This is a genomic window from Paraburkholderia fungorum (genome assembly GCF_003610895.1).
Taxonomy (GTDB): Bacteria; Pseudomonadota; Gammaproteobacteria; order Burkholderiales; family Burkholderiaceae; genus Paraburkholderia; species Paraburkholderia fungorum_B.
The window spans coordinates 172646-230316 of record NZ_MCAS01000045.1; the positions used below are offsets into that span (position 1 = coordinate 172646).

Genomic DNA, 57671 nt, shown 5'->3' on the forward strand with positions numbered 1-57671 from the left:
CGTCAAAGCTGGGCGGCGTGAAACCGCTTATGTCGCGGCGCTCACGGCCTTCGAGCGGAACGTCGTCCGCGCCCGGCGCGATAGACCAGGTTCGCGGGCCGTGCGTTTCGCCGTCCGGCAGCACGAGTACCCGGATGATGTCTTCGGCGAGAACGAACAGTTCAATCCGGCAGTTCTCCTGCGCAGTAAGAACGATGTGATTGCCGGCGTGGGATGACAGTGAAAAACGCGGCGGGTGTTTCAGATTCGTCAGTGAACGCATGATGTGTCTTCGAGTGAGGTCACGCAGCCGTGCTGGCATTGTTGTCGACTTGATGCGGACGCGCGTCGCGGGTGACGCCGCGCATCAGAATGATCAGCAGCGTGGCGCCGATCAGGTCGAACGCGCCGAGGGCGCCGAATAGCGGCGTATAGCCGATCGAATCGGCCAGCGCGCCGACCAGCAGCGAAAAGCCCAGGCCGCCGATCCACGCGGACATCCCTGCAAATCCGGCAACGGTGCCGACTTCGCCGGGGTCGAACACGTCGGCGGCCAACGTGTTGACGAGCGCCGAGATCATCTGATGCGCGAAGCCGCCGACGCAGAAGAGTGCGATTGCCTGATACGGTGAGGCGACGAGGCCGATGCATGCCGGTCCGAGCATCATGAACGCACCGAGCACCACGCCCGCGATTCGCGATCCGATCAGCGGCATGCGGAAATGCTTCATCAGGAAGGGCGACAGGTAGCCGCCGAAAAGACCGCCGAGGTCGGCGGCCAGAAACGGCAGCCATGCGAACAGCGCGATCTGCTTCAGATCCATATGGCGTTGCGTCGCGAGGTAAAGGGGAATCCAGAAACTGAAGGTTTGCCAGGCGGGTTCCGCGAAGAAGCGTGCTTGTGCGATCGCCCAGAACCGGCGCGTGCGCAGTACTTCGCGGATGCTGCGCCGTTGCGGCGCGCCCGGCGTTTGGCCGCTGACAATCGCTTCGCGCTCGGCCGCGCTGATGCGGGCGTGGTCGGCCGGTGAGCGGTACAGCACATACCAGACGGCTGCCCAGACGAAGCCGAGCGCACCGGTCACCGCGAAGGCGCTTTGCCAACCATATCTCAGCGACAGAAAGACGACGAGCGGCGGGGCGAGCAGCGAGCCGAGCGACGTGCCCGCATTGAAATAACCCACCGCCACGGATTTCTCGCGATTGGGAAACCATTCGGCGACCACCTTCATGCCCGCCGGAATGGCGACGGCCTCCGTCAAGCCCATGAGTCCGCGCAAGGCGGCCAGCGAGAGCCAGCCGCTCGCGAAACCGTGCAGTACGCCTGTCAGCGACCAGAGGCAGGCGAACAGCGCAAAGCCCAGACGCAAACCGATCAGATCGATGATCAGGCCGCACACCGGCTGCATGATCGTATAGCCGACCTGGAACGCACCGACCACGTACGAGTACTGCTTGGTGCTCATGTGCAGAAGCTTCGTCAACTCCGGCGCCATCACGCCGAGAGCGTTGCGCGACAGGTAGTTGACGATCGTCCCGGCACACACGAGCGCGATGATCCACCAGCGCAAACCAATGATTGTTTTCAAAATCTGTCTCCGTACCCAATGTGTCCGCTGACTGTCCGCAGGTCGGCAGGCATGCGCGAATTCGAACATTTATCTGCATTTAGTGTCAGTCATCGTATCACTGGTTGAGCACCGTTGCACCAGGGAAAACCATGGTTTAAGTGGTTGAGTTTCTTGAAATATCCGCTGAATTCGGCTTTTTTTAAAGAATCTTGAGCATATTGAGGTCGGACGACCGGTGACTAATGAAAATGGAAAGAATGTTCTTTCGAACATCAAATGTTCGTTTGGGTGGTCTTCGCGAATGGGCTCGGCCGAGCGTTGTGGGAATCGCGGCCGGGGAGTGGTTCGGCGACAGATAGCACGTTGCAACGCCATGCGGCCCTGGATCCGCGGTGCGTCGTCTATGAGGGGGGCGGCGGCGGGAACACGCTGCGATTGCGTGGGGTGGCCCTGGGAGTATGGCGTTTGTCTGGGCGCGTTACGCGCCGAAAAATACTTCGATATCCTACTGATATAGATGTGCGCGCACGGTCTCGACCGCAAGAGTAATTGGGGAATCGGCGACTGGATGATCTGATGCGCGCGAGCGCAGCGGGCAGCATTGCCGTGCAGCGGCGAGGGCGGTGAACGCGGGCAACTTGCCGGCGGACGGGCGGCTCAAGGTGTGTCGGCGCGATTACGTCACCGCCACTTTTTCACCAAACCTTTGTCCAATGTAACGAGACGTAACCGGGCGGCCAACAGTGCGATGTTATGCATCAGTTATTACAAAGTTGAAATACGCGGACGGTTGCCTTGCGCTATATTTCGGCCAACAACACATTCTTCAAAAGGGTGATCAATGAAGTCCGCACGTATTGTTCCATTTCTGATCGGGGTTCTCGGGTTGGCTGCGTCGGGTGCTGCAATGGCCGGCGGGCTCAGCGTAGGCGTCAATATCGGTATCCCCGCGCCGGTCTACGTGGCTCCGGCGCCGGTCTATGCACCGCCGCCGCCGCCTCCGCCGCCCGTTGTCTACCAACCGGCTCCCGTGTACTACGGTGGTCCGGCCATCGTGATCGGCTGGCACGGCGACCGCTACTGGGACGGCCGCCGCTACTGGGGGCGTGACGACTGGTACCGTCGTCATCCCCCGGGCCGCTACGATTATGGCCGTGACCATTACGACAATCATCGCGGCTGGCACTGAGCCACGAGGAAGCTGCAGTTGACGCGTTTGCCGCGTCGAAAAAAAACCGCCCAGAGTCTGGGCGGTTTTTTATTGCGCTCGCGAAAGCTGTCAACCATGAATTTCCCCGATGAGGTCTGCCTACCCCACACGTCAAACTCACGCCGATGAGATGTGCGGATTGCGCGAGTTTATTGGGTAGAATTCTCTCCACATTACAATCGCCCACTGACCAATAAGGCCCCCATGACAACTGGCTCGCGATGGGTTCAAACGCCTCGTGCACTTTGGTGCCGCGTGATTCACAGGCTATCGCGTGTCGGTCTATCGGTTGTGCCACGCCGCGGTTGCTCGGGACGTGCCAGCGCGCTGTGCGGCGTGTTCGTCCTCGCCGGTCTGCTCGCGGCGCCCGAGGCCCGGGCGGTCTATGCGATCGCGCAGTACGGCGAGCCGAAATATCCCGCGGATTTCAAGCACTTCGACTACGTCAACCCGGACGCGCCCAAAGGCGGCACGCTGGTCATGGCCAATCCGAGCCGGCTCACCAGCTTCGACAAATTCAATCCGTTCACGCTGCGCGGTAACCCCGCACCGGGCCTCGAGATGCTGTTCGAAAGCCTGACCGTCGGCAGCGGTGACGAAGTGGCTAGCGCCTATGGGCTGCTTGCCGACGACATCAATATTGCGCCCGACGGCTTGTCGACCACCTTCCACATCAATCCGCGCGCCCGTTTTTCGAACGGCGATCCCGTCACCGCGGATGACGTCAAGTTTTCGCTCGACACGCTGAAGAGCCCGCAGGCCGCGCCGCAGTTCGCGTCGGTATTCGGCGAGATCACACGCGCGGTAGTCGTTGATCCGCATACGATCCGCTTCGAGTTCCATCAACGCAATCGCGAGTTGCCGTTGCTGGTGGGCAGCATGCCGGTGTTCTCGCGCAAGTGGGGAATGAAACCGGACGGCAGCCGGATTGCGTTCGATCAACTGGCGTTCGAGAAGCCGATTGCCAGCGGCCCCTATCTGATCGACCAGTACGACAACGGCCGCACCATCACGTATCGGCGCGATCCGAATTATTGGGGAGCGGCGTTGCCGGTGCGTGTCGGTACCAACAACTTCGACCGGATTGTCTACAAGCTGTATTCGGATAATGTCGCACGGCTGGAAGCGTTCAAGGCAGGCGAATACGACGCGATGGTGGAGTACATTGCGCGTAACTGGGTGCGGCGCGACATCGGCAAGAAGTTCGATACCGGCGAGTTGATCAAGCGCGAGTTTCCGCAACATAACGGCACCGGCATGCAGGGCTTCATCCTCAATCTGCGCCGCCCGTTGTTCCAGGACGTGAGAGTGCGCAAGGCGCTCGATCTCGCGTTCGATTTTCAGTGGCTGAACCGCCAGTTGTTCTTCAATCAGTACACGCGCATCGACAGCTTCTTCGCCAACACGGATTTGCAGGCGAAGGGGCTGCCAACGCCGGGTGAACTCGCGCTTCTCACGCCATGGCGCGCAAAACTCGATCCGGCCGTGTTCGGCCCGCCGCCGAAGCAGCCGGACACGGACCCGCCGGGTTCGCTGCGGGCCAATCTGCTTGAGGCTCGCGCCCTGTTGCAGCAGGCAGGATGGACCTACCGCGACAATGCATTGCGTAACGCCAAAGGCCAGCCATTCGAATTCGAAATTCTCGACGACTCCAGTTCCGAAGCGGCAATGTCGCCGATCGTCGCGACGTATATCCGCAATCTGCAAAAGCTGGGCATCAAGGCGACATTCCGCGTTTCCGACTTCGCGGTCTATCAGAAGCGGCTCGACGCATTCGACTTCGACACGACCACGATCCGCATGCCGGACGTACAGGTGCCCGGTTCGGAGCAGATCGAGCGGTTCGGCAGCAAGGCCGCGGACACGCCCGGCTCGGACAACATAATCGGGCTCAAGTCGCCGGCCGTCGACGCGATCCTGAGCGCGCTCGTGCATGCGCAGACGCAGGAGCAACTGATCGACGCGACACACGCGCTCGACCGCGTGCTGATGCATGGCTACTATGTGATTCCGCAGTGGTACAGCGCGACGCACCGGGTGGCGTTCAAGCGCGGACTCGCGTGGCCCAAAACCTTGCCTCTGTACTATGGCGCGGAAGGCTGGATCACGACGATGTGGTGGTATGCGCAGCCCCAATCGACGCAACCGCAGACGCAGCCCCAACCGCAATCCGAGGCGCACTAAAGCGTCATACATTCACTGCCTTCGCACCGGAACCGACGCCATGTGGAGCTACATCCTCAAACGCCTGCTGTTGATGATTCCGACCTTGCTCGGCGTGCTCACGCTGACCTTCGTCGTGATCCAGTTCGTCCCGGGCGGCCCGGTCGAGCAGATGCAGCACGAACTGCGCAAAGGCGCCGAGAACGGCGCGCCGTTCGGCCTGCGCTCGCATAGCGGTGTCGACGCGCAGCAGATCGCGCAACTGAAAGTGCTGTACGGTTTCGACAAACCGCCGCTCGAACGCTATGTGCTGATGCTCAAACGTTTCGCGACATTCGACCTTGGTCAAAGCTATTTTCGCCACCAGAGCGTGTGGTCGCTGATCATTTCGAAGTTGCCGGTATCGATCAGCATCGGCTTATGGACGTTCTTTCTGACGTACCTGATATCGGTGCCGCTGGGGATAGCCAAGGCGGTGCGCAACGGCTCGCGCTTCGATGTCGCGACGAGCCTCGTCGTGCTGGTCGGTTACGCGATTCCGGGTTTTGTCCTCGGTGTGCTGTTGCTGGTGCTGTTCGGCGGCGGCAGCTTCCTGCAGCTTTTCCCGCTGCGCAATCTCACTTCGGACAACTGGGCGCAGTTGAGTTGGGGCGGCAAGATCCTCGACTACCTGTGGCATATCACGCTGCCGATCACGGCCTCGGTGGTGGGCAGCTTCGCCACCGTCACGATGCTGACGAAAAATGCCTTCCTCGACGAGATCCGTAAGCAGTACGTGCTGACTGCGCGCGCCAAAGGTTTGTCGGAAAAGCGCGTGCTGTGGAAGCACGTGTTTCGCAACGCGATGCTGCCCTTGATCGTCGGTTTCCCGTCGGCGTTCGTCGCTGCGTTCTTCACGGGCAGTCTGCTGATCGAGACGCTGTTTTCGCTCGACGGACTCGGCCTGCTGTCGTACGAATCGGTCGTGCGGCGCGACTATCCGGTCGTGCTCGGCACCTTGTATCTGTTTACGCTGATCGGTCTTGCGACCAACCTGATTTCCGATCTTTGCTATGTGTGGGTCGATCCCCGCATCCAATTCGAACAACTGGAGCGCAGATGAATCGAGCCCGCCTTTCAGCCGACGCGACCGCGCGCACCGAACTGGTTCGCGCATTCGTCTCGCCGACGCCCGCGCGACGCGTCTGGCAACGTTTTCGCCAGCAACGGCTTGGCTACTGGAGTCTGATTATCTTTGTCGTCGCGTTTGCAGCGAGTCTCGCCGGCCCGCTGTGGTCGAACGACAAACCGCTCGTCGTGCGCTACGAAGGACAGTTGTATTTTCCGATGTTCAAGACCTACGCGGAGACCACGTTCGGCGGCGACTTCCCGACGCAGGCCGATTATCTCGATCCGTATATCAAGCATCGTTTCGATGCGCCGGGTAATTTCGCGGTGTATCCGCCGAACCGCTACTACTACGACACGCTGAACTATTTCTCGAAAGCGCCGAACCCGGCGCCGCCGTCGCGTGACAACTGGCTCGGCACCGACGACCGCGGGCGCGATCTGTTCGCGCGTCTTCTGTATGGCTTTCGCGTGTCGGTCGAATTCGGGCTGGTGCTGACCTTGATTGGCACGGTACTCGGGATTGCCGCCGGCGCGGTACAGGGATATTTCGGAGGACGTATCGACATTGTCGGGCAGCGGCTGATCGAAATCTGGAGCGCCATGCCGCAGTTGTATCTTCTGATTATTTTCGCTTCGATCTTCGAGCCGGGCTTCATTCTGCTGATTGTGCTGCTGTCGCTATTTGGCTGGGTGAGCCTCGCGGCCTATGTGCGCGCGGAGTTTCTACGCAATCGCCAGCAGGACTACGTGCGCGCGGCACGGGCGATCGGCCTGTCGAACTGGCAGATCATGTGGCGGCATATCTTGCCGAACAGCCTGACGCCGGTGATCACGTTCCTGCCGTTCACCATGAGCGGCTCGATTCTCGCGCTCACCAGCCTCGACTTTCTCGGCCTTGGCGTGCCGTCGCCGACGCCAAGCCTCGGCGAGCTGCTTGCGCAAGGCAAGGCGAATCTCGACGCGTGGTGGATCTCGTTGTCCACCTTCGGTGTGCTGGTCGTGTTGCTCCTGCTTCTGACCTTCATGGGCGACGCGCTGCGCAATGCGCTGGACACCCGCATTGCCGACGCCATGCGCGCAGGAGGCAACCAGTGAGCGCGATAGTGGAGAACGACGTCAAACAGGGCGTGACGCCGCCGCTGCTGGAGCTCGATCGTCTGCATGTGGCGTTCGGCGATACCGTCGCGGTGAACGATGTCACGCTCGCGATTCAACGCGGCGAGCGGGTCGCGCTGGTCGGCGAATCAGGCTCGGGCAAGAGTGTCACCGCGCTGTCGATCCTGCGTCTGTTGAGCGACGCGCAGGTGAGCGGATCGATCCGTTTCGACGGCGAGGATATGCTCGCCAAAAGCGAACGTGAGATGCGCGGTGTGCGCGGATCGGACATCGCGATGATCTTCCAGGAGCCGATGACGGCGCTCAATCCGCTCTATACGGTGGGCAACCAGATTGCGGAGACGATCGTCGTGCACGACGGCGTCGCGGCGAACGAAGCGCGCAAGCGCGCCGTGGCGCTGCTGGGGCGTACGGGTATCGCCGAGCCCGGCAAGCGCGTGAACAGCTATCCGCATGAGCTCTCGGGCGGTCAGCGGCAGCGCGCGATGATCGCGATGGCGCTCGCGTGCCGCCCCCGTCTGTTGCTGGCCGACGAGCCGACCACGGCGCTCGACGTGACGATTCGCGCGCAGATCGTCGAACTCCTGCTGGAGTTGCAACGCGACGAAGCCGAGAAGCGCGGCATGGCTGTGCTGCTGATCACGCACGACCTGAATCTGGTGCGCCATTTCGCGCAACGTATCGCGGTGATGGAAAAGGGTGTGTTGGTGGAGAGCGGGCCGGTCGAGCAGGTGTTCGAGTCGCCGCAGCACCCGTACACGCAGCGCCTGCTCGCGAGCCGTCCGCAGCGCACGGTGGTCCCCGTACTGCCGATTTCACCGGTACTGCTCGAAGCGCGCGATGTCTCGGTCGACTTCAAAACGAAACTGCCGGGCCTGAGCGGCTGGTTTCGCTCGGGGCAGTTCCGCGCGGTCGCCGATGCGAATGTGTCGGTGCGCCAGGGCGAAACGTTGGGAATCGTCGGCGAATCGGGTTCGGGCAAATCGACGCTGGCGATGGCGCTGCTCGGACTGCAACGCACCGCGCACGGCGAGATCGAGTTTCAGGGCAGGGCGCTTGGCAGCTATCGCGGCCGCGAACAGACCGCCTTACGCTCGAACATGCAAGTTGTCTTTCAGGACCCGTTCAGTTCGCTGTCGCCGCGCCAGACCATCGAGCGGATCGTCGGCGAAGGACTCGCGCTGCATCGGCCGCAGATGAGCGAGCAGGCGCGGCGCGACAAGGTGGTGTCGGTTCTGCGCGAAGTTGGTCTGGATCGCACGGTGTTGTACCGCTATCCGCACGAGTTCTCCGGCGGCCAGCGGCAGCGCATTGCAATCGCTCGCGCGCTGGTGCTGGAGCCGCGCATCCTGATCCTCGATGAACCGACCAGTGCGCTCGACGTGTCGATCCAGCAGCAGGTATTGAAACTGCTCACCGGATTGCAGCAGAAGTACAACCTCGGCTTCGTTTTCATCAGCCACGATCTGGCCGTGATCGGGGCGATGGCGCATCGTGTCGCGGTCATGCAAAACGGTTCAATCGTCGAAAGCGGCGACGTTGAGCAGATTTTTGCGACACCGGTGCACCCTTACACTCGAAAGCTGCTGAAAGCGGCGCTTGAGTACTGATTTTGCACTCTTTCACCAATTGGGTGCGTGTCTCGATTGTATTTTTCTATTTGTTTTGACACACGAATACTTACTGGCTAGTATCGACCAAACTTTTTTTCGTAGCCCACTGATTTTTAGGCAAAAAATACCGACCAATGCAGCACAGAAACCTAACCCAGGCTTGCACGCGCGTCGTCGCCGGGATGTTCATTGGCGTCTTGATGGCAGCAACTCCCGGCGCGTTCGCCGACGAAGTAAGCAGTTTTAATCAGAATGCCTCATATTCGACCCCCAGCGGGTCGAATTCTTTGTCCCCTCTCGGTTCGCAATCGGCCGCTCCCGACAGCGACGGCGGCGCCAAATCGTTCCTTTCCGGCATGGCCGGCAAAGCGGGCGACGTGGTGGTTGGCGCGCTGAACATGATCGGCGTTCGCTACCGTTGGGGTGGTAATACGCCCGATTCGGGGCTCGATTGCAGCGGCTTCGTTCGCTACGTGTTCCAGGACACGCTCGGTATGGCGCTGCCGCGCCGCGCTGAGGAAATGAGCCGCGTCGGCGAAAAGGTGCGCGTGAGCGACCTGAAGCCGGGCGATCTGGTGTTCTTCAATACGATGCGCCGTACCTTCTCGCACGTCGGCATCTACATCGGTGACAACAAGTTTGTGCATTCGCCTTCCACAGGCAGCACGATCCGTGTCGACGATATGGATAGCGGCTACTGGGAAAAACGCTTCACGGGCGCACGCCGGATCGAAACGTCCTATCAGGACGGTGAAGATCTGCGCAAGCGCGTGAATGCTTCGATCGGCGGTAATCAGTAACTGATCGGCCCGCGCCGGTAGTTCTGGTGCAAAAAGCCTGCTTCGTCTGAAGCAGGCTTTTTGCGTTTGGGCGCCCGGTGTCAGCTGTCAGGTGTCAGGTGTTTGCTGGAGGTGCCGCGGGATCTTCCGCGTTGCACCGTTCAGTCTGAACCGGCTCTGTGTCCGTGACGGTAGCCGGCGCGCGCGGTCGGCTTAACCGGCGTTGCCTGCCAGACAGGTCAAGCCGTGGCGCGGCTCGCGGCCAGCTTGCGCTGCAACTCCGGCATCATCTTCGCGACCGCTTCCTCTCCCGCCAGAATCGCCGCGTTGCGCTGCGAGAAATCGCTGCCGCTCATGGCGGCAAGATTCGGCCGGATCACGACGTCGGCGTACTTGTCGAGCTCATAGGTCTTGATCGTCTGGCCCATGATCGTGAAGGTTTGCATCAGCACATCAAACGAACTGGCGGTGAGGCCGCTTTCCGGGCGCTGCGAGATGTCCACGGCGATCACGAAATCCGCGCCCATCTTGCGCGCAAACGAGGCCGGCACCGGGCTCACCAGGCCGCCGTCCACGTATTCGTGCCCGCCGATCTTCACCGGCTCGAAAATCGACGGTACGCTGCACGATGCGCGCACGGCAATGCCGGTGTTGCCGCGTTGGAACAGGATCGGCTGGCCGGTTCTCAGGTCTGTGGCCACCACGCCGAGCGGCTTGACCATCTTCTCGATCGGACGGTTGTTGAGGGTCGTATTCAGATAGTTTTGCAGCGCGATGCCTTGCAGGAAACCGCGCGTGCGAAACGGCATGGCCCAGTCGCTGATCGACGCTTCGTCCATGGAGAGCGCGAGTTTGTTGAGCGCGAAGCCGTTCATGCCCGAGGCGTACAGCGCACCGACCACCGAACCCGCACTTGTGCCGGCCACCAGGTCGACCTGGATATTGCGCGCCTCCAGCGCCTTGATCACACCGATATGCGCGAAACCGCGCGCGGCGCCGCCACCCAGCGCGAGTCCGACGCGAATCGGCCGCTGCGGTTTGTCGAGCGGCGGCACGTTGGCGGTGGGTGTGGCGGCGACCGGCGTGCTGTCGGTCTTGCCGCCGCTGGTCGTGGTGCAGGCGGCCAGCACCGCGGAGGCGGCCGCCAGTGAGAAGTTACGACGGGCGAGGCGAGGGGGTGACGATTTCAACGGGTTCTCCAGCAACGGCACGGACGGCGCGATCGGAACAAGCGGCGCAACCTGTGCCGCGATCAGGCGGATAGTCAAACGGACGGGGCCGCCGGCGGCGATCCCATGCGCTGTGGTTCTATCCCCACCCGCAGCGCGCGCACATCATAAATCAAAGCTCTGGGTGCGCGCCGGCCCGGTAATGAAACGTTGCAGAGGAAATTGCCGGGCGGCTTGACGCACGCTTCGTGGGCGTTCTGTGTGCGTCCTGTGCGCTGCCGTTGGCCATTCGGACGAGGGCAGGCAACGCGGGTTCGGAAGGTATAATTCGGCTCTCGCATTTATTTCCTTCGTGTCCATGCATGGCGTTTCTGCTGCATGGGCGCGCTCCGCTGCCGCGCTTTGCAGGCAATGTCTGTCACGGCGCCGGCGCCTGTCTTCCGAGTAACCGCTAATGACCACCTCTGTCCGTACCCGTTTCGCACCGAGTCCCACCGGCTTCATCCACCTCGGCAACATTCGCTCCGCGCTTTATCCGTGGGCGTTCGCGCGCAAGATGAAAGGGACCTTCGTGCTGCGGATCGAGGACACCGACGTCGAGCGCTCCAGTACTGAAGCGGTTGATGCCATTCTCGACGGCATGGCGTGGCTCGGCCTCGATATCGACGAAGGCCCGTTCTACCAGATGCAGCGCATGGACCGTTATCGCGAAGTGCTCAAGCAGATGCAGGACGCGGGGCTTGTGTACCCGTGCTACATGTCGACGGAAGAACTGGACGCACTGCGCGAGCGTCAACGGGAGGCCGGTGAAAAGCCGCGCTACGACGGCACGTGGCGTCCGGAGCCCGGCAAGGTCTTGCCGGAGCCGCCGGCGGGCGTGCAGCCCGTGCTGCGCTTCCGCAATCCGCTCACGGGTGTGGTTGCGTGGGACGACGCCGTGAAGGGCCGTATCGAAATCTCGAACGAAGAACTCGACGACCTCGTGATCGCGCGCCCGGACGGTACGCCGACCTACAACTTCTGCGTGGTGGTCGACGATCTGGACATGCGCATCACCCACGTGATTCGCGGCGACGATCACGTGAACAACACGCCGCGCCAGATCAACATCCTGCGCGCGCTCGGTGGCGAACCGCCGGTTTACGCGCACTTGCCGACCGTGCTGAACGAGCAGGGCGAGAAAATGAGCAAGCGTCATGGCGCGATGAGCGTGATGGGTTACCGCGACGCCGGCTTTTTGCCGGAAGCGGTGGTCAACTATCTGGCGCGTCTGGGCTGGTCGCACGGCGACGCGGAAATCTTCACGCGCGAGCAGTTCGTCGAATGGTTCGATCTGGAGCATCTGGGCAAGTCGCCGGCTCAGTACGACCACGACAAGCTGAACTGGCTCAACGCGCACTACATCAAGGAAGCGGACAACGCGCGCCTCGCGGAACTCGCCAGGCCCTTCTTCGCCGAACTGGGTATCGACGAAGCCGCCATCGCACAAGGCACGGATCTGACTTCGGTGGTGGGGCTGCTGAAGGACCGTGCGTCCACGGTGAAGGAAATCGCGGAGAACGCCGCGATGTTCTATCGCGTGCCGGCGCCTGAAGCCGAGGCGCTCGCACAGCACGTCACGGACGTCGTGCGCCCGGCGCTTGCCGATCTGGCAGCGTCGCTCAAGACGGTGGAGTGGACCAAGGAGGCGATCGCTGCAGCGCTGAAGGCAACGCTCGGCGCGCACAAGCTGAAGATGCCACAACTGGCCATGCCGGTTCGTCTGCTGGTGGCGGGCACCACGCATACGCCGTCGATCGACAGCGTGCTGATGCTGTTTGGTCGCGATGTCGTCGTGAGCCGTATCGAAAAAGCGTTGGCTTGAGCGCATTCGCGCCTGCCTTGAGAGGGTTTGCATGCGACTTGCGAAAAAAGTCGCATGCAATTGCTCAAAGGGTATTTACAAAGCGCAAATTGGCCTCTAGAATCTCGTTTCTGTTCTGCAAGGGGGGTATAGCTCAGCTGGGAGAGCGCTTGCATGGCATGCAAGAGGTCAGCGGTTCGATCCCGCTTACCTCCACCATCAGAGCAGAGTGAAGTGGTTCCGAAGTCTGGAGCTTGTAGCAAAAAAGACTTCACAAACAGCTGTAACGTAGTTAGAATATCGGTCTTTGCTGCAAACGAAACGAAATTAGCCGAAAGTTAAGCTAAGTTGGCGGCAAGATAAAGACAGATCTGAAAAGATTATGTCCCCTTCGTCTAGAGGCCTAGGACATCACCCTTTCACGGTGAGTACAGGGGTTCGAATCCCCTAGGGGACGCCAAATATCAGCGTCGCTTGGTAGCAGTAAAGCAGCGCAGCTTGCAGAGAAAAAACCAACGCTCGCAAGTCATGATAGGCAAACTGGAGTGGTAGTTCAGTTGGTTAGAATACCGGCCTGTCACGCCGGGGGTCGCGGGTTCGAGTCCCGTCCACTCCGCCAGACAAAGCCCGTTCATACAAACCTGAACGGGCTTTTTCATTAAAGGTGTAAGCAGTACGTTGTCCCCTTCGTCTAGAGGCCTAGGACATCACCCTTTCACGGTGAGTACAGGGGTTCGAATCCCCTAGGGGACGCCAGGACATCGGCGTTGCTCCTTGAGTCCACATGAGTGGGCAATATGAGCGAGGCAGTGGTTGACTGAGCCAGGCTCACAAACCACGGTGCAAAAATCTGGAGCGGTAGTTCAGTTGGTTAGAATACCGGCCTGTCACGCCGGGGGTCGCGGGTTCGAGTCCCGTCCGCTCCGCCAGATTTTAGAAAGCCCACTTCGAAAGAAGTGGGCTTTTTTTATTCCCGCAGTGCTTCGCCTGGGCATCGTCCGGGTATGCTCGGGACAAACAGCCATTGCCAGCGCGCGCGGCCTGTTTTACCGTTGACCCGACCCATCTTCGTCGTCCCGCCATGTTCGACCCAACCGAAGCTCCGTCACCGTTTTATCTGCGTCAGGCCAGCATGGACGATTTCGAGTTCGCTGAGGCGCTGACCCGCAACAACATGGGCGGCTACTATCGCCGGCACCATCTGGTCTGGCGTGGCGATCTCTTTCTCGGCAGCTGGCGCGAGTCGGAAAATTTCATTCTCGAAGTGGACGGCGAGCCGATCGGCGTGCTGCGCATCACGCAAGAAGGCGATTCGCTGCATATCCGCGACGTGCAGATTGCCGAAGGGCATCGGCGGCTGGGCGCCGGCACGTATCTGCTCGACATGTCGCATCAGTGGGCGCGTGAGCGTGGGCTGCATGAGTTGCAACTGCGCGTGTTCGTCGACAATCCTGCGGCACGGCTCTATCAACGCAAGGGGTACAAGCTGACCGGGCCGCGCCTGGCGCAGCTCGGGGCAATCCGTCATCTGGCGCGGCGCGTCTGAGCCGCTGTGGCAGGCCGTGACGCCTTACGCCGTCACTTTTGCGCGGTTTCTTCGTCCGTCACTGAATCACTACGATCCGCAGTTTCCACGCGATGCTCGGCGCCACGCTCGATGAACGCGCGCGGACTTTCGCCGAATGCGCGCCGGAACATCGCCGAGAACGCGCTTTGGCTCTGATAACCCAGTTCTTGCGCGACGTGAGAAAGCGGCCGCCCCTGACTCAATAACGGAATCGCCCGCGCGAGAATGGCCTGCTGACGCCATTGCGAAAAGCTCACGCCCAGTTCCTGACGAAACAGCCGTGCAATCGTGCGCGTGCTCGCACCGACGCTCGATGCCCATTGTTCGAGCGAGTCGCCGTGCGTCGGGTCGGCAATCACGGCCTCGCACAGCGCACGCAAGCGCTTTTCGTTGGGCATCGGCACGGATAGCGGCAGGGGCTCCGAGCGGGTCAGTTCGTCGAGCGCGAGCGCGCCGAGCAGTTGTTCGCGCGTTGCCGAAATGCCGGGCGTGTCGAGCGCGGCGATAACTTCGCGCAGCAGGTCCGATACTTCGACCACGCGCGGCGTATCCAGTCCAGCCGGGACCGTGCTTTCGGTAATGTAGAGCGTGCGCAGAAAGGCGTCTTCGACCGCGACCACTTCGTGCGTCACATGCGGCGGGACCCAGATCGCGCGCGATGGCGGCACCATCCACGTCGTGCCGGTTGTCGCGACCCGCAGTACGCCGCGCGACGCATAGGCGACCTGCGCCCACGCGTGTGTGTGCCGCGCGATACGCCAGCCCGACGGCATCAGCCGTGAGCGTACGCGAATCGGGTGCGCTTGCGTCGGCTGGAATTCGGACGGGATGTCGGCGAAACTGGTCTTGTTCAACTGGTCTGAATCAGCGGACGAATTCATCTTGAAGATCGATCCAAGGGATGGAACTCAAAAAACACAGCGCCTGTGAGTATGAACCGATGAGCAGGACGCTTAAGCATGGCGCCTTCGGGTGCGCATTGAGGGAGCGCGGAGCTGGCCGCACAGGCCTGAAACCGCGGCGGGTTTCTCATTGTAGGTGTTGCGTCGGAATTGACGTTGCATAATGTCCCGATTGCACGGATGACGAGGAGAACCCCATGAGCTCTGCAACCGCTGACTTGTGCGACGCGCACGAGGATCAACTGGCGCTGGGCACGCTGCGTGTGCTCGAACCGGTCTTTCATCTGTTCAGCCGGGCCGAATCTTTCAGCGGCGAGGCGGTGACGCTCAAGGTGTTCGAAGACAACGCGCTCGTGCGCTCGACGCTGGAGGAGAAGGGCGCCGGCCGGGTGCTGGTGATCGACGGCGGCGGCAGCCTGCGTTGCGCGCTGGTCGGCGGCAACCTCGCGCAAATCGCCGAGCAGAATGGCTGGGCGGGCATCGTGCTGAATGGCTGCGTGCGCGATACGCTGGAGCTCAATGAGATCAATGTCGGCGTGGCGGCGTTGGCGACCTGCCCACGGCGTGGCCAGAAGCTCGGCACGGGTGAGCGCGACGTGCCGGTGCAACTGCCGGGCGCGCTGGTGCGTCCGGGCGAATGGATCTATGCGGATATCGACGGCGTGCTGGTGGCAAGCGCGCCACTGAACTGAATCCCCGGCAACAGCCGGGGCGAGCCGATGCCAACATCAAGGAGAACAAACGACGATGCAGACCGTTTTCGTATACGGCACCTTGCGTGCCGGTGAAGTGAATGACCTTAGGGAGGCTGCGGCGCGCAACGAAATCGCCGCGCCGAATCTGCTCGGCACGGCCACGGTGCGTGGCCATCTGTTCGACTTCGGGCTGTATCCGGGCCTCGTGGTCGACGAAGCGGGCGTGGATGTGATGGGCGATGTCTACGAAATCGACGACGAGTTGGTGGCGGTGCTCGATGAGATTGAAGCGGTGTATCCCGGCGTCGAAGATCGTTTCCTCGCCCGGGAAGTGATGGTGAAAGTGGATGGCAACGTCGTGAATTGCCGCTTTTATCCGGTCGCGCCCAACGCGGTGAAGGGGCTTCCAGAAATCAGGTCGGGCGATTGGGTCGAGCATCGCAGCAAGCGCTGAGGGACTGCAAGGGCGGCCCACGCCGAGCGTATCGCGAGTACGTGGCCAACGCATCACGCGTACATCGCGAGTGCACGACAAGAGCAGGACAAGAGCGCGACACGCGCCCTGGCTGAAAAAAACGGCCCGGCAGGCATGCGCCTGTCGGGCCGTCCGGTCGGTCAGCCTTGCGAGCCGGGCCGCTCTGTCATCTTGTGTGGCTGGGTGAAAGCGGGCCCGGTACGACGTCGTTTTGCTGATGCCTGAGGCGCGGAACCTCAGATTTCCTCGTACAGCGGCAGCGTCAGGAAGTCGGTGAACTGCTCCGACGTCGACATTTCGTCGAAGATTTGTGCAGCGCGGTCGTACGGCTGGGTATCGCCGCCGACGGCCTGCTTCACCTTGCCGAGTTCTTCCGCCGACAACGCGCGCACCAGCTCGGCCGTCACCTTGCGGCCGTCTTCGAGCTTGCCCTTCGGCGAGCGAATCCATTGCCACACTTGCGAGCGCGAGATTTCCGCGGTGGCGGCGTCTTCCATCAGGTTGTGAATCGGCACGCAGCCATTGCCCGCGAGCCACGAACCCAGGTAGTGAATGCCGACGTTGATGTTGTTGCGCAGACCGCCTTCGGTGATCGGCGCTTCCGGGCGGAAGTCCATCAGGTCGGCGGCGGCGACGAGCACGTCGTCGCGTTGTTTGCCGATCTGATTCGGCTTGTCGCCCAGCACCTTGACGAATTCTTCCATCGCGATCGGCACGAGACCCGGATGCGCGACCCAGCCCCCGTCGTAACCGTCGCCGGCATCGCGCGCCTTATCCGAACGCACGCCGCCCATGGCCTTGTCGTTCGCCGCCGGGTCGTTCTTGATCGGGATCAGCGCGCTCATACCGCCGATTGCCGGGGCGTTGCGACGATGGCAGGTCTTCAGCAGCAGCAGCGCGTAGGCACGCATGAACGGCGAGGTCATCGTGATCTGCGAGCGGTCGGCGAGGCAGAAATCACGATCGCTCTTGAACTTCTTGATCGCCGAGAAGATGTAATCCCAACGGCCGGCGTTCAGACCCGAGCTGTGCTCGCGCAACTCGTACAGGATCTCGTCCATTTCGAACGCGGCGACGATCGTTTCGATCAGCACGGTCGCGCGAATCGTGCCGCGCGGCACGCCGACGGCTTCCTGAGCGGCGAGGAAGATATCGTTCCACAGGCGCGCTTCCAGGTGGCTCTCCATCTTCGGCAGATAGAAGTAGGGCGCCGTGCCGCGCGCGACCTGTTCCTTCGCGTTGTGAACCATGAAGAGCGCGAAATCGAAGATGCCGCCGGAGACACGCTTGCCGTCCACCGTCACATGCTTTTCGTCCAGATGCCAGCCGCGCGGGCGCACGATCAGCGTGGCGATCCTGTCGTTCAGTGTGTACGTCTTGCCGTTCTGTTCCAGCGAAATCGTGCGGCGCACCGCGTCCTTCAGATTGATGTGGCCGGTAATCTGGTTATCCCAGCTCGGCGCATTCGAATCTTCGAAATCGGTCATGTACGAATCCGCGCCCGAATTCAGCGCGTTGATGATCATCTTGCGCTCAACCGGACCGGTAATTTCCACACGGCGGCATTGCAGATCTTGCGGCAGCGGCGCTATCTTCCAGTCGCCTTCACGCACGCTTTTTGTTTCGGCGAGGAAGTCAGGGCGCTCGCCGGCGTCGAGCCGTTTGGTGCGCTCGACACGCGCTTGCAGCAGCTGCTGACGGCGCGGCTCGAACGTGCGATGCAGCGCGGCGACGAGCTCGAGCGCTTCGCGGGTGAGGATTGCTTCATAGCCCGGCTTGATCTCAGCCGTGATTTCCATGCCCTGCGGCAACTGCAGCGATGACTGCGATGACAGCGGATTTGCCATGGTTTCTCCTTGGTCGGTCAAATTGCAAAGATGCAAATGTTGAGATGCGGTTGAATTGCGTCGTGGAATCCAGTTGGTAGCGGTCATGCGCCAGGGCTGTGGCGCGTGCGGCTGCCACCGGGATTGCCGGTGCTGCCCGTGCCGCCAGTGCGGCCGGGCGACGCGAGGGACTTCAGAAAAGCGAGCAGATCGTTCATGCTTCCGCCCGCGCCATGCGGCGTGACGCCCAGTTCTTCGGCTGGTGCGTTTTGCCGGTTAAGCCAGAAAGTGGTGAAGCCAAACCAGCTCGCGCCTGCCACGTCCCAGCCGTTCGACGACACGAAGACGATTTCGCGCGGTTCGACGCCGAAGGCTTGCGTGCCGAGCGAATAAGCCGCGGGCGAGGGTTTGTAGGCGCGTGCGGTATCGACGGACAGAACATGGTCGAACAGACGCGTCATGCCCGCGCTTTTCACGGCGATGTCCAGCATTTGCGGATTGCCGTTCGAAAGGATCGCGAGACCGGGGCGGGCCGCTGTCTCCGGCGCAGCTTTGCCGCTCGTCGAGGCGGACGGGGTTGTGATCCCGCACGACGCCACCGGCGCCACCGGCGTGTCGCGCAACTGGCGCAGCGCGGGCACGGCATCGGGGAAAGCGGACAGGCACGCATATTCGTCCATCAAGCGCTTTTCCGCCGCGCGGCCCAGCGTGAGTTGCAGTTTCCTAGCAGCGAAGCGCAAGGCGTCGAGCGTGATGTCCCAGAACGGCCGGTAATGCGCGCCAGGTGCGCTGGCGGGATCGGCGAGGGTGCGCAGTTGCGTGTATTCGATCTGTTTTTGGCGCCACAACTGCGAGAGCGCGTCGCCCTGGCCCGGGAACATCTGCTCCGCGGCAGCGATCACCGAATGCACGTCGAAAAGCGTGCCGTATGCGTCGAAAATCACTGCTTTGGGGAAAAGTGTCGTTGTGGCCGACATTGCCGTGCACTCCTATCAGAGGTCAGGACGGATTGTATTAGTGATGCTCCATGATAAAAAAGAGGCTAAAGATCACTTGATCTTTTACTTTCATCCACCTAATCTGACGCGCACCGACCACTTTCCCGCAATGCTCCCGAGGGAATTCCTTTGGGGCATTGCGGCTTCGCGACCCATGGACCGTTTCAAGCAGATCGAGACTTTCGTCACCGTTGCGGCCAAGGGCAGTTTGTCCGCCGCGGCACTCGCCGAAGGCGTCGCGCCCGCCATCATCGGCCGCCGCATCGATGCGCTCGAAGAGCGCCTCGGCGTCAAACTGCTGGTACGCACCACGCGCAAGATCACGCTGACCTTCGAGGGCTCGGCGTTTCTCGAGGATTGCCAGCGCGTCATTCACGATATGCAGAACGCCGAGGCCAGCGTGTCGGCGGGCGGCGTGAAGGCGAGCGGCCATCTGCGGCTGTCGGCGCCGGCCGGATTTGGGCGCCGGCATGTTGCACCGCTGGTGCCTGCGTTCACCGTTGCACACCCGGACGTGTCGATCACGCTTGACCTGTCCGACCGGCTGGTCGATCTGGTCAACGAGGGATTCGACTGTGCCGTGCGTCTGGGTGAGCTGCCGGATTCGTCGCTGGTGTCGCTCAAGCTCGGTGAGAACCGCCGCGTGTGCGTGGCGGCGCCGTCGTATCTGAGCCGGCGCGGCTCGCCGCACACGCTGGCCGATCTCGCGCACCACAACTGCCTCGCGCTCGGCGCAAGCGCCAATCAGCAGCGCGGCTGGATGTTCCAGCAGGGCGACAAGGTCGTGTCGATCAAGGTGTCCGGCACGATGGAATGCTCGGATGGCGCCGTGCTGCATGAGTGGTGCCTCGAGGGTTATGGGCTCGCCTGGCGCTCGTGGTGGGAAGTCGGTACGGATATCGCCGCAGGCCGGCTGGTTAGCGTGCTCGACGAGTTCGCCGCGCCGCCGATCGGCATCCACGCGGTGTTTCCCCAGCGCCGGCATTTGCCGCTGCGGGTTCGTCTGTTTCTGGACTTTCTCAAGCATACGTACGGCCATCCCGATTACTGGAACTGACACCGGTCGAGATGCTGCCTGGGTGCAGCCAGCACGCCACTGACAGCCTGCGCTCCAATGCAATACCGCCTCGCCCAATCGCCGCGCAGCGGGTTTCCGATATGCGGACAGACCCGCACGACGGCCTTGAGCTCATTTCTGCGACCTACAATCGATTGGAACGGCTTCTGGCCGATCGAGGGACGCTGACGCCGCGCAGCACGAAGCCGGCGAAGGAGGACATCATGTTCAGGCACATCCTGGTTCCGACCGATGGTTCCGACCTGTCACGTAAAGCGATAGACGGCGCCATCGATCTCGCGCAGGCCGTTGGCGCTCGCGTTACCGCCTACGCCTGTCTGCCGCAATATCCGTACTCCCCGTTCTCCGACGTCGTGATCGAACCGCCGGTCGAGTTTTTGCAGCGCAGCGAGCGTGAAGCACGGGTGCATCTGCGGGAAGTGGAGTTGGCCGCGCGCCGTGTCGGCGTCGCCTTCGACAGCCGTACCAGCGTGCATCCGGCGCCGTATCTCGGCATCATCGAAGCTGCGGAGCAGGGTGGCTGCGACGTGATTTTCATGGCTTCGCATGGGCGGCGCGGGCTTGGCAGCCTGCTGATCGGCAGCGAGACGCAGCGCGTCCTGACGCATACGAAGATTCCTGTGATCGTCTACCGCTAAGCGGCCTGGGCGCAATTCGCGCCGCCGGCAGATATAGCGCTGCAAAAAAAACGCGCCGGCGATAAGGCCGGCGCGTCCTATGCTCGCCGCACAATGCGTTGTGCTGACTTTGTCTACGCTGGTCCCATGCAAGATGGTTGCTGTTGCCACCTCTCCCAGATTCCAGCCATCAGGGCAAACGGCGTACTCTCTCCGCAAGCCCTGATGGTTTCGCTCCTCCCTGACGGCGGCCCTCTCACGGGGCCGCTTTTTCGTCTGCCTTGCCGTTCCTGCGATCAGACTTCGATATGACGTGACTCAAGTCGCTGATGCGGCTTAAGCGACCTTCTTGTCGAAGAACTGTTCGTCTTCCGTCGAGCCATGCAGCGCGGTCGTCGATGCATCGCGCTCGACCGTTTGCGTCACGGCGTCGAAGTAGCCGGTACCGACTTCGCGCTGATGCTTGACCGCGGTGAAGCCCTTTTCCGCCGCCGCGAATTCAGCCTGCTGCATTTCGACGAACGCGGTCATCTGATTGCGGGCATAGCCGTGCGCGAGGTTGAACATCGAGTAGTTCAGCGCGTGGAAGCCGGCCAGCGTGATGAACTGGAACTTGTAGCCCATGGCGCCGAGTTCGCGCTGGAACTTGGCGATGGTTGCGTCGTCCAGGTTCTTCTTCCAGTTGAACGACGGCGAGCAGTTGTACGACAGCAGCTGATCCGGGAATTCCTTGTGGATCGCATCAGCGAATTTCTTCGCGAACTCGAGGTCCGGCTTGCCGGTTTCGCACCAGATCATGTCGGCGTACGGCGCGTAGGCGAGGCCACGCGAGATCGCCTGCTCCAGACCCGGCTTGGTACGGTAGAAACCTTCCACCGTGCGTTCGCCCGTCAGGAACGGCTTGTCGTTGTCATCCACGTCCGACGTGATCAGGTCGGCGGCTTCCGCGTCGGTGCGCGCCAGCAGCACGGTCGGCGTGCCGGAGACGTCGGCGGCCAGGCGCGCGGCGGTCAGCTTGGCGATGTTTTCGCGGGTCGGCACGAGCACCTTGCCGCCCATGTGGCCGCACTTCTTCACCGAAGCAAGCTGATCTTCGAAGTGCACGCCCGCAGCGCCCGCTTCGATCATGGCCTTCATCAGTTCGAACGCGTTCAGCACGCCGCCGAAGCCGGCTTCCGCATCGGCCACGATCGGTGCGAAGTAGTCGATATAGCCTTCGTCGCCCGGGTTCTTGCCTTCCGACCATTGGATCTGGTCAGCGCGCGTCAGCGTATTGTTGATGCGCTTCACGACGAGCGGCACCGAGTTCGCCGGATACAGCGACTGGTCCGGGTACATTTCACCGGCCACGTTCGCATCGCCCGCCACTTGCCAGCCCGACAGGTAGATCGCCTTCAGGCCGGCCTTGACCTGTTGCATCGCCTGGTTGCCGGTCAGCGCGCCGAGCGAGTTCACGAACGGCTCGTTATTGACGCTTTCCCACAGTTTTTCCGCGCCACGCTTGGCGAGCGTGTGCTCCACTTGCAGCGAGCCGCGCAGACGGATCACGTCCTCGGCTGTATACGTACGCTTCACGCCTTTCCAGCGCGGATCGGTTTCCCATTGCTGTTGAAGTTGTTTGGCTTGTTGTTCGCGCGACATGGTGTGCTCCTTGGTTGCCTGTAATGGATGGGGTGACTCTGTCTTCGTCGAAGCGTTTGGCCGCTTGAGGCGTTTCGTTTCGTGAAGTCTTATATAAGAGTCTAGGCAAATCGATTGTCGCGCAATAGCGGGCAAGAAGCGTTTTTTGAATATTTATTTTCGTTAAAAATCAATTCATTACGATCTACGTTCCACATTGAGAAACGTATTTTTCCATCTTGCAATAGGGTGTGTTGTGCCGTGCAGCACGATTTTTTACGACGCAAAAAAATTTTCCACATCGTGAAATATCGACAGATGCCCAGGTACAGACGAAAAAAAACCGGTGCCTGAGCACCGGTTTCTTTCGACTGACGAACGGCGCAAAGGCCGTTCGGGTCTTTTCAGGCCGCCTTACGTGCTGAACGAGCCACGCCAGTAGCGCTTGCCTGATGACTGAGTTGCTTAGCTGCCGCTTAGCTGCCGCTTAGCTGCCGCGACGCGCCGTACGCGGACCATCGCTGCGGCGTGCGCCGTAACCGCCGTCGCGCGAACCGCCGCCGAAGCCGCCTTCACGCGAACCGCCGCCAGCCGACTTGCCGGCCCAGCCGCCGCCATTGCCGCTACCGCTGCGCGAACCGCCGCCGTTACCGGCCGGCTTGCCAGCGCCGCTGCCGCTACCGAAGCGACGGCCACCGCCATTGCCACCGCCCGGACGGCCACGGCCGCCAAAGCCAGGACGGCCGCCACCACCAGACGGAGCCGACTTGCGCGGCTCGAAGCCGGCGACGACGTTGACCGGCAGCGGGGTGCGCACGAAACGCTCGATGCGCTTGAGTGCGCCTTGTTCGGCGTGATGCACGAGGCTCACCGCGATACCCGAGCGGCCAGCACGGCCGGTACGGCCGATACGGTGCACGTAGTCTTCAGCGAACTTCGGCAGGTCATAGTTGAACACGTGCGTGATGCCCGGAATGTCGATACCGCGAGCGGCGACGTCCGTGGCCACCAGCACGCGCACACGACGCTCGCGCAGGGCCTTGATCGTGCGGTTACGCGCGCCTTGCGGCAGATCGCCGTGCAGAGCTGCCGATTCGAAACCGGCGTCGGCCAGACGGCCAGCCAGTTGGTCAGCGTCCATCTTGGTTGCCGTGAAGACGATAGCCTGATCGAGGCCTTCGTCGCGCAGCAGATGGTCGAGCAGACGATCCTTGTGATCGCGGTCGTCGACATAGTGGACGGTTTGCGCGATGTTGGTGCGTTGTTCGAGGCGCTGAACGATTTCGATCCGTTCCGGATCCTTCAGCAGGCGGCCCGTCAGCGAACCGATCTTGCCGTCGAGCGTGGCCGAGAACAACATGGTTTGACGCGAAGCCGGCGTTGCCGCAACGATCGTTTCGATGTCTTCGATGAAGCCCATGTCGAGCATGCGGTCAGCTTCGTCGAGCACGAGGATCTGCAGTTGCGACAGGTCGATACGGCCGCGTTCCAGGTGGTCGATCAGACGGCCCGGCGTGGCAACCAGGATTTCCGGGTTCTTTGCCAGCAGCATCAGCTGTTGGCCGTAAGCGACGCCGCCCAGAATACTGACGGTGCGCAGACGCTTGAGGTGCTTGCCGTATGTGGCAGCGGCAGTGGTGACCTGCATCGCGAGTTCGCGGGTCGGCGTCAGAACCAGCATGGTCGGACGGGCAACCGGTTGCGGACGGCGCGTGCGGGCGCCATCAGCCGGACGCGGTTCACGCGGCTGGCTGGCTTGCGCCTTTTGCAATTGCGAGAAACGTTCGATCGCGGGCAGCATGAACGCGGCGGTCTTGCCCGAACCGGTCGGGCTCGAGACCAGCAGATCGCGGCCGGCGATGCCGGCGGGGATCGCGCGTTGCTGAACCGGGGTCGGGGTTTGGTAGCCAGCGGCGGTCAGCGCGGAGACGACATCCGCGGACAGGCCGAGCGACGCGAACGACGGACCGGCCGGCGCAGCGGCTTCAGCGGCGACAGCTTCCGGAGCGGCAGCAACGGCTGCGGCTTGTGCGGGAGCGTCGGCGAGACCGAGGGCTTGATCGGCGATGGCGTTCAACGGGCTGCTGGGGGTATTGCTCGAAGTCATGAGAATCCTTGATACACAGGGAATTAAAACGTCGGCGCCAATCGGCATACCCAAGTCGTCGGATTCAGCGAGCAAAGAAGCAGCGAGCAAATCGAAAAACGGGGGCAGCTCGCGACAATAAAGGCGAGCTTTTCGTTAGAAGCTGTATCGGATGCGACATGCCAACACGGCGTGCCGCCAGCCTGGGACATGATCGCCCGTAGGGGGCTAGGCAGGAGGGGACAGGTTCTAAACTGGATTGGAGCTAAACGCTACGAGGCGCTGCGCCGCAAAGGCCGCTAGAAGAAGCCGGGCAAAGCAGTGAAGCGCAGGCAGCATTGTATAGAGTTTTGTTGCACTGCGCCACCGTTAAGACGTTTCCTGGCGGAAAACTTTCGCGGGGCGGCCCGAATGGGCTTAAGGTGCCGCGCCAAGGGGGCTGCCTGTGTCGGCTCGCAATGAGCTCTCAAGCCCTCCCGCGGGGCCGCGAATGGCCTCGGCCTGGCGAGATCTGGCCGATGTTCCCGGCCAGACGTTTCGACAGCGGATTTCCCTACGGGGTCAGATTCAGGCAGCGGCGCCGCTCTTGAGGGCTTCGATCAGTTCGACGTATTGCTGCTTTGCCGCGTCTTGCGCGGTTCCTTTGAGTGCGGCCCACGCGTCATACTTGTATTTGCCGACGATATCCGTGAAACCGGGTTTGTCGCCGTGGACGTCGCCCTCGGTGCCCTGCTTGAAGAGGGCGTAGAGGCGCAAAAGGGTGAGGTTGCCTGGACGCTCGGGCAGTTGCTTTGCATCTTCCTGAGCCTGGACGAATTGCGCGTTGATGTCTGTCATGGTGATTTTGCCCGGCTGGCGGGATTGAATTTGGCTGGGCTGACGATCATAACAACTGCGCGTTACCGCAGGGCCGAGGGCTTATTCCAAACATCCATCCCCGCCTCGCGCGCAAATCCAAAACCGCATCTGCACGCGCCGTGCCGATTACAATACGGTCCATGACTCAAACTGTGCTTCTTGCCCTCGATACCTCGACCGAATTCTGCTCGGTAGCGCTTCTGTCCGCGGTTGGCGGCGCGGCGAGCCAGGCAGCGGACCCAGGCCGCGCCGAACCGCGAATCTGGGTGCGCCACGAACAAACCGGTGCGGTTTCCAGCACGCGCCTGCTACCCGCCATTCGCGAACTTTTCGGCGAAGCCGGCCTGAAACTGGTGGATTGCAACGCCATCGCTTTCGGCTCCGGCCCCGGCTCGTTCACCGGCCTGCGCACGGCGACGGGCGTCGCTCAAGGCCTCGCGTTTGGGTTGAACCTGCCGGTCGTGCCGGTCAGCACGCTGCTGGCCTGCGCGGAAAGCGCACGGCTGCGCGATCCGTCGGCAACGCGCGTGCTTGCCGCGCTCGATGCCCGGATGGACGAAATCTACTGGGCCGACTACGAATGGGACGCCGCTTCTGGCGAATGGCGCACGCTGCAGCCGGCGTCGCTGGACGCGCCGCAACGGCTGGTCTTGCCCGACGTCCCGTTCACGTTGGCAGGCAATGCCGCTGCTGCGTTTGGTGAACGGCTGCCCGCCGTCGCGGCGGCGCGAACCGTCGACGATGAAGCGTTGCCGCATGCGGTGCCGCTCGCGCACGCGGCGCTGCGCGCATTGCGCGCCGGCCGCACCGTGCCCGCCGACCAGGCCGCACCGGAATACATTCGCGACAAGGTCGCCCAGACCACGGCAGAGCGGGTTGCCGAAAAGGCCGAAAAAGCCGCCAAGGCCGGGCAGGCGGCCGGACTGGCGCATGACGCGCATCAGGGCGAGGGCCGGCAATGAGTGGCGTGTTGCTGGCGGACCGCTATATGTCGCCGATGACCGAAGCCGATCTGGACGAGGTCGCGGCCATCGAAAAGATCGCCTACGAATTCCCCTGGAGCCGCGGTAATTTCGGCGACTCGCTGCGCAACGGCTACTTCGGCATCTGCATGCGGCACGTAACCGGCACGCTGATCGGTTATTGCGTGTTGATGCCGGTGGTCGATGAAATGCATCTGCTCAATTTGTGCGTGACGCCCGCCGCGCAAGGTGCCGGTGCCGGGCTCGCGCTGCTGCGCGAAGCGGTGCGCATCACGCGCGCGGAGAAGCTCGACGGCCTGCTGCTCGAAGTGCGGCCGTCGAATCATCGGGCGATCCGGCTTTACGAGCGCTTCGGTTTTGCGTCGATTGGCCGGCGCAAAAATTATTATCCGGCGCGGCATCGCAGCCGGGAGGACGCCATCGTGATGCGTTTCTCGTTTGCCACGGAGGGCGCAGATGGCGCTGCATGAATCGGTACTGGAAGAGTTCGGACTCGCGCCGTTGTGGGTGCGCCGCGGTATGTCGGCGGCGCAGGAGCCTGCGGTTGAAGCCGAGGTTGGGCAGAGCGCCGGGGCGCCAGCGGCGAATCAGGCGGCACGACCCGGCAATCCGCGTGAGGCGGCGCATGAAACGTCGCCGGCTGCGCTTGCGCAGGATAGCCGGCCGGCAACGCCTGCGGCCGGTTCGACGCGCGCCGCGCCGCCTGCGGGCGACGCGTGGCAAGACGAAGCCGCGCGAGCGCCAGGCGAGCGTCGCGCATCGCCACCCGAGCAGAAACAGGCGCAGGCGCGGATGCAAGCACCGGCCGATGTCCCGCCGCCGATCAAGCACCCATCGCACGCATCGCAATCATCGCAGCAGTCGCGCACGCCCGAGCCACCTGCGTTCGACACCCCGCCCGACGACGATTTCGCATGGTTCGACGATCTGCCGGGTCACGCTCCCGTTGAGGCGCGCGGGGAGGCACCCGAGCTTGCTCCGATCCAGACACTCGACTGGGACGCGTTGAGCGAGCGGGTCGCCGCCTGCGAGCGCTGCCGTCTGTGCGAGAAACGCACCAACACGGTATTCGGCGTCGGCGATCGCAATGCCGACTGGATGCTGATCGGCGAAGCGCCCGGTGAGAATGAAGATCGGCTGGGCGAGCCGTTCGTCGGCCAGGCCGGCAAGCTGCTTGACAATATGCTGCGCTCGTTGATGCTCGCGCGTGACAGCAACGTCTACATCGCGAACGTGATCAAGTGCCGCCCGCCAGGCAACCGCAATCCCGAGCAGGATGAAGTCGCGCGCTGCGAGCCGTATCTGCAACGCCAGGTCGCGCTGGTCAAGCCGAAGCTGATCGTGGCGCTCGGCCGCTTCGCCGCGCAAAGTCTGCTCAGGACCGAAGCGAGCATTTCGTCGCTGCGCGGCCGTGTGCACGAATACGAAGGGGTGCCGGTGATCGTCACTTACCACCCGGCGTATCTGCTGCGCAGCCTGCCCGACAAGGCGAAGGCCTGGGCCGATCTGTGCCTCGCGCGCGACACGTGGCTCGCGGCGGGCGGCGTGCCGTCCAGCGCGGCAAAGTGACGGCCGGGAGCGGACCGGCGGCGCGCGTCGCCGGCGCGCCGGACCCATCCGCTGCGATTCTCGGAAAACTGCTCGACACATTGCGCGAACCGGCTGTGCGCGATCTCGCGTGGCTGCTGCTGAGCGCCGATTTGTTGCGCGCGCAACCACCGGTCGGTGCGCTCGCCCGTCCGTTCGGCTCGCCGCAGGAAGCTGAAGCGACCTGCAACTGGTTACGCGCGCTGGACGCCGATCCGGCGGACTTGCAGCGCGAGCTCGCCGCGACGCGTATCACGCGGCTTGGCCGCTACGCCGAATGGCTGCTCGGATGGTTCCTGCAACATGGACCGGCGGCCCGCCTCGTCGCGGCCGGCGTGCCGTTACGGCGCGCGGGCATGACGCTCGGCGAATGCGATTTTCTGGTGCAGACGCAGCAGGGCGCGCGCCTGCATTGGGAGTTGGCGGTGAAGTGCTATCTGCATGCGGGCGAACACCCTGCGCAGTCGGTGCCGCGATTAGCCGATTACGTCGGCCCGAATCTGAAGGACCGCTTCGATCTGAAGCTTGCGCATGTGCTGAATCATCAATTGCCGTTGAGCGCACGTGAAGAGTTCGCCTCGGTCGGCTATGCAGGACCGTGGACGCCGCAAATGTTCATCAAGGGCTGGCTGTTCTATCGGGCGGGAGAAACGCCGGCCGATCCTGCCGAACTCGATCCGTCGCACGGGCGGGGCTGGTGGGTGACGCGCAGCGACTGGGCGGACTTTGCCGCTGCCCATGCACAGACGTGGCGCGTGCTGCCACGGTTGGAATGGCTTGCGCCGAGGCGTCATGAAAAGGGGGAAGCGGGCGCCCTGGAGTTTGCCTTCGTCGATCAGAGCACGCTTGCCGAACAAACCTCATCTCAGCATGGACCGACGATGGTCGCGGCGTTCGCGGCCGACAGCGCCGGCAACCTGGTCGAACTTTCGCGTGGCTTCATCGTACCGGATGCCTGGCCAGAGCTGGCGCAGGCCTATGCACGGCAGCCGCAAGAGTCGCGAGAATCGCCAGAAAAATAGGGCGAACCCCGGCAATAGCGGCGCGGAACCGGCTGCGCATCGCAGCGGCTAGTCCCGCCGCGATGCCGAAGCGCTTTCGCCGCTCACCACCACCGATAGAAATGGTGCACCGGCCCAACGCCGCTGCCCACGTCGAGTTGATCGCTTGCCTGCAACGCACCGGTCAGGTACAGCTTGGCATCGGCGACCGCGCCCGCCAGATCGGCGCGCTGCGGAATCAGCGCCGCAATCGCCGACGACAGCGTGCAGCCCGTCCCATGCGTATTCTTCACCGGCACGCGGGGGCCACCCAGGCGTAGCGCGCCGCTGTCCTGAACGAGCCAGTCGGGGCTGTCCGTGGCGCTCAGGTGGCCGCCCTTCATCAGCACCGCCCGCGCGCCAAGCGCGCGCAGCGCTTCGCCTTGTTCGACCATGCCGGCTTCATCGGTGGCTGCCTGCATGCCAAGCAAGGCTGCGGCTTCCGGCAGATTCGGCGTCAACAGGTCGGCGAGCGGCAGCAACTCGTCGCGCAAAGCTGCAACCGCATCCGGCAGCAGCAACGCGTGGTTGCTCTTCGAAATCATCACCGTGTCGAGCACGATGTGCTTCGGCTTGTAGCGCCGCAGCGCGTCGGCGACCGCGCGCACAATCTGCGCATTCGCCAGCATGCCGATTTTCACTGCATCGATACGGATGTCGTCGAACACCGCGTCGAGTTGCGCCGTGATGAACGCGGGTTCCGGCGCATGAATTGCCGTGACGCCGCGCGTGTTCTGAGCGGTGAGCGCGGTGATCACGCTCGCGCCGTAGGCGCCGAGCGCCGAGAACGCCTTCAGATCGGCCTGAATGCCGGCGCCGCCGCCAGAGTCGGAACCGGCGATCGTCAGCACATTGGCAATGGGTTGAGTCATGGTAAAGCGAGGAAAAGAAGAGGGCGTGGGCAGCCGGTGCACTGCCCGGCGCGGGTCAATGCTTGGCTTCGCCGATCAGCGCGACCGAGTCGAACGCGCGCTGATTCGCCTGGTGGCGCCGCATGACGAGCCACATCATCACGCAGACGAAGGTGCCGAATAGTACGATCACCGCCGTGACCGGCACGTCGAGCCAGACCAGCACGGCATACAGGCACAGCATCACGAGCACGGAGAGATTTTCGTTGAAGTTCTGCACGGCGATCGAGTGACCCGCCGAGAGCAGCACGTGGCCGCGATGCTGGAGCAGCGCATTCATCGGCACGACGAAAAAGCCCGACAGGCCGCCGACGATCATCAGGAAGATATACGCGACGATCAGATAGCCCGGCACATGCACACGGCCGAAATACAGGCCCCAATGCGTGGGGAACAGATTGCGCGTGTAGAAGGCCATCAGCATCACGGCAATACCCATCATGATGCCGACCGGCAGGACAGTCAGCGATTTCTTCAACGGCACGCGCGAGGCCGCGAAAATCGCGCCGGCTGCCACGCCTACTGCCACCACGGCCTGCAGAATCGCCGCTTCTGAAAGCGACATGTTCAACTGCACCTCGGCCCACTTCAGCACGATGAATTGCAGCGTCGCGCCGGCGCCCCAAAACAGTGTGGTGACGGCAAGCGAGATCTGGCCCAGCTTGTCGCGCCACAGCACGAGGAAACAGTCGGCGAAATCGGTGACCAGCTTGATCGGGCCGCGTTCCTGTTTCGGATAACGCGCGCCGGTGTCGGGAATGCGCAGATTGAAGAGCGCCGCGATCACGTAGATTGCCATGATCACCAGCATTGCCGCTTCGGCGGGAGTGTTGACCGTCGGGATGTGGTGCCGCAGGATGGGCGCGGCAATATGCGGACTGATGAGCGCGCCGCCGAGCACGGTGCCGAGAATGATCGAGCCGACCGTGGTGCCTTCGATCCAGCCGTTCGCCGCGACCAGCCGGTCAGGCGGCAGCAGCTCGGTAAGAATGCCGTATTTGGCGGGGGAGTAGGCCGCCGCACCGAAACCCACAATGCCATAGGCGATCAACGGGTGTGCGCCGACCAGCATCGTGATGCAGCCGGCCACCTTGATCGTATTGGTGACGAACATCACCTGTCCCTTCGGACGGGAGTCGGCGAAAGCGCCCACGAAAGCGGCCAGCACGACGTACGACAGCACAAAGAACAACTTGAGCAGCGGCGTCATCCAGTTCGGGGCGTGAAGATCTTTCAGCAGTGCGATAGCAGCGATCAGAAGCGCATTGTCGGCCAGCGACGAAAAAAACTGCGCGGCCATGATGGTGTAAAAACCTTTTTTCATCTGATGCGATGCTGTCCTCGCTGCGGTCTGTCCGCCCCGGCCGCGTGCGAGGCGTCCGGGCTTATACCGTTCGAAATGGGTTGTGCGCACGGCTTTATATCACGAAAATAGCTGGATTCGGACTAGCAAAATCCTTGATCGCACCGCCCAGCGGGCTGCCGAGCACTGAAAACGCCCTGTAAGCTCCTGATTCGCAAGCGTCTTTACGAAAATTACCTATGCCGCGCCCGCTCTCAGCCACGATTCACACCGCCGCACTCGCCAATAATCTCGCTGTCGCCCGGCGCTATGCGCCGAAATCCAAAATCTGGGCTGTCGTCAAGGCGAACGCCTACGGGCATGGCCTTGCGCGTGCTTTTCCCGGCTTGCGCGCGACCGACGGCTTTGGTCTGCTGGACCTCGAGGAAGCCGTGAAGTTGCGTGAGTTGGGCTGGGCCGGACCGATTCTGCTGCTCGAAGGCTTCTTTCGTCCGACCGACATCGACGTGATCGATCGCTACAGCCTCACCACGGCGCTGCATTCGGACGAACAGTTGCGCATGCTCGAAATGGCGCGTCTGTCCAAGCCCGTCAATATCCAGTTGAAGATGAACACCGGCATGAACCGCCTCGGTTACACGGTGGAAAAATTCCGCTCGGCGTGGGAGCGTGCGCGGGCCTGCCAGGGCGTCGGTCAGATCACGTTGATGACCCATTTCTCGGACGCCGATGGCGAGCGCGGCATCACGCACCAGATGGAAGCGTTCGAGCGCGGCGCGCAAGGCATTGCCGGCGCGCGCAGCCTGTCGAATTCGGCGGCCACGCTGTGGCATCCGGCCGCGCACTTCGACTGGGTGCGGCCGGGCATCATGCTGTACGGCGCGTCCCCCTCGGGCGTGACAGCCGCGATCGCCGGCACCGGCCTGCAACCGGCCATGACGCTCGCCTCCGAACTGATCGCCGTGCAGACGCTTGCCGAGGGCAATACGGTCGGCTACGGGTCGGCGTTCAAGGCGCGCGGGGCGATGCGCATCGGCGTGGTGGCCTGCGGTTATGCGGACGGTTATCCGCGAGTCGCGCCGGAAGGCACGCCGGTGATCGTCGACGGCGTGCGTACGCGGATCGTCGGGCGGGTGTCGATGGACATGCTGACCGTCGACCTCACGCCGATCCCGACAGCCAACACCGGCTCGCGAGTCGAGTTGTGGGGCGCGTCGCTGCCGATCGACGACGTCGCGCAGGCTTGCGGCACGATTGGCTACGAGCTGATGTGCGCGGTCGCGCCGCGCGTGCCGATGCGTGCGGAGTAAGGCACGGTCGGCGTAACCAACCATCCAGAGAACAGCAACACAGGCAAGGACGCGTGGCTAAACAGAAGACGTTGTACGTATGCAGTGAATGCGGCGGTCAATCGCCGAAGTGGGCCGGGCAGTGCCCGTCATGCAATGCATGGAACACGCTGGTGGAATCGGTCGCGGAAGCGCCGTCCACGCATCGCTTCCAGTCGCTCGCGAAGAGCGCGCCGGTGCGGCGCCTCGCCGATATCGAAGCATCCGACGTGCCGCGCTTTTCGACCGGCGTCAGCGAGTTCGACCGGGTGCTGGGCGGCGGTCTCGTGCCAGGAGGCGTGGTGCTGATCGGCGGCGATCCGGGCATCGGCAAATCGACGCTGCTGTTGCAATCGCTCGCGGAAATCGCCGCGGACAAGCGCGCGCTATATATCAGCGGTGAAGAATCCGCCGCGCAGATTGCGTTGCGTGCGCAACGACTTTCGTTGCTGGAGCCCGGCTCGAAGGCGAGCGAGCTGCAACTGCTGGCGGAAATCCAGCTGGAGAAAATTCAGGCGACGATCGCCGAGCAGCGGCCGGACGTCGCGGTGATCGACTCGATTCAAACCGTCTATTCCGATGCGCTGACCTCCGCGCCCGGTTCGGTCGCGCAGGTGCGCGAATGCGCGGCGCAATTGACGCGCATCGCCAAGCAGTCAGGCACTACCATCATCATGGTCGGCCACGTCACCAAGGAAGGGGCGCTCGCCGGGCCGCGCGTGCTCGAGCACATCGTCGATACGGTGTTGTACTTCGAGGGTGACACGCATTCGTCGTACCGCCTGGTGCGCGCGATCAAGAACCGCTTCGGCGCGGTCAACGAACTCGGTGTGTTCGCGATGACCGAGCGTGGTTTGCGCGGCGTCGCCAATCCATCGGCGTTGTTTCTGTCGCAGCACGAGCAATCCGTTCCGGGGTCGTGCGTGCTGGTGACGCAGGAAGGCACGCGGCCGTTGCTGGTCGAAGTGCAGGCGCTGGTCGACGCGGCCAATGCGCCGAATCCCCGGCGCCTCGCCGTGGGATTGGAGCAGAACCGGCTGGCCATGCTGCTGGCGGTGCTGCATCGGCATGCCGGGATTGCCTGTTTCGACCAGGACGTGTTCCTGAACGCGGTGGGCGGCGTGAAGATTACCGAGCCTGCGGCCGATCTGGCCGTGCTGCTCGCGATCCACTCTTCCATGCGCAACAAGCCGCTGCCCAAGGGGCTGGTTGTATTTGGCGAAGTGGGGCTTGCCGGCGAAATCCGACCGTCGCCGCGCGGTCAGGATCGTCTGAAGGAAGCGGCCAAACTGGGTTTTTCAGTCGCGGTGATTCCGAAGGCCAATGCACCGAAGCAGCCGATTGAAGGCTTACAGGTTGTTGCTGTCGAAAGGATCGAGCAGGCCATCGACCGGGTCCGCACGCTCGACTAGACGGGGCTTTGGCGCCTGCGGGCGCCGGCGCGACCGTAATGGGCGGTAAATATCTCCATATTGTCTGTAACCTGCCCGACATTCCTTTTTTCTAAGCTGCGAAGGTGTTGCATCCGTTCTGATGCCGAAAAAAGGATCGCGCCTTGAAACAGTCATATGAATCCGTGGTCGAGCGGCCGATGCAGGTGCGTGGCTGCCGCGTCTCCGAGCCCATTCGCCAGCCTTGGGGCGGTGCTTGCCGGATTGTCGAGTGGATCGATACGACCGGGCAGATTTCGCGCCGGGTAGTGGCCGAAGATGTGACCGCCGCCGAAGTGCGCGCGACGATCAACCGTCACGTGGAAGGCCGCAAGCATTTCCTGTACGACGACGAAAAATCGCCGCGCCAGGTTTTACCGCGGCAAACGGCGGTGCGGCGCTGAAGTTGGGGGCGGTGGGGTGTGGAGCCGGCCGTCCGCAATTGCTCACAGGCGCCCACAAGCGCCCGCAATCGTCTGCGTCGAGAGCTTGATGATTTGGCCGATCAGGTGCTCGCTGCCCCAGCGTCGTTGCTGTCTTTATCGTGGTTCATCGCCGCATACGCCTCGCGGTTAAACAGCGGGTGCTGCGCGGCTTCCGCCGGCGTCAGTACCGGCGAGACGCAGCAGTCCAGCGATTCCAGCAGCAGTACCCATTCCTCCAGCGGGCGCTTGCCGATCAGGTCGGCCAACTCCTGCGTCAACGCGATGGCATCCGGGCCGCCGATCGCCTGACCGAGGCTCCAGTGGCGCGTCGCCCATTCGGGCCGGTCCAGCGCCATGCACAGCGTTTCCCAGAACTTCAGTTCGAGCGCGCCGACCGCGAGCCAGCGATTGTCGAGCGTTTGATACAGGTTGTAGCAGGGCACGCCGCCGTTCAGCAGACCGGCGCCGGCAGCGGGTGCGGCGCCTTCGTTGGCGAGCGCCACTTGCGCGACGATGTTGTGCGCGTACGTGACATGCGTCATCGACACGTCGACGAAGCGGCCTGGGCCGCCGCGCGACACATGCCATAACGCGGCGAGAATCTGCGTCACCGCGCTCAACGCGCCGCCGAGCAGATCGGCAATCTGGAAATTCGGCAGGATCGGCACGCCGTCGCGGCTCGCCAACTGATCGAGCACGCCGGCGTAGCCGATATAGTTGAGATCGTGACCGGCATGGTCGACAAACGGACTGCTCGCACCGTAACCGCTGATCGCGCAGTAGACCAGCCTCGGATTGAGCGCGCGCAGGGTCTCATAGCCAAGGCCTAAGCGCTCCATCACGCCGGGCCGGAAACTCTCGATCAGCACGTCGGCCTCAGCCGCGAGCGCGCGCAACACATTGCATCCGGCTGCCGACTTGAGGTCGAGGCGCGTTTCGCGCTTGCCGCGATTCACCAGCCGGTAAAAGGCGCCCGGGCGGCCCGCCACGCGGTCGGCCGACGACTGCATCATCGTGCGGGTGGGGTCACCCGCGCCGGGCGCTTCGATTTTCAGTACGTCGGCGCCGAGTTCCGCGAGCCGCAAGGCGGCCACCGGACCGGGCAGCAGGCGCGTCAGGTCCAGCACGCGCAGGCCTTGCAGCGGCGCAGGCGCTGCCGCCGGTGACGACGTAGCCGAGGGCTCGGCTGAAGACCCCGACAAAGACTCAGGTGAAGGCGCAGACGGACTCACGGGTGACAAGGGCTACCTCCGATCGATGCCGGCGCGGTGCAGCAACATCCTGCCGCTAACCGATTTGTTCGAGTTCCTCGTGAGTCTCGAGCCATTCGGCTTCGAGCGTTTCGAGGCGCGCGTTCACATCTGCCTGACGGCGAATGGCCTCCGTCAGTTTGCTTTTCTGCTCGGGCTCGTAACTGGCCGGATCGACGACAAACGCGTCAAGCGTCGCCTTTTCCGCGTTGAGCGCGTCCATTTCCTTTTCGATCTTGCTGATGCGGCTTTGCAGCGGCTTTTTCAGGTGTGCGAGCTTCTGGCGCGTTTCCGCTTCGAGGCGGCGTTGCTCCTTGCGATTGACCCCGTTGTCCGCGCTGTCCGCGGCGCTCGATGCCGTGCCTGCCTTCAGCGCCGCGCGTTGTTCCGCGGCGTGTTGGAGCAGCCAGTCGCGGTAATCGTCGAGGTCGCCGTCGAATTCCTGCAGACGGTGCTTCGCCACCAGCATGAAAACGTCGGTGGTGGCGCGCAGCAGATGCCGGTCGTGCGACACCAGAATCAGCGTGCCCTCGAATTGCGCGAGCGCCATGGTCAGCGCGTGACGTGTTTCGAGATCCAGGTGGTTGGTCGGCTCGTCGAGCAGTAGCAGATTCGGCTTTTGCCAGATGATCAGCGCGAGTGCCAAACGGGCTTTTTCGCCACCCGAGAAGGGGGCGATTTTCGCGGTCGCCATCTCGCCGGAAAAGTTGAAGCTGCCGAGGAAGTCGCGCAATTCCTGTTCGCGTGTGTCTGGTGCGAGACGCGCCAGATGCTGCAGCGGCGTGTCGTCCGGACGCAGGGTCTCGAGTTGATGCTGGGCGAAGTAGCCGATGCGCAGCCCTTTGCCCTCGCGCACATGACCGCCGAGAGCTTCGAGCGTGCCGGCGAGCGTTTTGATCAGCGTCGACTTGCCCTGGCCGTTCGCGCCGAGCAGACCGATGCGCTGACCGTTCTGGATCGACAGCATGACATGGTCGACGATCGGAATTTCGCCGTCTTCGCCGCGATAGCCGCAGCGCACGTCTTCCATCACCATCATCGGATTGGGTGCGGAATCGGGCGTGCGGAATTCGAATGTGAACGGCGAGGACGCATGCGCCGGCGCGATCAACTCCATTTTTTCAAGCGCCTTCACGCGGCTTTGCGCCTGGCGCGCCTTGGTGGCCTGCGCCTTGAAACGGTTGATGTAGCTCTGCAGATGCTCGACGGTGCGCTGCTGCTTCTCATACGCGCTTTGCTGCAAGGCAATTTGTTGCGCGCGCAGGATTTCGAACTGCGAATAGTTGCCGCCGTAACGCTTGATCTGCTGATGTTCCAGATGCAGCGTCACATTGCAGACCGAATCGAGAAACTCGCGGTCGTGCGAGATCACGATCAGCGTGCCCGGATAACGGTGCAGCCAGTCTTCGAGCCAGACGATCGCGTCGAGATCCAGGTGGTTGGTCGGTTCGTCGAGCAGCAGCAGGTCGGAGCGGCACATCAGCGCCTGCGCCAGATTCAGCCGCATGCGCCAGCCGCCCGAGAAACTGCTGACCGGCTCGCGCGTTTGTTCGAGCGTGAAGCCGAGCCCGAGCAGCAACGCCTCGGCGCGGGCGGGCGCGGTGTAGCCGTCGGCGTCGGCAAACGCGGCGTGCGCTTCACCTTCCGCGGCGCCGTCATGCGCAGCCGAGGCTTCGGCGATGCGCACTTCGATCGCGCGCAGGGCCGCGTCGCCGTCTAGCGTGTAGGCGAGGGCGGTCTTGTCCGCCGCGGGCGTTTCCTGTGCGACGTGGGCAATCTGCCAGTTCGGCGGGATGGAGAAATCACCGCCGTCGGCGTGCAGTTCACCGAGCAGCACGGCAAACAGCGTCGACTTGCCCGCGCCGTTCGCCCCCACCAGGCCTGCCTTCTCGCCAGGATTGAGGGTGAACGTGGTGTTTTCAAAGAGCGGCTTGGTGCCGCGCGCGAGGCTGAACTGGTTAAAGCGGATCACGAAGAGGCCGGCGGAGGAAAAACGCTATTTTAGACTGCCGGGGCCGACGCCGGGCGCTCAGTCAGGATCGGCCATTCGGCCGACTGTACCGGCGCGGCTTTTGGCATAGACTGACGGCTTTCACGGGGAGAGCACATGACATCGATCTATTCGTTTTCTGCACATACGCTCGGCGGCGAGGAAGTGAGCCTCGAGCGCTACCAGGGCAAGGTTCTGCTGATCGTCAATACGGCGAGCGAATGTGGGTTTACGCCGCAATACGCGGGTCTGCAAAAGGTCTATGACACTTACGCGGCGCGCGGACTCGCGGTGCTCGGTTTTCCCTGCAACCAGTTCGGCAAGCAGGAACCGGGCGACGCCACGCAGATCGGCAGCTTCTGCGAAAAGAACTATGGCGTGACCTTCCCGATGTTCGACAAGATCGACGTGAACGGCGCCAATGCGCATCCGCTGTTCCGTTACTTGACCGGTGAGGCGCCGGGCTTGCTGGGGCTCGAGGCGATCAAATGGAACTTCACCAAGTTCCTGATCGGCCGCGACGGCAATGTGGTGAAGCGCTATGCGCCGCTGACCAAGCCGGAGGCGATTGTCGAGGACATCGAAAAGCTGTTGTAACGCGTGCCGGAGCCGGCGGCAGGGGCTGGGCGCTGAAGTTGGCGGCCGGGCACGATCCGGCGCTCGAACTCAGGTTGATGCCGGCGCCGGTTCCGCTGGCGCGGCGGAAGTGGCGCTACAGGATCGGTGAAAACAAGCGCGCCACGTGCATCAGCACGCGTCGCAATGCGCTCGCATTACGGTACTCGGTGCGATCGATCTCGAGCGATTCCGCGAAGTCCTTGAGCAGCATTGCTTCGACTTCTTTGGCGAAGCCACGGTCCACGGTCAGCACCATGATCTCGAAGTTCAGCCGGAAGGAGCGGTTGTCGAGATTGGCGCTGCCGATCGCCGCCGCCACGCTGTCGATCAGTACGACCTTCTGATGCAGGAAGCCCGGCTGATAGCGGAAGATCCGTATGCCCGCGCGCAGCGAGTCGTACGCATACAGTTTCGAGGCGGCGAACACCACGCGGTGATCGCGCCGGCACGGAATCAGAATGCGCACATCCACGCCGCGCAGCACGGCCAGCCGCAGCGCGGCGAACACGGCTTCGTCGGGCACGAGATAAGGGGTGGTGATCCAGATCCGCTCGCGCGCCGCATTGATCGCCTCGACGAAGAAGAGCGAACAGGTCTCCTGCTTGTCGGCTGGACCGCTCGGCATGACGAGGCAGTGCATGCCCTCGTCGGCGGGCTGGGAGGCCGGCATGGCGAACTCTGGCAACTGCTGGGTCGCCCAGTGCCAGTCTTCGGTGAATACGAACTGGATGCTGGCGACGGCCGGGCCGCGCACTTCGATATGCGTATCGCGCCATGGCGACAGGGGCGGCTTGCTGCCCAGGTATTCGACACCCACGTTATGTCCGCCGACAAACGCGCGCTCGCCGTCCACCGAGACGATCTTGCGGTGATTGCGGAAATTCAGTTGCAGGCGGTTGACGAAGCGGCGATTGGTGGCGAACGGATGCGTCTCCACGCCGGCCGCGCGTAGCGCCGCCACGTAGCGGTGGGGCAGATCGAAACTGCCGATGCTGTCGTACAGGAAATAGACGCGCACACCTTGCTGTGCCTTTGCGATTAGCGCGTCCTTGAGCATCTCGCCGAGCGCGTCGTCGCGTACGATGAAAAACTGCACGATCACGTAATGGCGTGCGCCTTCGATTGCTTCGAAGATCGCCTCGAAAGTCGCCGCGCCGTTGACGAGTGTGCGCACGGAATTGCCCGGCAGGAACGGCATGCCGCTCAGGCGCGTAAGCGAATGCACGAGTCTGGCGCCGAGCTCCTGGGTAGGCAGTCCCGCGGATGAGGCCCGCGTGTCCCATTCCTGAGGATGGGCGCGCGTGCGCAGCAATTCGTTCTCGATGCGGCGGGCGTCCGCGTAGCCCTCGAATTTGCTGCGTCCGAGAAACAGGTAGGGCACCAGTGTCAGATACGGCATGGCGACCAGCGACACGGCCCATGCGATCGCGCCTTGCGACGTGCGGGTGTATAGAATCGCGTGGCACGCCGCGACCAGCCCGAGAATATGGGCAAGGGCGACTAGCGGGCCGACATGAAGCAGGTCGAATTGCATAGGCGGGCGAAGGGTTGGCAAAGCGCCGCCGGGGCTGCTAGATGGCGTCGCGGACAGCTGACCGCGCCCATCTTACCGAAGGTGGGGGCGTTGGGGGGCGCGACGGTCCGGCTTCTTCGGCGATTTGACGAATGCGGAGCGTGCGGGTGGGGGCGAGATGGGCGGTGCTGGCGTGTGCGGCTATGCGCTGCAATACGCACGGCAGGTACGGCAGGTACGGCAGGTGCGGTAGGTACGGCAGGTACGACAAGCGCGGCAGGCAAAGAACGTCTGCCGCGCGTGTCGCGCGATAAAGCGGTCTGGCGGTCCGGCGTTATACCGGCAGATCCGCGGCCTGAATCAGGAATACGTTGTCGTCGCCGGCACTGGTCGACAGCCAGACCAGGTCGAGGCCGCCGAATGCCGCTTCGACGTTCGCACGCTCGTTGCCGATCTCCACCACCAGCACGCCGTCTTCGGTCAGCCAGTTGCGGGCTTCGGCGATGATCCGGCGCACGATATCCATGCCGTCCGTGCCGCCTGCCAAAGCCATGTCCGGTTCGTGCTTGTATTCGGCGGGCAGTTCCTGCATCGACGCGGCGTTCACATACGGCGGATTGCTGATGATCACGTCGTAGCGGCGCTCGGCGAGCGGCGCATACAGATCGCCTTCAAACAGGGCGACGCGGTCGTCGAGCCGGTAGTCCGTCACGTTGCGCGCGGCGACTTCGAGCGCGGGCGCGGAAAGATCGACCGCATCGATATCCGCGTTCGGGAACGCGTGCGCCGCGAGGATCGCAAGGCAGCCGGAGCCCGTGCACAGTTCCAGCACGGCACTCACCTGTTCGGGGTCTTCCACGTACGGCTGCAGGCCGTCCTGGAGCAGCTCGCCGATAAACGAGCGCGGCACGATCACGCGTTCATCCACATAGAAGCGGAAGCCGTGCATCCACGCTTCCTGCGTGATGTAGGCGGCCGGCACGCGCTGGCCGGCGCGGCGCTCGATCACGTTCAGCACGGCGTCGATTTCGGCGGCGGAGAGGCGTGCGTCGAGAAACGGCTCCAGCAGGTCGAGCGGCAGATGCAGTGTGTGCAGGATCAGGTAAGCGGCTTCGTCGTACGCATTGGCCGAGCCATGGCCGAACGACAATCCGGCCTGGTTGAAACGCGACACCGCGAAACGCAGCAGGTCGCGGACAGTGGAAAACGGGAGCGTCATCGCGGAAATTCCTTGGGTCAGGCGATCAGTTGTTCGAGCACGCGGCGATACACGTTCTTCAGCGGCTCGATGTGTGCGACGTCGATATGTTCGTCGATCTTGTGAATGCTGGCGTTCAGCGGGCCGAATTCGATCACCTGCTCGCAGATGCGGGCAATGAAGCGGCCGTCCGAGGTGCCGCCGGTGGTCGACAGTTCAGTCGTGACGCCGGTTTCGTCCTTGATCGCTTTGGCCAGCGCGTTCGACAGATCGCCGCGCGGGGTGAGGAACGGCAGGCCGCTCACGCTCCATTGCAGGTCGTACTCGAGACCGTGTTTGTCGAGAATGGCATGGACGCGGGCCTGCAGGCCTTCCACCGTGCTGGCCGTCGAGAAGCGGAAATTGAACATCACGTCCGCATGGCCGGGAATCACGTTCGTCGCGCCGGTGCCGCCATGGATGTTCGACACTTGCCAGGTGGTGGGCGGGAAGTACTCGTTACCGTCGTCCCAGCGCTCGGCAACCAGTTCGGCCAACGCGGGCGCGAGCAGATGCACCGGATTTTTCGCCAGATGCGGGTAGGCGATATGGCCTTGCACGCCCTTGACGATCAGCTTGCCCGACATTGAACCGCGCCGGCCATTCTTTACCATGTCGCCGAACTGCGCGCTCGAGGTCGGTTCGCCGACGAGGCAGTAATCCATGCGCTCGCCGCGCGCCTGTAACGCTTCGACGACCTTGACGGTGCCGTCGGTCGCGGGACCTTCTTCGTCGCTGGTAATCAGGAATGCGATCGAGCCGCGATGCGCGGGGTGCGCCGCGACGAACTCCTCGCTTGCCACCACGAAGCCGGCGATCGAGGCCTTCATGTCCGCCGCACCGCGGCCGTAGAGCTTGCCGTCGCGATGGGTGGGCTCGAACGGCGCCGAGTGCCATTGTTCGAGCGGGCCGGTCGGCACGACGTCCGTGTGGCCGGCGAAGGCGAGCAGCTTGCCGCGCGTGCCGTCGACGCCGCGTTTGACGGCCCACAGATTGGTCACGCCGTTCGATTCGATCGTCTCGTGCTCGAAGCCGAGCGCGGCCAGGCGTTCGATCAGGAGACGCTGGCAATGCTGGTCGTCGGGCGTGACGGAGGCGCGCGCGATCAGTTGTTGGGTAAGGGCGAGGGTGCCGGACATGGATTCAGTACAAGCCACTTTGAAATGAAAAAATGCCGGCTGGCGGTTGGACACCGCAGCCGGCAACAGCTTTTGAGCAACGCGGCGAGGCCGCGTTTTACCGCATTGTTAATGCCTGGTGCTGCCTGGTGCTGCCTGTTACTGCTTGTTGCGTTCCCGTTTTTCGCGAAATCACGCAAACAGCGCCGTGTACTCGTCCGCGGAAAAACCGAGCGACTTGACCCTGCCGTTGACCACCAGCACCGGCCGCTTGATCACCGACGGCTTGTGGATCATCAGAGCGATCGCGCCCGATTGCGTGTCCGCCGCCGCCTTCATGTCGTCGGACAGACCACGCCAGGTCGTGCCGCGGCGGTTCAGCAACGCATCGAGCTTGACGTCCTTCAGCCAGTCCTGAACCAGCGGCTCGGTCACGCCGTGTTTCTTGAAGTCGTGGAATTCGAACTCGACGTTGTGCTCTTCAAGCCACACACGGGCCTTCTTCACGGTGTCGCAGTTCGGGATGCCGTAGACGACGGTCTTGGTGCCGCGTGCCATTAGTCGCCTCGCAGGAGCTCGTTCAGGCCCACCTTCGCACGCGTTTTCGCGTCGACTTTCTTGACGATCACGGCGCAGTACAGGCTGTGCGAGCCGTCTTTCGAGGGCAGGTTGCCGGCTACCACCACCGAGCCCGCCGGAATGCGGCCGTACGTGACTTCACCGGTTTCGCGGTCGTAAATCTTGGTGCTCTGGCCGAGGTACACGCCCATCGAGATCACCGAGTTTTCTTCGACGATCACGCCTTCCACCACTTCCGAACGCGCGCCGATGAAGCAGTTGTCTTCGATGATGACCGGGTTGGCCTGCAGCGGCTCCAGCACGCCGCCGATGCCCACGCCGCCCGACAGGTGAACGTTCTTGCCGATCTGCGCACACGAACCGACGGTCGCCCACGTGTCGACCATCGTGCCTTCGTCCACATAGGCGCCGATGTTGGTGTACGACGGCATCAGCACGACGTTCTTCGCGATGAACGAGCCACGGCGCGCGATGGCGGGCGGCACCACGCGAAAGCCGCCTGCGGCGAAGTCTTCAGCGGTGTAGTTGGCGAACTTCGACGGCACCTTGTCGTAGAACTGGGAGTAGCCGCCGGCCGGTTGCACCACGTTGTCTTCCAGGCGGAACGACAGCAGCACGGCTTTCTTCAGCCATTGATTGACGATCCAGTCGCCGTCCTTCTTTTCGGCCACGCGCAGCGCGCCCTTGTCCAGTTGCTCGATGGCGTGGGCGACGGCTTCGCGCACGTCGGCCGGGGCCGCTTTCGGCGACAGTTCGGCGCGGTTTTCCCAGGCGGTATCAATGATCTGCTGAAGTTGTTGCGACATATGCGTGCTTTTCTGAAGAGTTGAAGTCTGAAGAAGGGAATGCGGTGCGCGGGGTTGCTGAATCGCGAAACATTCGCGAAAACTCAGCCCGCGAGCGCGCGGCAAAAATCGACGATTCGTTGTGCGCCCTGGGTGCATTCGTCGACATCGGCGACGAGCGCCATGCGCACGAAATTGCGGCCGGGGTTTACACCGTGCGCGGTGCGCGCGAGGAAGGAGCCCGGCAGAACCGTCACATTATAGTCGGCGTAGAGGCGCTGGGCGAACTCGGTGTCCGACAGGCCCGTGCGCGAGACCTCCGCCCACAGGTAGAACGCGGCGTCCGGCAGGCGCACGTCGAGCACCCCGGCGAGCATCGGCGTCACGGTGGAAAACTTCTGCACGTACTTCGCGCGGTTCTCGCGCACGTGCGTTTCGTCATTCCAGGCCGCGATGCTGGCACTCTGGAACACCGTCGACAGGGCCGCGCCGTGGTATGTCCGGTATAGCAGGAAGTCTTTCAGGATCGCGGCGTCGCCCGCCACGAAGCCCGAGCGCATGCCCGGCACGTTCGAGCGCTTGGACAGGCTTGACAGCATCACGAGGCGTTCGAACCCGCGGCCGAGCCGATGGGCCGCTTCCAGGCCGCCGAGCGGCGGATTGGCTTCGTCGAAGTAGATTTCGGAGTAGCACTCGTCCGAGGCGATCACGAAGCCATAACGGTCCGACAGCGCGAACAGTTCGCGCCAGTCTTCGAGCGTGAGCACGGCGCCGGTGGGGTTGCCCGGCGAGCACACGTACAGCAGCTGGGTGCGCGCCCAGATGTCCGCCGGGACCGCCGAATAGTCGCAGGCGAAGTTGCGCGCCGGGTCGCTATTCACGAAGTACGGCTGCGCGCCGGCGAGAAGCGCCGCGCCTTCGTAGATTTGGTAGAACGGGTTCGGACAGAGTACGATCGCAGGCTCGCCGTCAGGATTCCGTTTGGGGTCGATGACCGTCTGTGCGAGCGCAAACAGCGCCTCGCGCGAACCGGCCACCGGCAGCACCTGGCTGGCCGGATCGAGCGGGGGCAGGGTGTAGCGCTGCGTCACCCATTTCGCGATCGACTCGCGCAGTGCCGGCGAGCCGAGGGTGGCCGGATACGCGGACAAACCGCCGAGCGAGGCAATCACCGCGTCGCGAATCAGGGTCGGCGTGGGATGTTTCGGTTCGCCGATGCCGAAGCTGATGTGCGCGAGGCCGGCCGGCGGCGTGACGTCCTTGAAAAGCGCACGCAGCTTTTCGAACGGATAGGGCTGAAGGGAGTCGAGTAGCGGGTTCACTGGGCGGATCGAGCCTGATCGAAGAGGGGCGCAGACGGATGCAGGGAAATGCCGGGCACGCGCGCTGACGGCAAAACGCCTGAATGGCGTGAAAACGGTGGCAGCGGCGGCGAGCGGATGATTATAGCGTGGCGCGCGGCCGTTCGCGGACCGGCGCGGCGCAACCCGCCAGGCAGCGCAGGCAATGCGACGCAGCGGGAACGACGCGAACCGCAGACGGTTCGCGCAAAAAAGAAGCAGGAGCAGCAATGTATGTAGCAGCAACGGAGACATCCGCACGATTCGGACGAAGCGGGCGCAAGAACGCCGCCTTCGGCAAAGTCAGCAACGCCGCCCGCGGGAGCCGCAACCGTCGCGGGAGTCTTGCATCATGAACAACTGGCTCCGCAATGGCTGGCCAACCCTCGCGATCATGCTGGGCGCCTCGGTCTGGGGGATGATCTGGTACCCCTTGCGCATGCTGAATGCACTCGGGGTGACCGGCACGGCCGCGAGCGCGCTCACGAGCGGCGCCGGTTGCCTGTTCGTCCTGCTGGTGCGCTATCGCGCGCTGCGGACCGTGCGCTGGCACTGGTTGCTGCCGGCTCTCGCGCTGGCTGCGGGCATCACGAATCTCGGCTTCGTGTGGGGCTCGATCCACGGCGAGGTGATGCGCGTCTTGCTGTTGTTCTACCTCACCCCCGCCTGGACCGCGCTCTTTGCGCACTTCATCCTGCATGAACGGTTGAACTGGGCGGGCGCGGGCCTCGCCGCGCTTTCGCTGGCCGGCGCGATGACCATGCTGTGGTCGCCGCAACTGGGCATGCCGGTACCGGGCAATCTCGCCGAATGGGCAGGACTTGCGGGCGGCATGGGCTTTGCGATGAGCAACGTGCTGATCCTGAAGACCAGCCGCGTGCTGCCTGAGATGAAGCCCGAAATGCGCACGGCGACGATTTTCGGCGGCGCGGCGATTTTCAGCGCCTTTGCATCGTTGTTCGAGGCGATGCCCGCACCGCCCACCGGCGCGCATCTCGGCACGGCCGCGCTGCTAGTGCTCGGCCTCGGTTTTTTGCTGGCGTCCAACAATATGCTCGTGCAGTACGGACTCGCGCGGGTGCCGGCCAACCGGGCCTCGATCATCATGCTGTTCGAGATCGTGGTGACGGCCTTGTCCGCGTGGCTCTTCGCCGGCGAGACGCCCGGCCCGCGCGAATGGGCGGGCGGACTGTGCATCGTGCTGGCGTCCGCATTGTCCAGTTGGGTGCACCGGACCAAGGCCTTGCCGCCCGATCCGGCCAATCAGGACGTGCAGCCCGGCGTCGATGACGATACAGACCGTAAGGACGGTAAGAACCGCTCACGCGCGATGGTATGATTGCCCCTCAATAGCTGGCGCACGCTTCACTGCGTGCGCTCGGCGCCCGTATCGCGAAGTTTCGCGGGCCGTTGCGCTGCATTGGCGAACGGCCGGTGCAGCCTTCACGAGCCACTTTTATTTTCCCTTTTCAAACAGCGAAATCGCCGTGCGTCTGACCTCGATCAAACTCGCTGGCTTCAAGTCATTCGTCGATCCCACGCATTTCCAGGTACCGGGCCAGCTCGTCGGCGTGGTCGGACCGAATGGGTGCGGCAAGTCCAACATCATCGACGCCGTGCGCTGGGTGCTCGGCGAATCGCGCGCTTCCGAGCTGCGCGGCGAGTCGATGCAGGACGTGATCTTCAATGGCTCGACCGCGCGCAAGCCCGGTAGCCGCGCCAGCGTCGAACTCGTGTTCGACAACGCCGACGGCCGTGCCGCCGGGCAGTGGGGGCAGTATGCCGAAATCGCCGTCAAGCGCGTGCTTACCCGCGACGGCACCTCGAGCTACTACATCAACAACCTGCCGGCGCGCCGCCGCGACATTCAGGACATCTTCCTCGGCACCGGCCTCGGGCCGCGTGCCTACGCGATCATCGGGCAGGGCATGATCGCGCGCCTGATCGAGGCGAAGCCGGAAGAGTTGCGCGTGTTCCTCGAAGAGGCCGCGGGCGTGTCGAAGTACAAGGAACGCCGCCGCGAAACCGAGAACCGCCTGCACGACACGCGCGAGAATCTGACGCGGGTCGAAGACATCGTCCGCGAACTGGGGGCGAACCTCGAGAAGCTGGAAGCGCAGGCGGTCGTCGCGACCAGATACAAGGATTTGCAGGCCGACGGCGAAGAGAAGCAGCGCCTGTTGTGGCTGTTGCGCAAGAATGAAGCCGGCGGCGAGCAGGAACGTCAGCAACGTGCGATCGAACAGGCGCAGATCGACCTCGAAGCGCAAACCGCGAAGCTGCGTGAAGTCGAAGCGCAACTCGAAACGCTGCGCGTCGCGCACTATTCCGCCAGCGACGCGATGCAGGGTGCGCAAGGCGCGCTGTACGAGGCGAATGCCGAAGTCAGCCGCCTCGAAGCGGAAATCAAGTTCATCGTCGAATCGCGCAATCGCGTGCAGGCGCAGATCGCCGCGTTGACCGCGCAGCGCGAGCAATGGCAGTCGCAGGCGCAAAAGGCGCAAGACGATCTCGAAGACGCTGAAGAACAACTGGCGGTTGCCGAAGAAAAGGCCGCACTGGCCGAAGACGAAGCCGCCGCCAAGCATGACGCGATGCCGGCGCTCGAAGGCCGCTGGCGGGATGCGCAGACCGAACTGAACGCCGAGCGCGGCGGTATCGCGCAGACCGAACAGGCGCTCAAGCTCGAAGCGGCGCATCAGCGCAACGCCGATCAGCAATTACAGCAGTTGCAGCAGCGTCACGAGCGGCTGAAGTCGGAAGCGGGCGGTCTCGATGCCCCGGACGAAGCGCAGCTCGAAGAGCTGCGCATGCAGCTTGCCGAGCATGAAGAAATCCTGCACGACGCGCAGACCCGTCTCGCCGACGCGCAGGAAACGCTGCCGCGTCTGGACGGCGAACGGCGCGCCGCTCAGGAGCGGGTGCAAGCGGAGAGCGCGCAGATTCATCAGCTCGACGCACGCCTTGCCGCGCTCAAGCAATTGCAGGAAAACGTCCAGACCGAAGGCAAGATTCAGCCGTGGCTCGAAAAGCACGAGCTGGGCGGCCTGCCGCGTCTGTGGAAGAAGCTGCACGTCGAGGCCGGTTGGGAAGCCGCGCTCGAAGCGGTGCTGCGCGAGCGGCTCGCCGCGCTGGAAGTGTCGAATCTCGACTGGGTCAAGGCGTTCGCGACCGACGCGCCGCCCGCCAAGCTTGCGTTCTACGCCCCGCCCGCAGCCGGTCAGCCGGTTGCTGCGCCGCCGGCTTTGCGCCCGCTGCTGTCGCTGGTTCGTATCGACGATGCAGGCATCCGCGCCGTGCTGAACGACTGGCTCGGCCTTGCCTTCGTGGCTGACGATCTGCAGCAGGCGCTCGCTATGCGCGCGCAATTGCCGGAAGGCGGCTCGTTCGTCGTGAAGGCGGGGCATGTGGTGACGCGCGTCGGTGTCCAGTTGTATGCCGCCGATTCCGAGCAGGCCGGCATGCTGGCCCGTCAGCAGGAAATCGAAAACCTGGCGCGTCAGGTACGTGCGCAAGCGCTGCTGGCCGATGAAGCGAAGGCCGCCGCGATCCGTGCCGAGGCCGCGCACACGCAAGCCGCACAAGCGTTGACCGACGTGCGTCAGCAGTCGGAGCGCGCGACGCAACGCGTGCACGCCTTGCAGATGGACGTGCTCAAGCGCGCCCAGGCGCATGAGCGTTACACGCAGCGCAGCACGCAAATCCGCGAAGAGCTCGGGGAAATCACGGCGCAAATCGAAGAGCAGCGCGCCTTGCGCGGCGAATCGGAGGCGAATTTTGAGCGTCACGACTCGGAGCTCGCCGAATTGCAGGCGCGTTTCGAAGACCACCAGCTGGCTTTCGAAGCACTCGACGAAACGCTTACGGCCGCGCGTGGAGAGGCGCGCGATCTCGATCGGGCCGCCACCGACGCGCGTTTCGCCGCGCGCAATATGGCGAACCGTATCGACGAATTGAAGCGCAGCATTCAGGTGTCGCACGAGCAGAGCGAGCGCGTCGCCGCGTCGCTGGAAGACGCGCGCGCCGAGCTGGAAACGATCAACGAGCAAACCGCGCATACCGGTTTGCAGGACGCGCTCGATATCCGCGCGGTCAAGGAAGAGGCGCTGCACGCGGCACGCCTCGAACTGGACGATCTGACGGCCAAGCTGCGTGCCGCTGACGAAACCCGCCTCACCGCCGAGCGCGCGCTGCAGCCGCTGCGCGACCGCATCAACGAATTGCAGTTGAAAGAACAGGCCGCGCGCCTGAACGGCGAGCAGTTCATCGAGCAACTGGCCGCGGCCGGCGTCGACGAGGCGCAGTTGCAGGCCAAGCTCACGCCGGACATGAAGCCGTCCTACCTGCAAGGCGAAGTCACGCGGATCAACAACGCGATCACGGCGCTCGGCCCCGTCAACATGGCCGCGCTGGACGAACTGAAAGCGGCGACCGAGCGCAAGACGTTCCTCGATTCGCAATCGGCCGACCTGAACAACGCGATCGAAACGCTCGAAGACGCGATCCGCAAGATCGACGGGGAAACGCGCACGTTGCTGCAAGGCACCTTCGATCAGGTGAACAGTCATTTCGGCGAGCTGTTCCCGCGTCTGTTCGGTGGTGGCCAGGCCAGGTTGATCATGACCGGCGACGAAATTCTCGACGCCGGCGTACAGGTGATGGCGCAACCGCCGGGCAAGAAAAATTCGACGATTCACCTGTTGTCGGGCGGCGAGAAGGCGTTGACCGCCACGGCGCTGGTGTTCGCGATGTTCCAGCTGAATCCCGCGCCGTTCTGTCTGCTCGACGAAGTGGACGCGCCGCTTGATGACGCCAACACGGAACGCTTCGCGAACCTTGTGCGCGCAATGTCGGACAAAACGCAGTTCCTGTTCATTTCGCACAACAAGATCGCGATGGAAATGGCGCAGCAACTGATCGGCGTGACCATGCAGGAGCAGGGCGTGTCGCGGATCGTTGCCGTCGACATGGAATCGGCTGCCGGTTTCGCCCAGAATATCGTTTGAGTTTTCGGTTAAGTTGATCATCGCGGTCTCCCGCGTTCAGCGCAGCGGCCATGGGTCGCGCGACACATGGGGCGGGTGCAAAGCCGCGCAGACAGAAGAATTGCTGATGGAGCATGCATGGACGAGTTGACACTCGGTTTGATCGGCGCGGGCGCCGTGGTGGTCGGGGGCGTGGTCGTGTACAACGCGTGGCAAGGCGCGAAGGTGCGCCGCAAGATGCCACGGCCGATGCCGGCCGATGCCGCCGAAAGTTTCGCGCGGGACGATCAGGAGGAACAGAGCCCGTTTATCGAACCGGCCCGGCCGACCACCCGGCGCGAACCGGTAGTGGGTTCGGACACGGCTGCGGAAACCGCTGCGGCACGCGTCGAACCGACATTTGGCGCCACCGCTGCGCCGCTCGATACACCGGCCGATATCCAGGCCGAGATGACGACGCCGAACGGTTTCCCGGAAGCAGAAGGCATCGCTCAGGCCGAAGGCGGCCACGCTGCGAATGCCGACGAACCGGTCGAACCGATCCTGCCCGCCGCCACGACGATTTCGTCGGCGCCGCCGGCTATCGTCGATCGCCGCATCGACTGTATCGTGCCGATTCGTTTGAACGGCCCGGTGGCCGGCGACAAGGTGATTCCGCTGGCGCAGCGTTTGCGCCGGGCCGGCAGCAAGCCGGTTCATATCGAAGGCAAGCTTGAAGGCGGCGCGTGGGAGTTGCTACAGAACGGTGCGCGCTATGAAGAACTGCGCGCGGCCGCGCAGCTGGCCAATCGGAGCGGCGCGCTCAACGAACTGGAGTTCTCGGAGTTCGTGACCGGCGTGCAGCAGTTTGCCGATGCGCTCGACGCGTCGCCGGAATTTCCCGACATGCTCGAAACGGTCGCGATGGCGCGCGAACTCGACGGCTTCGCCGCGCAGTGCGATGCGCAACTGTCGATCAACGTGCTTTCCGACGGCGCGCCGTGGTCGGCGAATTATGTCCAGGCCGTGGCGTCGCAAGACGGTTTGCTGCTCTCGCGCGACGGCACGCGCTTCGTCAAGCTCGACGCGAAGCAGAGCCCGGTGTTCATGCTGCAATTCGGCGACACCAATTTCCTGCGCGACGACCTGACCTACAAGGGCGGCCAGATGATCACGCTGGTGCTCGACGTGCCGGTCGCGGACGAAGACATCCTGCCGTTCCGCCTGATGTGTGACTACGCGAAATCGCTGGCTGAGCGGATCGGCGGGCGAGTAGTCGACGACGGGCGCCGGCCGCTGCCGGAAACCGCGTTGCTGGCGATCGAAAAGCAGTTGATGACGCTTTACGCAAAGCTCGAACAGGCGGGTATCCCGGCGGGCTCGCCGGCCACCCGGCGTTTGTTCAGCCAGTAAGGTCAGTAGAGCCTCTGTTTTTCAGGTAGTACACGACGGCCGCACAATGTGCGGCCGTTGGCGTTTTGGGCCAGTCCAAAACTGGCCATTCGGCCGATGTAAAGGGGCACGCTTCCTGCGATAATCCAATGTCTGAATTCCTTTGAAGAAGCTTCCGACAGCATGGCCCGAACCCCCGCCTCCAATCCTGCAACCAGCGCTCCTGCCGAGCGGGCCGCGTGGCTGCGCGCGGAACTCGAACGCGCCAATTACGCGTACTACGTTCTCGACCAGCCGGACCTGCCGGACGCGGAGTACGACAAGCTTTTCAAGGAACTGGAGCGAATCGAGGCCGAGCATCCGGACCTGATCGTGCCGGATTCGCCCACCCAGCGCGTGGGCGGCGAGGCGTCGAGCGGTTTCGAGCAGGTCGTGCATGATCAACCCATGCTTTCGCTGAACAACGGCTTCGCGGATGAAGACATCGTCGCGTTCGACAAGCGCGTTGGCGACGCGCTCGGCAAGAACGCAAGCGAGCCGCCGGTGCCGGTGGAATACGCGGCCGAGCTGAAGTTCGACGGTCTTGCCATCTCGCTGCGTTACGTCGACGGCGTGTTCGTCCAGGCGTCCACGCGCGGCGACGGCACCACCGGCGAGAATGTCACGCAGAACATTCGTACGATCCGTTCCATTCCGCTCAAACTCAAGGGCAAACGCATCCCGCAGGTGCTCGACGTGCGCGGTGAAGTGCTCATGTTCAAGCGCGATTTTGAGCGCCTGAACGAGCGCCAGCGGGCCGCTGAGCAGAAGGAATTTGCCAATCCGCGTAACGCTGCCGCGGGCAGCTTGCGGCAACTCGATTCGAAGATCACCGCGCAGCGGCCGCTGTCGTTTTTCGCTTATGGAATTGGCGTGCTGGAGGGGGGCGAGATGCCGGCCACCCATAGCGAGCTGCTCGACTGGTACAAGGAACTCGGCTTGCCGGTGAATGGCGAGCGGGCAGTGGTGCAGGGCGCCGAAGGCTTGCTGGGATTTTTCCGCTCGGTAGGCGAGAAGCGCGACACGCTGCCCTACGATATCGACGGCGTGGTCTACAAGGTCAACCGGCGCGACGAGCAGGATGCGCTCGGCTTTGTGTCGCGCGCGCCGCGTTTCGCTCTCGCGCACAAATTCCCCGCGCAGGAAGCGCTGACCAAACTGCTGGCGATCGACGTGCAGGTCGGCCGCACCGGTGCGATCACACCGGTGGCGCGGCTGGAACCGGTGTTCGTCGGCGGCGCGACGGTGACCAATGCCACCTTGCATAACGAAGACGAAGTGCGCCGCAAGGACATCCGCATCGGCGACACGGTCATCGTGCGGCGCGCTGGCGACGTGATTCCCGAAGTCGTGAGCGCGCTGCTCGATCGCCGCCCGGACGACGCCCGCGAGTTCGTCATGCCTACGCACTGCCCGGTGTGCGGCTCGAGTATCGAACGGCTGCCGGACGAGGCGATTGCGCGCTGCACAGGTGGCCTGTTCTGCCCGGCACAGCGCAAGCAGGCGCTGTGGCACTTTGCGCAGCGGCGGGCGCTGGATATCGACGGGCTCGGCGAAAAGATCATCGATCAGCTCGTCGAGCAGAATCTGGTGCGTACGCCGGCCGACCTGTTCAACGTTGGCTTTGCGACACTGGCCGAACTTGACCGCTTCGCCGAAAAGTCCGCGCAGAATCTGCTCGACTCGCTCGACAAAGCCAGGCACACCACGCTGGCGCGCTTTATTTACGCGCTCGGTATCCGGCATGTGGGCGAATCCACGGCGAAAGATCTCGCCAGGCATTTCGGCTCGCTGAATCCGATCATGGATGCCTCGGTCGAAGAATTGCTGGAGGTGAACGACGTGGGGCCCGTGGTGGCTGAGTCGATTCACCGGTTTTTCGCCGAAGAGCATAACCGCACGGTGATCGAGCAACTCCGCGCGCCGGGCAAGGTCACATGGCCGGAAGGGCCGCCCGCACCAAAGGCGCCGCAAGGCGTGCTGGCCGGCAAGACGATCGTTTTGACCGGCACCTTGCCGACGCTCGCCCGCGAAGAGGCGAAAGAAATGCTCGAAGCGGCCGGCGCGAAAGTGGCGGGCTCGGTGTCGAAGAAAACCGACTACGTGGTGGCGGGGGCCGAAGCTGGCAGCAAGTTGGCGAAGGCCGAGGAACTCGGTATCCCGGTACTCGACGAAGATGGTATGCGTAAGCTCCTGGAGGGGCAGTTATGATCCGTGAAATTCTCAAGATGGGCGATCCGCGCCTGTTGCTCATTGCCGATCCGGTCGATCACTTCGACACCCCCGAACTGCATGAGCTCATCAAGGACATGTTCGAGACCATGCACGACGCGAACGGCGCCGGGCTTGCCGCGCCGCAGATCGGCGTGAATCTGCAGGTGGTGATTTTCGGTTTCGGGCACAACGAACGTTATCCGGATGCGCCGCCGGTGCCGGAAACGGTGCTGATCAATCCGACCATCACGCCGGTGTCGCTGGATATGGAAGAGGGCTGGGAAGGCTGCCTGTCCGTACCGGGCCTGCGAGGCGCGGTGAGCCGGTTTTCGATGATCAAGTACCACGGCTTCGATCAATACGGTAATCCGATTGACCGTGTCGCCGAGGGCTTTCATGCACGCGTCGTACAACATGAGTGCGATCACCTGATCGGCAAGCTGTACCCGATGCGGATCAACGATTTCGCGAAGTTCGGTTTTACGGAAGTGCTGTTTCCGGATATGGACCCGAATAACGACGACTGACGCTGTATTCTGGCCGGCGGCGAACGCGTCGACGCTTGCGCCGCCAGCATAAATAAAAAAGCCCACGTTTTCACGTGGGCTTTTTGTTGGGTGAGCGTCACGGCGCGGGCACCGTGAGTTTTTCGCTGTTTGAGCGTCAGGCTCCCGGCATCAGAACGACTCGTCCGCCGACAGATAGCGCCATTGGCCCGGCGGCAGTGCGCCCAGCATCACCTGACCCATGCGCACGCGCTTCAGGCCGATCACTTCGAGACCGACCAGCTCGCACATGCGGCGGATCTGACGCTTTTTGCCTTCGCGCAGCACGAAACGCAGTTGTTCGCCGTTTTGCCAGTTGACCTGTGCGGGCTTCAACGGCACGTCGTCGAGCGAGAGGCCGTGGCACAGGAGCGCGAGACTTTCCGGCGGGAAGTGGCTTTCGACATCGGTGGTGTGCTCGCCGTACGACACGCGCACCAGGTACTCCTTGTCGATCTCCGAATGGCCGCCGATCAGCTGCTTGGCAATGCGGCCGTCCTGCGTCAGCACCAGCAAGCCCGTCGAATCGATGTCCAGGCGTCCGGCCGGCGCGAGCTGGCGCAGATGTGAAACCGAGAAGCGGATGTCCGAACTGTCGCCTTCCCAGCGGTTTTCCGGCGTGACCAGCGTGATCGCCGGTTGATAGCCGTCTTCCGCCTGGCCCGATACGAGGCCCACGGGCTTGTGGATCAGGACCGTCACCTGGCTCGCTTGCGCGGCTTCGGCAGCGGGGTCGATCTCGATGCGCTGATCCGGACGGACCTTGGTGCCGAGCGTGTCGATCCGCTCGCCATCGACCATCACCCAGCCTTTTTCGATCCATTCGTCGGCTTCGCGGCGTGAGCACAGGCCGAGTTCCGACATCAGCTTGGACAGGCGCAGGGTGCCTGGCGCATCTTCGTAATCGCGGCGCGGCGTGCGCGGGGCGACGTCGGCGTCATCGTCGCGTTCGGCTCTGGCTGCGGGCGCCGGGTTGCGCGGCTTGTCGGCACGCGCTGGGCGGGTGTCGTCGCCAAAGCGGCGGCCGGCGGCCGGCAGCGCCTTGTCGAAGCTGCGAGCCGGGCGTTCGCCCCGGTCGTTACGTTCGCCACGGTCGCCGGCACGCGCCGGACGATCGCCGAATTCACGTTTGGCCGGTGCCCGTTCGCCGCGGTCGTCACGCGGCGCGCGCGCCGGACGATCCGTGCGGTCACCGTAGCCGCTTTTGACGGGCTTCGCGAAAGTGCGCTCGCCACGTTCGGACGAACCGCGCTCGCCTTCAAAACGGCGCGGCGCGCTGTCGCTGCGCGGGCCACGTTCACCGCTGCGGCGTTCCTGAGGGGCGCCACGGTCGCTGCCGAAGCGGGGGCGATCCGAGGCGTCACGCGCCGGGCGTTCGCCACGCGGGCCACCTTCCGACGGACGGCCCGCACCTGGGCGCGGGCCGCTGAATGAGCGGCGTTCGCCTTCGTCACGGCGCGGCGCGCGGTTGCCTTCGAAACTGCGGGGGGCGCGTTCGCTGCGGTCCGGGCTTCCTTCGAACCGGCGGGGTGCGCCCTGGCTGCGTTCGGTGCGATCTGCACCGCCTTCAAAGCGACGGGGCGAGCGCTCGCTGCGCTCGCCACTGCCTTCAAACCGGCGCGGCGCGCCCTGGCTGCGTTCACCGTCAGCGCGGCGGGGCGCACGATCGCTGCCGCCTTCAAACCGGCGGGGTGCACGATCGCCATCGTCCCGGCGCGGCGCACGGTCGCCGCCCTCAAACCGGCGCGGAGCGCGTTCACTACGATCAGCACCACCTTCAAACTTGCGGGGTGCACGAGCACCCTCGTCCCGCCGTGGAGCACGATCGGCGCTGCCTTCGAAGCGGCGCGGAGCGCTTTGGCTACGTTCGCCGTCAGCGCGCCGCGGCGCACGCTCGCCACCGCCTTCAAACCGACGCGGAGCGCGCTCGCCACCACCTTCAAAGCGGCGCGGCGCACCACCGGCCCCTTCACGGCGCGGCGGCCGATCCGACGGTGCGCGGCGCGCAGCGCCGGCACCACCCGCATCCCGCTCGCGGGAAAACGATCCTTCAGCCCGTGGCGCACGCGCACCGGCGCCTGCGGGCTTGCCTGCACCGGCTGGCCGCTTGCCGCCGCCCGCTGCGCCGGCGCCTTCGCCTCGTGCCCCGTTAAACCCGGCCGTCGGTGTGGACGGCCTTGGCCCGCTCGGACGCGTCGGCTTACGTGCCGAGGTGCTTCCGGTACGGACAGGGGCGCGTTCGGACGAAGCCGGCCGCGGGTGCTTGGCTGTTAATTTGACTCGCATGAAATCTCACACTGCAATCGCGCGCAGCAGTTCGGTCTCGACCTGAATTTGCAGGCGGTTGTCCGACAGACCGTGTCCATCCAGCAGGAACACGTCTTCGACGCGTTCGCCGAGCGTATTGATCCGCGCCGACGCGACGCCGACCCGGTGCTCGGCCAGCACGCGCGCGATTGAATAAAGAAGGCCTGGCCGGTCGTTAGCGGACACGGACAGGATGTAATATTGGCCGCGCTCGTCGGCCCGAAGATCGACGCGCGGCGTAACAGGGAAGGTCCGCGACAGCCGTGACAAGCGGCCTTTCGACGGTCCCGGAAGCAGGGTGCCGTCACCGGTGAGGCGTGCGGTCAGTTCCTGTTCGACCAGATTGGCAATATCGCGATAATGCACGTCTTCTTCGGTATGCGCGACGAGGAAATTGTCGAGCGCGTACCCGTGACGGGTCGTGCTGACCCGCGCATCGAGCACCGACAAGCCGTTGCGGTCGAAATACGCGCAAATGCCGGCAAACAGATCGGGTTGGTCTTTTACATATACGAGCACCTGCAGCGCTTCGCCGATCGGCGAAGGACGCGCCCGCACGATCGGCGTCGCGGTTTCGACGTGCCGGTACAGCACGCGGGTCTGCCATGCGATGTCCGCCGCGTCGTGGCGCAGGAAATAGCCGATGTCCAGTTTGTCCCACAGTGCCTTCTGCGCGCCTTCCGGCACGGTTTCGAGGCGCAGCAGGGCCAACGCCTCTTCCTGGCGCGATTTCAGTTCTGAATGCGCGTCAGGCCGTGCGCCGCCGAGCACCGCCAGGGTTGCGCGGTAGAGGTCTTCGAGCAGCTTGCCTTTCCACGTGTTCCAGACTTTCGGGCTGGTGCCGCGAATGTCGGCCACGGTCAGCAGGTAAAGCGCGGTGAGCCGGCGCTCGTTGCCGACCAGTTCGGCAAACCGCTTGATGACTTCGGGGTCGCTCGTGTCCTGTTTCTGCGCGACCTGGCTCATGGTCAGATGCTGCTGGACCAGCCAGACGACCAGTTCGCCGTCCTCGCCCTCGATGCCATGGCTGCGGCAGAAGCGCCGCGCGTCGGCCATGCCGAGCGTGGAGTGGTCACCGCCGCGGCCCTTGGCGATGTCGTGAAACAACGCCGCCACGTACAACACCCAAGGCCGGTCGAGGTTGGCGATCAACTGGCTGCAGAACGGATATTCGTGCGCATGCTCGGCCACCGCGAAGCGGCGCAGATTGCGCAACACCATGAGAATGTGCTGGTCGACCGTGTAGACGTGATACAGGTCGTGCTGCATCTGCCCGACAATGCGCCGGAAGTTCAGCAGATAGCGCCCGAGCACGCTGGTCTGGTTCATCAGGCGCAGCGCGTGCGTGATGCCGGCCGGCTGCTTCAGGATGTCCATGAACAGGCGCCGGTTCTCCGGGTCGCGCCGCCAATGCTGATCCATCACGTCGCGGGCGTTGTAGATCGCGCGCAGCGTGCGCGCTGACAAGCCCTTCACGCCCGGCGTCTGTTCGTAGAGC

46 protein-coding genes and 5 tRNA genes (2 of these 51 running past the window's edge) are annotated in these 57671 nt (G+C 63.5%); 30 read left to right on the forward strand and 21 right to left on the reverse strand.

Translation table 11 applies throughout. The features are described 5' to 3' along the window. Positions 1–262, reverse strand: the 5' portion of a protein-coding gene (locus BCY88_RS31960) for a glycoside hydrolase family 31 protein (RefSeq protein ID WP_120348120.1). Its footprint begins 2162 nt before the window's first position; 262 of the gene's 2424 nt are visible here — the first part of the coding sequence; the start codon lies at positions 260–262; its stop codon lies beyond the left edge, outside the window. 19 nt (positions 263–281) lie between these two features. After that, positions 282–1568 carry an MFS transporter gene (locus BCY88_RS31965; protein ID WP_120348121.1) on the reverse strand — a complete coding sequence of 429 codons (1287 nt, stop codon included), beginning with the start codon at positions 1566–1568 and terminating at the stop codon, positions 282–284. 823 nt (positions 1569–2391) lie between these two features. On the opposite strand from BCY88_RS31965, the gene BCY88_RS31970 reads away from it, so the two are divergent. From BCY88_RS31970 to BCY88_RS31995, 6 genes are all read left to right on the forward strand, one after another. Then, positions 2392–2739, forward strand: a complete 348-nt coding sequence (locus BCY88_RS31970; protein WP_120348122.1) for a hypothetical protein — start codon at positions 2392–2394, stop codon at positions 2737–2739. 225 nt (positions 2740–2964) lie between these two features. Next, positions 2965–4944, forward strand: coding sequence for an extracellular solute-binding protein (locus BCY88_RS31975; RefSeq protein WP_120348123.1), 1980 nt, complete (start codon positions 2965–2967; stop codon positions 4942–4944). Between the two features lie 40 nt (positions 4945–4984). Then, entirely contained in the window at positions 4985–6025 is a 1041-nt protein-coding gene (locus tag BCY88_RS31980) for a microcin C ABC transporter permease YejB (protein ID WP_120348124.1), read from the forward strand. Next, positions 6022–7128, forward strand: a complete 1107-nt coding sequence (locus BCY88_RS31985; protein ID WP_120348125.1) for an ABC transporter permease — start codon at positions 6022–6024, stop codon at positions 7126–7128. The genes BCY88_RS31980 and BCY88_RS31985 overlap by 4 nt, the downstream gene beginning before the upstream one ends. After that, on the forward strand, positions 7125–8759 hold the full coding sequence (locus BCY88_RS31990; RefSeq protein ID WP_120348126.1) for an ABC transporter ATP-binding protein: 1635 nt from the start codon (positions 7125–7127) through the stop codon (positions 8757–8759). Before BCY88_RS31985 ends, BCY88_RS31990 begins: the two co-directional genes overlap by 4 nt. 137 nt (positions 8760–8896) lie before the next feature. Then, positions 8897–9562 carry a C40 family peptidase gene (locus BCY88_RS31995; RefSeq protein ID WP_120348127.1) on the forward strand — a complete coding sequence of 222 codons (666 nt, stop codon included), beginning with the start codon at positions 8897–8899 and terminating at the stop codon, positions 9560–9562. 218 nt (positions 9563–9780) lie between these two features. On the opposite strand, the gene BCY88_RS32000 is transcribed toward BCY88_RS31995, so the two are convergent. Next, positions 9781–10752, reverse strand: coding sequence for a patatin-like phospholipase family protein (locus BCY88_RS32000; RefSeq protein WP_404935754.1), 972 nt, complete (start codon positions 10750–10752; stop codon positions 9781–9783). A gap of 412 nt (positions 10753–11164) precedes the next feature. Here BCY88_RS32000 and gltX point away from each other — a divergent pair, with 412 nt between their 5' ends. The 7 genes from gltX to BCY88_RS32035 all read left to right on the forward strand — a co-directional run bounded on the left by gltX (position 11165) and on the right by BCY88_RS32035 (position 14099). Continuing rightward, on the forward strand, positions 11165–12574 hold the full coding sequence (gltX, locus tag BCY88_RS32005; RefSeq protein WP_120348128.1) for a glutamate--tRNA ligase: 1410 nt from the start codon (positions 11165–11167) through the stop codon (positions 12572–12574). A gap of 122 nt (positions 12575–12696) precedes the next feature. Then, a tRNA-Ala gene (locus BCY88_RS32010) sits at positions 12697–12772 on the forward strand. Between the two features lie 165 nt (positions 12773–12937). After that, positions 12938–13013, forward strand: a tRNA-Glu gene (locus tag BCY88_RS32015). Between the two features lie 82 nt (positions 13014–13095). Next, positions 13096–13172: transfer RNA gene (locus tag BCY88_RS32020), tRNA-Asp, on the forward strand. Between the two features lie 61 nt (positions 13173–13233). Further along, a tRNA-Glu gene (locus BCY88_RS32025) sits at positions 13234–13309 on the forward strand. 96 nt (positions 13310–13405) lie between these two features. After that, a tRNA-Asp gene (locus tag BCY88_RS32030) sits at positions 13406–13482 on the forward strand. Between the two features lie 152 nt (positions 13483–13634). Next, complete coding sequence (locus BCY88_RS32035) at positions 13635–14099, forward strand: GNAT family N-acetyltransferase (RefSeq protein WP_120348129.1); 465 nt, start codon at positions 13635–13637, stop codon at positions 14097–14099. Between the two features lie 32 nt (positions 14100–14131). On the opposite strand, the gene BCY88_RS32040 is transcribed toward BCY88_RS32035, so the two are convergent. Then, on the reverse strand, positions 14132–15001 hold the full coding sequence (locus tag BCY88_RS32040; RefSeq protein WP_120348130.1) for an AraC family transcriptional regulator: 870 nt from the start codon (positions 14999–15001) through the stop codon (positions 14132–14134). A gap of 218 nt (positions 15002–15219) precedes the next feature. Between BCY88_RS32040 and rraA the strand changes: the two genes are divergently transcribed. Both rraA and BCY88_RS32050 read left to right on the forward strand, forming a co-directional pair. Further along, entirely contained in the window at positions 15220–15714 is a 495-nt protein-coding gene (rraA, locus tag BCY88_RS32045) for a ribonuclease E activity regulator RraA (RefSeq protein WP_120348131.1), read from the forward strand. A gap of 55 nt (positions 15715–15769) precedes the next feature. Further along, the gene (locus tag BCY88_RS32050) at positions 15770–16171 is read left to right on the forward strand and encodes a gamma-glutamylcyclotransferase family protein (protein WP_120348132.1); all 402 of its coding nucleotides are present in this window, start codon (positions 15770–15772) and stop codon (positions 16169–16171) included. A 257-nt stretch (positions 16172–16428) separates the two neighbouring features. Here BCY88_RS32050 and aceB read toward each other — a convergent pair whose 3' ends face one another. Both aceB and BCY88_RS32060 read right to left on the reverse strand, forming a co-directional pair. Then, positions 16429–18039 (reverse strand): malate synthase A, encoded by a 1611-nt coding sequence (gene aceB / locus BCY88_RS32055; RefSeq protein ID WP_120348133.1) that lies wholly within the window; start codon positions 18037–18039, stop codon positions 16429–16431. An 83-nt stretch (positions 18040–18122) separates the two neighbouring features. Further along, complete coding sequence (locus BCY88_RS32060) at positions 18123–18995, reverse strand: (S)-2-haloacid dehalogenase (protein ID WP_120348134.1); 873 nt, start codon at positions 18993–18995, stop codon at positions 18123–18125. Between the two features lie 175 nt (positions 18996–19170). Between BCY88_RS32060 and BCY88_RS32065 the strand changes: the two genes are divergently transcribed. Further along, positions 19171–20073 (forward strand): LysR family transcriptional regulator, encoded by a 903-nt coding sequence (locus BCY88_RS32065; protein WP_120348135.1) that lies wholly within the window; start codon positions 19171–19173, stop codon positions 20071–20073. Positions 20074–20297: 224 nt separating this feature from the next. Beyond that, the gene (locus tag BCY88_RS32070; RefSeq protein ID WP_028199402.1) at positions 20298–20732 is read left to right on the forward strand and encodes a universal stress protein; all 435 of its coding nucleotides are present in this window, start codon (positions 20298–20300) and stop codon (positions 20730–20732) included. 315 nt (positions 20733–21047) lie between these two features. On the opposite strand, the gene aceA is transcribed toward BCY88_RS32070, so the two are convergent. From aceA to BCY88_RS32085, 3 genes are all read right to left on the reverse strand, one after another. Then, positions 21048–22352, reverse strand: a complete 1305-nt coding sequence (gene aceA / locus BCY88_RS32075) for an isocitrate lyase (protein WP_028199401.1) — start codon at positions 22350–22352, stop codon at positions 21048–21050. A gap of 466 nt (positions 22353–22818) precedes the next feature. Continuing rightward, a complete protein-coding gene (locus tag BCY88_RS32080) occupies positions 22819–24438 on the reverse strand; it encodes a DEAD/DEAH box helicase (protein ID WP_120348136.1) in 1620 nt (539 codons plus the stop codon). A gap of 546 nt (positions 24439–24984) precedes the next feature. Continuing rightward, complete coding sequence (locus BCY88_RS32085; RefSeq protein WP_120348137.1) at positions 24985–25254, reverse strand: acyl-CoA-binding protein; 270 nt, start codon at positions 25252–25254, stop codon at positions 24985–24987. A 161-nt stretch (positions 25255–25415) separates the two neighbouring features. Here BCY88_RS32085 and tsaB point away from each other — a divergent pair, with 161 nt between their 5' ends. From tsaB to BCY88_RS32105, 4 genes are read left to right on the forward strand one after another with little or no spacing between them, the layout of a single operon-like run. After that, the gene (gene tsaB / locus BCY88_RS32090) at positions 25416–26237 is read left to right on the forward strand and encodes a tRNA (adenosine(37)-N6)-threonylcarbamoyltransferase complex dimerization subunit type 1 TsaB (protein ID WP_120348138.1); all 822 of its coding nucleotides are present in this window, start codon (positions 25416–25418) and stop codon (positions 26235–26237) included. Next, entirely contained in the window at positions 26234–26728 is a 495-nt protein-coding gene (rimI, locus tag BCY88_RS32095) for a ribosomal protein S18-alanine N-acetyltransferase (RefSeq protein WP_120348139.1), read from the forward strand. Before tsaB ends, rimI begins: the two co-directional genes overlap by 4 nt. Then, positions 26715–27827 carry a uracil-DNA glycosylase gene (locus tag BCY88_RS32100; RefSeq protein WP_120348140.1) on the forward strand — a complete coding sequence of 371 codons (1113 nt, stop codon included), beginning with the start codon at positions 26715–26717 and terminating at the stop codon, positions 27825–27827. The genes rimI and BCY88_RS32100 overlap by 14 nt, the downstream gene beginning before the upstream one ends. Further along, the gene (locus BCY88_RS32105) at positions 27824–28867 is read left to right on the forward strand and encodes a DUF1853 family protein (RefSeq protein ID WP_120348248.1); all 1044 of its coding nucleotides are present in this window, start codon (positions 27824–27826) and stop codon (positions 28865–28867) included. The genes BCY88_RS32100 and BCY88_RS32105 overlap by 4 nt, the downstream gene beginning before the upstream one ends. A gap of 83 nt (positions 28868–28950) precedes the next feature. Here the strand turns inward: BCY88_RS32105 and thiD are convergent, their stop codons facing one another. Continuing rightward, positions 28951–29757 (reverse strand): bifunctional hydroxymethylpyrimidine kinase/phosphomethylpyrimidine kinase, encoded by an 807-nt coding sequence (gene thiD, locus BCY88_RS32110; protein ID WP_120348141.1) that lies wholly within the window; start codon positions 29755–29757, stop codon positions 28951–28953. A 55-nt stretch (positions 29758–29812) separates the two neighbouring features. Then, entirely contained in the window at positions 29813–31120 is a 1308-nt protein-coding gene (gene lplT, locus BCY88_RS32115; RefSeq protein WP_120348142.1) for a lysophospholipid transporter LplT, read from the reverse strand. 218 nt (positions 31121–31338) lie between these two features. Between lplT and alr the strand changes: the two genes are divergently transcribed. From alr to BCY88_RS32130, 3 genes are all read left to right on the forward strand, one after another. Further along, positions 31339–32409, forward strand: coding sequence for an alanine racemase (alr, locus tag BCY88_RS32120; protein WP_120348143.1), 1071 nt, complete (start codon positions 31339–31341; stop codon positions 32407–32409). Positions 32410–32462: 53 nt separating this feature from the next. Next, complete coding sequence (radA, locus tag BCY88_RS32125) at positions 32463–33839, forward strand: DNA repair protein RadA (protein ID WP_120348144.1); 1377 nt, start codon at positions 32463–32465, stop codon at positions 33837–33839. Between the two features lie 143 nt (positions 33840–33982). Next, entirely contained in the window at positions 33983–34261 is a 279-nt protein-coding gene (locus BCY88_RS32130) for a DUF2866 domain-containing protein (protein WP_120348145.1), read from the forward strand. Positions 34262–34362: 101 nt separating this feature from the next. Here BCY88_RS32130 and BCY88_RS32135 read toward each other — a convergent pair whose 3' ends face one another. Together BCY88_RS32135 and BCY88_RS32140 are read right to left on the reverse strand one after the other, a co-directional pair. Then, on the reverse strand, positions 34363–35424 hold the full coding sequence (locus BCY88_RS32135) for a CaiB/BaiF CoA transferase family protein (RefSeq protein WP_120348249.1): 1062 nt from the start codon (positions 35422–35424) through the stop codon (positions 34363–34365). A 145-nt stretch (positions 35425–35569) separates the two neighbouring features. Continuing rightward, a complete protein-coding gene (locus tag BCY88_RS32140) occupies positions 35570–37504 on the reverse strand; it encodes an ATP-binding cassette domain-containing protein (RefSeq protein WP_120348146.1) in 1935 nt (644 codons plus the stop codon). A gap of 135 nt (positions 37505–37639) precedes the next feature. Between BCY88_RS32140 and BCY88_RS32145 the strand changes: the two genes are divergently transcribed. Further along, positions 37640–38119: a glutathione peroxidase gene (locus BCY88_RS32145; protein ID WP_120348147.1), complete on the forward strand. Its 480-nt coding sequence runs from the start codon at positions 37640–37642 to the stop codon at positions 38117–38119. A 115-nt stretch (positions 38120–38234) separates the two neighbouring features. On the opposite strand, the gene cls is transcribed toward BCY88_RS32145, so the two are convergent. The 6 genes from cls to dapC form a co-directional block, all read right to left on the reverse strand. Then, entirely contained in the window at positions 38235–39674 is a 1440-nt protein-coding gene (gene cls / locus BCY88_RS32150) for a cardiolipin synthase (protein ID WP_120348148.1), read from the reverse strand. Positions 39675–39987: 313 nt separating this feature from the next. Next, positions 39988–40872: a 50S ribosomal protein L3 N(5)-glutamine methyltransferase gene (prmB, locus tag BCY88_RS32155; RefSeq protein WP_120348149.1), complete on the reverse strand. Its 885-nt coding sequence runs from the start codon at positions 40870–40872 to the stop codon at positions 39988–39990. Between the two features lie 17 nt (positions 40873–40889). Further along, positions 40890–42029, reverse strand: coding sequence for a succinyl-diaminopimelate desuccinylase (dapE, locus tag BCY88_RS32160; RefSeq protein WP_120348150.1), 1140 nt, complete (start codon positions 42027–42029; stop codon positions 40890–40892). 171 nt (positions 42030–42200) lie between these two features. Further along, entirely contained in the window at positions 42201–42566 is a 366-nt protein-coding gene (locus tag BCY88_RS32165; RefSeq protein ID WP_120348151.1) for an ArsC family reductase, read from the reverse strand. Then, positions 42566–43393, reverse strand: coding sequence for a 2,3,4,5-tetrahydropyridine-2,6-dicarboxylate N-succinyltransferase (gene dapD, locus BCY88_RS32170; protein ID WP_120348250.1), 828 nt, complete (start codon positions 43391–43393; stop codon positions 42566–42568). Before dapD ends, BCY88_RS32165 begins: the two co-directional genes overlap by 1 nt. 83 nt (positions 43394–43476) lie before the next feature. Further along, positions 43477–44694 (reverse strand): succinyldiaminopimelate transaminase, encoded by a 1218-nt coding sequence (gene dapC, locus BCY88_RS32175; RefSeq protein ID WP_120348152.1) that lies wholly within the window; start codon positions 44692–44694, stop codon positions 43477–43479. A gap of 370 nt (positions 44695–45064) precedes the next feature. Here dapC and BCY88_RS32185 point away from each other — a divergent pair, with 370 nt between their 5' ends. From BCY88_RS32185 to def, 5 genes are all read left to right on the forward strand, one after another. Further along, a complete protein-coding gene (locus BCY88_RS32185) occupies positions 45065–46051 on the forward strand; it encodes a DMT family transporter (protein WP_120348154.1) in 987 nt (328 codons plus the stop codon). Between the two features lie 148 nt (positions 46052–46199). After that, entirely contained in the window at positions 46200–49718 is a 3519-nt protein-coding gene (gene smc / locus BCY88_RS32190; protein WP_120348155.1) for a chromosome segregation protein SMC, read from the forward strand. A 117-nt stretch (positions 49719–49835) separates the two neighbouring features. Further along, the gene (locus BCY88_RS32195; RefSeq protein ID WP_120348156.1) at positions 49836–51089 is read left to right on the forward strand and encodes a cell division protein ZipA C-terminal FtsZ-binding domain-containing protein; all 1254 of its coding nucleotides are present in this window, start codon (positions 49836–49838) and stop codon (positions 51087–51089) included. A 162-nt stretch (positions 51090–51251) separates the two neighbouring features. Next, positions 51252–53318, forward strand: coding sequence for an NAD-dependent DNA ligase LigA (gene ligA / locus BCY88_RS32200; RefSeq protein ID WP_120348157.1), 2067 nt, complete (start codon positions 51252–51254; stop codon positions 53316–53318). Further along, positions 53315–53848: a peptide deformylase gene (gene def, locus BCY88_RS32205; RefSeq protein WP_120348158.1), complete on the forward strand. Its 534-nt coding sequence runs from the start codon at positions 53315–53317 to the stop codon at positions 53846–53848. Before ligA ends, def begins: the two co-directional genes overlap by 4 nt. 150 nt (positions 53849–53998) lie before the next feature. Here the strand turns inward: def and BCY88_RS32210 are convergent, their stop codons facing one another. Further along, positions 53999–56152 (reverse strand): pseudouridine synthase, encoded by a 2154-nt coding sequence (locus BCY88_RS32210; RefSeq protein WP_120348159.1) that lies wholly within the window; start codon positions 56150–56152, stop codon positions 53999–54001. Positions 56153–56158: 6 nt separating this feature from the next. Further along, positions 56159–57671: the 3' portion of a [protein-PII] uridylyltransferase gene (locus tag BCY88_RS32215; protein ID WP_120348160.1), read on the reverse strand. 1067 nt of this gene lie beyond the right edge of the window; the window shows 1513 of its 2580 coding nt (coding positions 1068–2580); the start codon falls outside the window, past its right edge; the stop codon is at positions 56159–56161.

What these genes read in the sequence shown, in the direction of transcription:
- BCY88_RS32080 (WP_120348136.1), bottom strand. Translation starts at nt 24,438, where the DNA reads ATGACTTCGAGCAATACCCCCAGCAGCCCGTTGAACGCCATCGCCGAT.
- BCY88_RS32040 (WP_120348130.1), bottom strand. Translation starts at nt 15,001, where the DNA reads ATGAATTCGTCCGCTGATTCAGACCAGTTGAACAAGACCAGTTTCGCC.
- BCY88_RS32035 (WP_120348129.1), top strand. Translation starts at nt 13,635, where the DNA reads ATGTTCGACCCAACCGAAGCTCCGTCACCGTTTTATCTGCGTCAGGCC.
- BCY88_RS31995 (WP_120348127.1), top strand. Translation starts at nt 8,897, where the DNA reads ATGCAGCACAGAAACCTAACCCAGGCTTGCACGCGCGTCGTCGCCGGG.
- gltX (WP_120348128.1), top strand. Translation starts at nt 11,165, where the DNA reads ATGACCACCTCTGTCCGTACCCGTTTCGCACCGAGTCCCACCGGCTTC.
- BCY88_RS31970 (WP_120348122.1), top strand. Translation starts at nt 2,392, where the DNA reads ATGAAGTCCGCACGTATTGTTCCATTTCTGATCGGGGTTCTCGGGTTG.
- cls (WP_120348148.1), bottom strand. Translation starts at nt 39,674, where the DNA reads ATGCAATTCGACCTGCTTCATGTCGGCCCGCTAGTCGCCCTTGCCCAT.
- BCY88_RS31985 (WP_120348125.1), top strand. Translation starts at nt 6,022, where the DNA reads ATGAATCGAGCCCGCCTTTCAGCCGACGCGACCGCGCGCACCGAACTG.
- aceB (WP_120348133.1), bottom strand. Translation starts at nt 18,039, where the DNA reads ATGGCAAATCCGCTGTCATCGCAGTCATCGCTGCAGTTGCCGCAGGGC.
- def (WP_120348158.1), top strand. Translation starts at nt 53,315, where the DNA reads ATGATCCGTGAAATTCTCAAGATGGGCGATCCGCGCCTGTTGCTCATT.
- prmB (WP_120348149.1), bottom strand. Translation starts at nt 40,872, where the DNA reads ATGACGCTCCCGTTTTCCACTGTCCGCGACCTGCTGCGTTTCGCGGTG.
- dapE (WP_120348150.1), bottom strand. Translation starts at nt 42,029, where the DNA reads ATGTCCGGCACCCTCGCCCTTACCCAACAACTGATCGCGCGCGCCTCC.
- BCY88_RS31980 (WP_120348124.1), top strand. Translation starts at nt 4,985, where the DNA reads ATGTGGAGCTACATCCTCAAACGCCTGCTGTTGATGATTCCGACCTTG.
- alr (WP_120348143.1), top strand. Translation starts at nt 31,339, where the DNA reads ATGCCGCGCCCGCTCTCAGCCACGATTCACACCGCCGCACTCGCCAAT.
- rraA (WP_120348131.1), top strand. Translation starts at nt 15,220, where the DNA reads ATGAGCTCTGCAACCGCTGACTTGTGCGACGCGCACGAGGATCAACTG.
- BCY88_RS32085 (WP_120348137.1), bottom strand. Translation starts at nt 25,254, where the DNA reads ATGACAGACATCAACGCGCAATTCGTCCAGGCTCAGGAAGATGCAAAG.
- thiD (WP_120348141.1), bottom strand. Translation starts at nt 29,757, where the DNA reads ATGACTCAACCCATTGCCAATGTGCTGACGATCGCCGGTTCCGACTCT.
- tsaB (WP_120348138.1), top strand. Translation starts at nt 25,416, where the DNA reads ATGACTCAAACTGTGCTTCTTGCCCTCGATACCTCGACCGAATTCTGC.
- dapD (WP_120348250.1), bottom strand. Translation starts at nt 43,393, where the DNA reads ATGTCGCAACAACTTCAGCAGATCATTGATACCGCCTGGGAAAACCGC.
- BCY88_RS31975 (WP_120348123.1), top strand. Translation starts at nt 2,965, where the DNA reads ATGACAACTGGCTCGCGATGGGTTCAAACGCCTCGTGCACTTTGGTGC.
- lplT (WP_120348142.1), bottom strand. Translation starts at nt 31,120, where the DNA reads ATGAAAAAAGGTTTTTACACCATCATGGCCGCGCAGTTTTTTTCGTCG.
- BCY88_RS32050 (WP_120348132.1), top strand. Translation starts at nt 15,770, where the DNA reads ATGCAGACCGTTTTCGTATACGGCACCTTGCGTGCCGGTGAAGTGAAT.
- rimI (WP_120348139.1), top strand. Translation starts at nt 26,234, where the DNA reads ATGAGTGGCGTGTTGCTGGCGGACCGCTATATGTCGCCGATGACCGAA.
- ligA (WP_120348157.1), top strand. Translation starts at nt 51,252, where the DNA reads ATGGCCCGAACCCCCGCCTCCAATCCTGCAACCAGCGCTCCTGCCGAG.
- BCY88_RS32195 (WP_120348156.1), top strand. Translation starts at nt 49,836, where the DNA reads ATGGACGAGTTGACACTCGGTTTGATCGGCGCGGGCGCCGTGGTGGTC.
- BCY88_RS32210 (WP_120348159.1), bottom strand. Translation starts at nt 56,152, where the DNA reads ATGCGAGTCAAATTAACAGCCAAGCACCCGCGGCCGGCTTCGTCCGAA.
- aceA (WP_028199401.1), bottom strand. Translation starts at nt 22,352, where the DNA reads ATGTCGCGCGAACAACAAGCCAAACAACTTCAACAGCAATGGGAAACC.
- BCY88_RS32165 (WP_120348151.1), bottom strand. Translation starts at nt 42,566, where the DNA reads ATGGCACGCGGCACCAAGACCGTCGTCTACGGCATCCCGAACTGCGAC.
- BCY88_RS32070 (WP_028199402.1), top strand. Translation starts at nt 20,298, where the DNA reads ATGTTCAGGCACATCCTGGTTCCGACCGATGGTTCCGACCTGTCACGT.
- BCY88_RS32185 (WP_120348154.1), top strand. Translation starts at nt 45,065, where the DNA reads ATGAACAACTGGCTCCGCAATGGCTGGCCAACCCTCGCGATCATGCTG.
- BCY88_RS32100 (WP_120348140.1), top strand. Translation starts at nt 26,715, where the DNA reads ATGGCGCTGCATGAATCGGTACTGGAAGAGTTCGGACTCGCGCCGTTG.
- BCY88_RS32065 (WP_120348135.1), top strand. Translation starts at nt 19,171, where the DNA reads ATGGACCGTTTCAAGCAGATCGAGACTTTCGTCACCGTTGCGGCCAAG.
- BCY88_RS32060 (WP_120348134.1), bottom strand. Translation starts at nt 18,995, where the DNA reads ATGTCGGCCACAACGACACTTTTCCCCAAAGCAGTGATTTTCGACGCA.
- BCY88_RS32145 (WP_120348147.1), top strand. Translation starts at nt 37,640, where the DNA reads ATGACATCGATCTATTCGTTTTCTGCACATACGCTCGGCGGCGAGGAA.